This is a genomic window from Kurthia massiliensis, assembly GCF_000285555.1.
GTDB classification, from domain to species: domain Bacteria; phylum Bacillota; class Bacilli; order Bacillales_A; family Planococcaceae; genus Kurthia; species Kurthia massiliensis.
Genome location: NZ_HE611000.1, coordinates 76451 through 134121 on the forward strand (window position 1 = coordinate 76451; position 57671 = coordinate 134121).

A 57671-nucleotide genomic window follows, 5' to 3' on the forward strand; every position below is an offset into this window, starting at 1 on the left:
AGCTCGCTTGCATGAGCGTGTTGCGTTTCAACGTGAAGATTTTTTAAACAAGCTATCAACAGAATTAATTCACAACTATGACGTCATCTGCCTCGAAGACTTAAACACAAAAGGGATGTTGAAAAATCGTAAGTTAGCAAAAGCAATTAGTGATGTGTCATGGTCCTCTTTTGTGCAGAAACTGACGTACAAGGCAAAGTGGTATGGACGAGAAATCATCAAAGTTTCAAGGTTCTATCCATCGAGCCAACTTTGTCATGCATGTGGTCATCGGGATGGCAAAAAATCACTCGATATTCGCATCTGGACTTGCCCATCATGCGGTGCAGTACTAGACCGCGATGTAAACGCAAGTCAAAATATTTTAGCTGAAGGACTAAGCATGTTACACCAATAACCGTAGGGACTACGGGGCTCGCCTACTAAAAAAGTGAAGCCGCTGTTTCGAGCAAGTGGAAACAAGCAAGCACTGTTCGTAGGAATCTCCCACTTCAAGCAACGTTCGAAGGACGGCTAAGTGGGGGTAGTTCAAGAAATGTGTAATATAATCACGAATCGCAATTACAAACGTATCCTTCTTAGTCAATTATCGTTTAATATGCGTTTTGCTACTTCAAACCCGCCTTTGACAACAATCGGTGAGCCACCACCTGGGTGTACTGTCCCACCAACATAGTAAAGATTTTTGTAGTGTTGATCACGATTTCGTGGCCTGAAGAAGCTACCTTTTAATGTATTTGAGGCCTGACCATAAATCGCACCTGCGCGCACTGCAAACGTATCACGAATGAAAGTCGGTGGTAGTGCTTTACGCATAGCGACTTGATTTTTAATTCCCCAAGTAGCGAGCGCTTGATCAACTTGTTGTTGCACATATGTTGGTGCCGCTTCATCATTCGGCGCATTAATGAGTACGAACAAACTTGGTTTACGTGTATGATCAAGTGCACGTGGATAACAACTATAAACTGTCGCATTCACTGCATATTGTCCACTTCTTAGCGCTCGAAACTCTGCCTCATAATGGTCGCTAAACAACACATTATGATAATGCAGTGGCACGTCTTCCTTCAAACCAATTAATGTAACGTAAGCAGATGTGGACAATTCATGTGTCGGCATCGGTCGACCTAATTGCCGTTGCATATAATCGTAATCGATATCGCTGATGAAAATATTTGCCCCGTAGCGTCCTTTTACCGTTTCCACGAAGGAAATGTGCGTCCCATCTGTCGCGATTTTTTCAATCGGTTCATTTGTATGTACGTGGACGCCTTGTCGTTTTAGAAGTTGTGTGAATACATCTGCAATCGTTGGCGCACCACCTGTTAACATATACGTACCTTCTACGAGTTCAAAGTAGGCAATGAGCGCAAATGTAGCAGGTGTCGCGTACGGCGACGAACCGATATACGTCGCAAAACGACCAAATAGCTGCTGTACATCTCGGTGTGGAAAATAATGCGCTAAAAATTGCTGTAACGTTTGAAATGGGTGCGCTTGTAGCAACCGTACCCCAAGCGTCGGTGAAACATAATCTTTGACGCTAAAAAATGTTTTTTCTAAAAAAGCTTGTTCGCTTAAATGAAATAGTCGCGTAATTTCTTCGATAAATGCCGGGTAGTGTTGCGCACTTACTGTATCAATGCGTGCAAGTTGGGCCACCATTTGCGCGACATCTGTCGTAAATACCACGTCATAGTTGCCAACGCGATGCATCGTCGGCGCATCAATTTTTTGAAATGGCAATACACGCTTTGCATCGGTAAAAGGTGCAATGACGTCCCAAAAATATTGTGGCATCGTTAATGTATTCGGCCCGAAATCAAACGTAAAACCGTCGATATCAATTCGCTGCATCTTGCCACCAAGATGCGCATTTTTTTCGAAAATATGCACGTCGTATTCTGTACTCAATGTCAGCGCGGCTGCTAAACCGCCTAGTCCACCGCCGATGACAATCGCCTTTTTCATAATGCACGTCCTTTCCAATATGTCGTTTTATTGCCCTTTTTGTATATCATCGTATAGATGAGAAGTGCTACATAAATTAATGCGCTAATCGGCATCAACAAACTGTACAGGCTAAACTGACGCGCGTGAACATCACTGATACAACGCTGTAATGTGATACATAGAAACGGTACAGCCCATATCCACTGTTGTGTCGACACACTGTAAATAGCGCAAGCAAGTGGCAATACGAAATAACTGCTATAAAATAAACAAACGCCTATCGCAAATACATACGACTCACCAAATGCTTGGAAACAGTTTTTTTGAAATCCACGCCACGTTGCTTTCGAACTACCATACATTGCACAACGTACATCATCCGCAACGTGGCATAATATCGCACGATAACGCTGACGTTTAATCGCTCTAAACAATGCGACATCTTCTACAATGTCCGCTTTCACAGCAGCATGCCCACCAATCGCCTCATACACCGTTCGCTTTACTGCAATAAATGCCCCGCTCGCTGCTGTTGCCGCAACCATCTGACGTCGATTCGCCAATATAATCGGTAAATGAAAGTAAATAAAGAAATGTAATAATGGCGTTAATAGTTTTTCTAGCACACTTTCATTTTGAAATCGCGCAAAGCCAGAAATTGCATCTGCTTTCGTACGTGTAAACGTCGCATCTAACTGATAAAGCGTCTCTGGTGCTAATACGACATCTGCATCGATAAATAAAAGAATATCGCCTGTTGCTTGCTTACTCAATTGTTGACAAGCATGTGGCTTCCCGCGCCAACCTTCTGGCAATTGCGTTCCTTGTTTAATCGTTAATCGCGGCTCTTTTGCGATATAAGATTTAAGTTTTGCATACGTATCATCTGTTGATGCATCGTCATATAGCAAAAACGCCACTTTTGGATAGCGAATTTTCATTAAATGTTGCATTAACGTGTCGACACGTGCGGATTCATTTCGAAGCGGAATCAATATGCTAAACGATGCTGTATGTGTATGGCCTTTCATTTTCGGTAAACAGGCGGCGTTCCATATTATCCACACGACGCCCCAGATAAAAGGAATGAGCACCCATATCATAGTCGCTCATACCTTTCGATACGCTCATTGACGATATCTGCTTTTAACTGGTCAACACATGAGGTCATCCACGCTTCAATGTCTTGGAGTGACCATTTTTTTGGTCGTTGGTCAGCGCGCAATACGTCCATGCGACAAGCTAACTCTGCACGAATATGGCCACGTAGCGCATATTGAATCGACAAACAAACGACATTATGTTGCGGATATTTTTTGAGCATCCCTTCAATGCCTGGTTGTAGTCCAAGCGGGCGCTGTTCTAAATGACGTTCTTCACCTTGTGGAAAAATAACGAGCGTGTCATCCGACATTACTTGTAATATATTTTTATATTCCGACAACTTCATCGGCTGTGATACACGAACTGTCCCGATATGTTGAAACAATGGCATAGACTGTTGCCCCGCTGCTGAAATGACAGCAGTCGTATTTTTCGGAAAAATGCCTCGGCGAATACATTCAAATACGACAAGCCCATCGTAAAAACTACTATGATTGACGAGAATCACCGCAGGCAGTTTGAAAGGGGCGCGCTGTATATACATTTCGTTAAACATGCGCTTTAATAACAATTGCTGACCGACTGTAAAAAAGGCACGTGCAATATCACGTTTCATCATCGATCATCCTCTCTTTTCTTTTACAAACTTCTGAACTCTGTCGACACTTACCGACCAACATATTTCTTCACAACTTGTAAAACAATAAATAGCGCGCTACTTACGACAATCGATACGTACAGTTGGTCAAGTGCTGCGAGCCAAACGAATAATACGAAAATCGTCCAAAAGACAACTTTCATTTGTTGCTGTGCACGTTGCACTTGTTGATAAGATTGCCATTGTAAAATGACTTGCCATACGAAAGCCGTTACAAACCATCCTGCGAAATTTGTCCACGGAATGCCGTAATAGCTACTATCGCTATTCCATATCCAATACCCTTTCGTCACATATGCGACCGGGTCAAGCACAAGGTCGAGTGCGACGACATAAAAACTTGCCAAGACAATACGTAATAGCGGCTGGCGAACGTTCACTGTTAACGCATGACCAGCCATGATCATGACAATCCACGCAAAACCAATCCCAATCGGCACACCGAATAACAACGGTGGAAAAAGCGTTGTATAATCATAATTCCCAAAAAACACATCATAATGCGCGCTTAATCCTTCAATTGAAAAGGTCGAAATGCCAATACCGACGCATAGCCAAATCCCTAATCGACGTCCAAATGTTTGCATCGCATAGCGTAAAGCGACGATGCCTGCCAAAATGAGAAATACGCTATTTGCCCACTCTAACCAAGGTGGAATTAAATCAAACCCGACGAGCACCATACCGATAATAAACCAAATAATATATAGCTTATAAAGGTGTTGCCACATCTTCAACCTCGCGAATACGATAGTTCACTTTTTCTGGTAATGGTTTAATCGGATACAGCTCTTTTTTATCGCGCTCTAAAATTAAATTTGCAGAAATACGAGCTGATTCGATAATGATTGGTAAACCACTACCTGGGTGTGTACCACCACCAACTAACCAGCAATTTTCATACGGTGTGAAACGGTTATGCGGACGGAAATTCATCATTTGAGATAATTGATGGCCTAAATTGAATGTCGCACCACGATAAACATTCATTTTTTGTTCCCAGTCAAATGGTGAGAACATCATTTCTTCCTCGATATGGTCACGTAAATTCGTTAAGCCTAAACGTTTTTCTAACGTCGTTAATAACAATTCGCGATATTCATGTTTAATCTCATCCCACTCGATGTCACTAAAGTTGTTCGGTACTGGTGCCAATACGTATAACGTTGACTTGCCTTCTGGCGCCAATGTCGGATCTGAAACGACAGGATTTTGGATGTAAATAGACATATCTGTTGAAATTTCTTTCGTATCTGAAATTTGCTCCATGTTTTTGCGATAATCTTCGGCAAATAAAATCGTATGGTGATTCAAGTCGTATTGTGTATCAACTCCTAAATACAACATAAACGTTGAGCAAGAGAACGATTTTTTCTCTACTTTCTTCGGTGACCATTTACGATTTTTCTCATCTTTTATTAAATTTTCCATCGCATAGCCAAAGTCTGCATTAATAACGACATCATCGCTATATACCATCTCGCCACTTTCTAGACGAATCGCTTCAATACGATTTTTATGACGTACGACTTCTTTTACCGGACTGTTTAAATGGATTTTAACGCCCATCTCTTCTAGTACACGCGCCATCGCTTGTGTTAATTGATTGAGGCCACCTTTTAAGTGGAAAATGCCATATGCTTGCTCGATATACGACAAGATGGAAAATGCACCCGGGCAAGACCAAGGAGACATCCCTAAATATTTTGATTGGAACGTAAATGCGAGCTGTAATTCTTCATCATCGAAATATTCTGATAGCTTTTCCATAAGGGACTTTCCGAAATCAAGTTCTGGTAACGCTTTAATGGCTTCTGGTGATAATAAATCGGATACGCTATCCATTTTACGTTGCAGAAGCGGGCTTAACGCTTTTAATTTTTTATGCGTATCTTGTAAATAACGTTTATAGCCCGGGCCATTGCCTGGGAAGACGTCTTCAATATGCTCAAACATTTCATCATAGTCATCTGATACAGTTAAACGTTTATCTTCATAAACGAGCTCATACAATGGAAATAGCGGGATCGCTTCCACATAGTCTTCTAAATTACGCCCTGTTAGCTCAAAAACTTCTTTAATTAAATACATCATATTTAAAAAGGTAGGACCACGATCAAATGTATATTCCCCTAGTTGAATCGCACTCGTACGTCCACCGACAAATGATTCTTTTTCATACACATTTACTTCATATCCTGCATTTGCTAATAACATTGCTGCGGTTAATCCACCAGGACCAGCGCCGATCACATTCACTTTTTTCATTTTATAACTGCCTCCTTTAAATCTATACTCAACAGTATAATATCATAATTAAACTGCAAAGTATATTTTTTTAAAATGAAAATACGATAGACCTATAGCACCATATTCCCTACCTTTCTCATACTGAACCCCAATTATGATATATAAAAAAACTGAGTATATCGAAATATACTCAGTTTAGAGTGGTTAATGCTACTAATTATGTAGATATTTATGCATCAACAGGTGTAAATGTTTCTCAAATGCAACACCTGCTTTAGGAGATTCAGTCGTTTTTGCCGTTTCAGCGATAGATTGCGCTAAAAATTGCTGTGCTAACGCGACACCTTGTGTAATTGGTTGATTATTCATGACTGCACCCATCACGACTGCAGCGAATAAATCACCTGTGCCAGAATAACTTTGACGATGATAAAGATGCGGTGTGTACATATATGACGTTTCGTCTACAATCATATTCCCAATATATTGTGCGCCTTCTATGCGCGTCTCCACGCCGGTAATAATAACCGTTGCGTTCGTTTGAGCTTGTAACTTTTGGCCTGCTTCTTTTATTTTTTGAAGCGCGTACGTTTCGTCATATTGATACAATTTTATATAGTCTGTATCCGTCAGTAAACAGCACTCTGTAACATTTGGCGTTACAATTGTCGCCCGCTTAATGAGTGCTTTCATTTGATCGAGTAGGTCGTATGAAAACATTTTATATTGTTCACCATCATCTCCTAATACAGGATCAATTAATACCGTCGTATGCTGTTGCTGAAATTGATTTAAAAACTGTAATATGTGTGCTATTTGCGCTTTCCCCGTCACAAAACCTGTTTGAATCCCATCAAATTGCGCATTCATTTGCGCCCAATGCTCGGTAAATGCTAGCATTTCGTCCGTTAAATCTTGGCAAAAATAGTGGTCATAGGCCGTTTGCGCGCTCAATACAGCAGTTGGTAATGGACATGCCTGTACCCCCATAACGGACAAAACGGGCAATGCTGCGGTAAGTGAACATTTTCCGAATGATGATAAATCTTGAATGACTGCAACCTTTTTCATACAAACCCCTCTTATTCATCTGAATTTTCTTTCTTTTATCATAACGAAATGTTTAACAATTGCAAACACGAAAACTGACCCTTTTAAATTATCGTTTATTGGCACTTTTCAAAATATCAGTTTTCCATCAGAATAGTCTGTAAATTCATAAACGTAAGGAAGGGATCATATGCAACAAATGAAACACGTTTCACAAACGAACCAGAAAACATTCGAATTAGTATTAACGGCGATATTAATTGCACTCGTCTTTATTTGTGCATTTTTAATTAATATTAAATTGCCGATTAAGGCAAACGGCGGACTCGTCCATTTAGGCACTGCGATGATGTTTATTGCGGCTATTTTATTCGGGCCGAAAAAAGGAGCCTACGCTGGAGCTCTCGGTATGGGCTTGTTTGACTTATTTGGCGGCTGGGTTATTTGGGCACCTATTACAATCGTTGCACGCGGCCTACAAGGTTATATCGTTGGTAAAATTGCCTGGGCAAAGGGCAAAAAGGGACATAGCCTTACACTTAACATCGTTGGTGCCATTATTTCAATGCCGGTCATGATTGCAGTGTATTACGTCGGGGAAGCACTTTTATACAATAGTTGGGTTGCTCCACTCGCCTCTATTCCAGGAGATATTTTGCAAAACGTCGTCGGCTTACTCATAGCGATTCCTGTATGTAAAATGATTGTACACATTCCATATTTCCAGAAAAAATTTCATTAAATGAAAAACCCACCTTCCGAAAAAAGGTGGGTTTCTTTTATATAGTAGTGATTAATTTCTAAAAGTCACTAATTGATCATTTAATTGTTTTGTTTGTGCATATACTTGATGGTATACGTCATATAACTTCGCATATTTTGCCGCATTTTCAGCGTTTGGCATAATACGCGCTGCTTCTTTCACAAACGCTTCGCTACAAGCAACCATTGAATCAAACCAGCCTAAGCCGAATGCCGCGATCATCGCCGCACCAACACCTGGGCCTTGTTCTTGTTCAAGACGAACGATCGGTGCGTTAAAAATGTCCGCTTGCATTTGTAGCCAATCAGCATTTTTCGCGCCACCACCGATAGAGACGATGGCGTCAATTTGTTTGCCTGTAGCACGCATTAATGCAAGGGAATCGTTTAGAGACATCGTAATGCCTTCCATAACAGCACGCGCCATATGAGAAAATGTATGCGACGTATCTAAGCCGATAAAGCTTGCGCGAATGTTTGCATCTGCATACGGTGTACGTTCTCCAACAAGATACGGTGTGAACAATACGCCACCGCTTCCTACAGGAATATTCGTTACATCTTTTAATAGTTCATCAAAGCTTAAATCTTTCGCAAATGTTTGTTTGAACCATTCTAAGCTATGCCCTGCTGATAGCGTTACACCCATCGTATAATACGCATCTGGTGCTGCATGGTTGAAATAGTGGAGCTTGCCTTCAAAATCAAGATCCGCTGTTTCCTCATATGAAAGTAATACGCCAGATGTACCGATACTCACCATCGTTTTGCCTGCTTCGACAATGCCTGCGCCAAGTGCGCCACATGCGTTATCCGCACCGCCTGCAAATACTTTTGTTGACGTGCTTAAGCCAGAAGCTTTCGCAAACGTTTCTGAAATTGTACCGACGCAATCAGTTGGCGCCACGAGTCGTGGGCAAAAATCCGATTGTAAGTCGAATGCGTCAATCAGTTCTGTACTCCATTGTTGTTTTGCAACATCTAATAAAGACGTACCTGCCGCATCTGAATATTCCATCGCGATATCATCTGTCATCGCAAAACGTACGTAGTCTTTCGGTAATACGAACGTTGTCGCTTGCGCATACAGTTCGGGTTCATTTTCACGTACCCATAAAATTTTCGGTAATGTGAAACCTTCTAGCACTGTATTTTTTGTGATTTCTAACATTTTTTCAAGACCGATTTCGTTTAAAATGTTCGCGCACTGCTTCGTATTACGCGTATCATTCCACAAAATCGCAGGACGTACGACTTCATGCTGTGCATTTAACAACACGAGACCGTGCATTTGTCCTGAGAAGCTGACCCCTTCAATTTCAGTTGCATCACCGTCAAAACGGTCCATAATGGTACGAATCGCAGCTGTCGTTTGCGCTACCCATGCATGCGGATCTTGTTCATTGTATCCTGCACGTAATTGAATTAAAGGGTAGCTTGCAGATGCTTCATCTACAAGCTGCCCTTTATTGTTCATGAGTAGTACTTTGACTGCGCTCGTCCCAAGATCAATTCCTAAAACGTAGCTCATCGTTGTCCTCCTACTATTTTGCGAAAGTTGTTAATAAGTATTGGTTGATTGTTGCTTTAATGATTTCTAATTGACCAGATTGGTTTGTAATTTGGTCGTTTTCAAGTGCGTATGCTTCAAGTTCTTTGAAGTTTGTAGCGCCTGTCACGATTTTTTTACCGATGCCTTCGTTGTAGCTTGCGTAGCGTTTTTCGATAATGTTTTCGAATACTTTATCGTCGATTAAACGTTGTGCTACTTTTAAACCAACTGCGAAGCTATCCATACCAGCGATGTGTGCGTGGAATAAATCGTTTTGTTCGAATGAACCACGACGTACTTTAGAGTCAAAGTTTAAACCACCTTTGCCGATACCGCCGTTTTTCAGTACTTCATACATTGCAAGTGTTGTTGCATAAAGGTCTGTTGGGAATTCATCTGTATCCCAGCCTAGTAATGGGTGACCTTGGTTGGCATCAAGAGAACCTAACATGCCGTGCATACGTGCAGTGCGGATTTCGTGTTCGAATGTGTGACCAGCAAGTGTTGCGTGGTTTGCTTCAATGTTGAATTTGAAATCGTTTGTTAAGTCGTATGCGTGTAAGAATGCAAGACCAGTTGCTACGTCGAAATCGTATTGGTGAGAAGTTGGTTCTTTTGGTTTTGGTTCGATTAAGAATTGACCGTCATAACCGATTTCTTTTGCGTAATCTACTGCCATGTGGAAGAAACGACCAAGGTTGTCTTGTTCGAATTTCATATCTGTGTTTAATAATGTTTCGTAACCTTCACGACCGCCCCAGAATACATAGTTTTCAGCGCCAAGGTCTTTTGCAACTTCTAAACCTTTTTTCACTTTTGCAGCTGAGTATGCGAATACATCAGCGTTGCAAGAAGTAGCCGCACCGTGTACGTAACGTTGGTTAGAGAACATATTTGCAGTGTTCCAAAGTAATTTTGTTTTTGAAGTAGACATGTAATCTTTAATCATGCCTGTAATTTCATCAATGTTTTTGTAAGTTTCACGTAAAGTGTCGCCTTCTGGTGCAACGTCTACATCGTGGAAGCAGAAGAACGGTACGCCTAGTTTTTCGAAGAATTCAAATGCTGCTTCAACGCGTGCTTTAGCAAGATCCATGCCGCTGAAACGATCCCAAGTACGGTTCATTGTTGCTGCGCCGAATGGGTCAGTACCATCTGCTACGAATGTGTGCCAGTACGCTACGCCGAAACGTAAAATATCTTCCATACGTTTGCCGCCTACTACTTCATCAGGGTTATAAAATTTAAATGCAAGTGGGTTTGTTGAACCTGCGCCCTCGAATTTAATGTTGTTAACGTTTTCAAAATGTGCCATCTTTGTAAAACTCCTTTATGATTAAGTTGATGTTATCTTAACACCAAAAACTTAGTTTGTCGAATAAACTAAGTAAAATTTTTAAAAAATTTTGTGTATAATATGTGTATGAAGGGAGTATGCCCAATGAATCAACAAAAAATTAAAGTCACAAACCAACAGTATATATTAGATTTAATTCATCACGAAAAAGAAATTTCACGCGCTGAAATAGCATCGAAACTCGGGCTCAACAAAGCGACCGTCTCTAGCCAAGTGAGCGATTTACTCGAAAAAGATTTACTCGTTGAAACGCGTATCGGCGCTTCAAGTGGTGGTAGAAGACCTGTTATGTTAAAAATAAATACCGATGCAGGCTACGTTATCGGTGTGGAATTTTTAATTCATAAAGCAATTTGTTTAGTGAGTAATTTAGATGGTGATGTCGTCCATACATATACATTTGAACACGATTCTACAGATGCATTTGACTATTTAACACACATTTGCGAAGAAGTAAAAATTATTATAGATAGCTTGCCACAAACGACATACGGTGTCGTCGGCATTAGTTTTGCAGTCCCTGGGATTTTAGATAAGCTCGGTCGTTTATTGCTAGCACCAAACTTACGATGGAAAAACATCGACTTAAAAAGCTGGCTGTCACAACAATTCCCAATGCCTGTTTACGTACTCAACGAAGCAAATGCAGGTGCGTACAATGAACATATCGTCGGACAAGCAATGGAAGCGTCTAGTTTTGCGTATATCAGCATTGACTCTGGGATCGGTGTCGGTATTATGATGGGCGATCAAATTTATGAGGGCGATAGCGGTTTTGCTGGTGAAGATGGACATATGGTCATTTCTATCGATGGACGACCGTGTCCATGTGGCAATAAAGGGTGCTGGGAAACATATGCCTCTGGAGAAGCGCTGCTACAAGAAGCGACAACACGTGGCCTTGAAAGAAATTTCACAACATTAACGACACTTGCAAAAGAAGGTAACGAGCAAGCACGTGCTTGTTTCGAAGCAGTCGGGCGTTATATCGGTATCGGCTTATCAAACATCGCGAAAACGTTAAATCCAGAGTATTTAATTATCGGTGGGATTTTCAATGATGTGCGCGACGTCATTGAACCGGCCATTCAACAATCGTTATCAACACATCAACAATGGCTTGAACGAAAAGAAAGTTTACTGCGTTTTTCAACAGAACAACACCCTGCCCCAAAAGGCGCGATTCGTTATGCCATTCGTCAATTTTTAATTATCGATTGATCCAAAAGGAAATGTCTTCATGGCATTTTCTTTTTTATATGCTACGAAACATAACATCAATGTCATGTTTTGTTGGTGGTACAATGCCTATATAACACCCATAATAGTAATTCGGAGGTATGAAAAATATGATTCATGAAAATTTAAAACAATTACGTACACATCATCAACTGACACAAGAAGCATTAGCATTTAAAGTAGGTGTCTCTCGACAAGTGATCGCCAAATGGGAAAAGGGTGAATCAACGCCAGATTTAGCGCATTGCCAAGTGCTTGCAGACCTTTACAATGTGACGATTGATAGCCTAGTGAACTATGAAGCGATAAATAACGATTTAAACCTACCGATGCCACCAAAAGGCAAACATTTTTTCGGTGTGACAAAACTTGGTGAGCGCGGCCAAGTCGTCATTCCGAAAGAAGCACGCGACGTTTTTCAATTGCAGCCCGGTGACGCTTTAATCTTTTTAGGAGATGAAGATCGTGGTTTAGCTATCGTTCCTGACCGCATGCTTCAATCTTTCCTTAATTTAGTCAAAACGCCATTAGATAAGGAGGATGACAAATGACCGAAGCAATTGTCATTAACCAGCTGACAAAACAATACAAACAAAAAACAGCCGTCAACAACGTACAATTGTCGATTCACGAAGGTGAACTTTTCGGATTACTCGGTGTAAATGGCGCTGGCAAAACAACACTCATTCATATGCTTTGTGGACTCATTGCGCCAACAAGCGGCAACGCAACGATTTTAGGATATGATATGAAACGCCAACGTGAACGTATTCAACCACATATTGCAGTAGCCCCACAAGAACTTGCAATCGCACCTAATTTAACGGTCGAAGAAAATTTAATGTTGATGGCGAATATTTATGGCTTTTCTAAAACAGACGCAGCGCAACGTGTACAACGAGTGATGACGCAATTGTCTCTAACGCCATTCGTAAAGCAACGTGCTAAAACGTTATCAGGTGGTTGGCAACGACGTTTAAGCATCGCAATGGCACTCCTTACATCTCCTAAAATTTTATTTCTCGATGAACCAACACTCGGTCTCGACATTTTAGGCAGACGCGAACTATGGCATATGATCGAACAATTAAAACATCATACGACGATTATTTTAACGACGCATTATTTAGAAGAAGCAGAAGCGTTATGTGACCGCATTTGTGTCATGAAAGATGGCGATATGAAAGCACTTGGCACAACGGCTGAATTGTGCGATATGACTCAAACGACGTCTTTTGAAGAAGCATTTATTTCACTCGTAACGGAGGTGTCTTCATGAGAACGCTTGCCTTTGCAAATCGTGTCACGAAAGAAATTATTCGCGATCCATTATCACTATTTTTCGGACTCGCTTTTCCACTCATCTTATTACTTTTATTATCTGTCATTAACGCAAACGTACCCGTCGATTTATTTAACATTGCTGATTTGGCACCAGGCATTGCAGTATTTGGGTTATCATTTATGGCGTTATTTGCTGCACAAGTCCTTTCAAAAGACCGTGCAACATCATTTTTACCACGCTTACTGACAACACCGATGACATCACGCAATTTTATGCTCGGCTATATGTTGCCACTCGTCTGCATGGCTGTATTGCAAGCATTCATCTGTTTAGTCGTCGCTACTTTTCTCGGCCTATCATGGTCTGTACACATGTTATTGATGCTAGTTGCCATCGTGCCGATTTCACTCATTTTTATTAGTTTAGGACTACTAGCCGGTACATTACTCAGTGAAAAAGCAGCCGTCGCAAGCTGTGGCGCCATTTTAACGAACTTTTCTGCATGGCTTTCAGGCATTTGGTTTGATATTGACTTAATGGGTGAAACATTTAAACAAATTGCCTATGCATTACCTTTCGTACACGCCGTTAAAGTGTGCCAAGCATTAATCGCTCATCAACCGCTAGGCAATCATTGGATTTGGGTCGTTGGCTATGCTGTTGTGTTAACTGTTTTATCGATTACCGTATTTCAATACAAAAAAGGTATGCGATAAAACTTTACACCTATTCATCGCGACTTTCTATTTATTATTGCATGCATTTAATTCCATAATATGTATTATAATATACAAATAACCATTCTACTGATAAAAGGAGTCGTGATGTAAATGAAAAAGTTACTTCTAGCCGCGTCGTTCGTTTTTGGTGGTTCAACGTTTTTAAGTTTCGTGCCAGACCATTCGCTACAAGCTGAAGCGAAGCAAAAACCTTTAACGAAAACAATTGTGAAAAGTTTAAAGAAAGGTACTTTACCAAAAGCAAAAGGCAAGATTGGTTCGCTTAGAAAAAATGTCAAAATCAAACAAAATACTAATAACTATTTTTATGATCCTGTTCAAGTGAAAGAAACCGCTTCAAATGATGTTTACGTTTTCAATTCTACAAAGCTCACATCTAAAGCCAAAGTTACGCCAAATTCGAAACTAGTTTTAATTACGCGACACTATAACTATTACATGTCAGATGCTTCTATCAAAAAACATCTAGGCAACAAATTAAAACTAAAAAAAGCACCGCAAATATATGATGCTTCAGAAGTGAGCTTTTACAAAGTAGGAAAGTATTATGTTTGCTTTGACAAAATGTCGCAAGGATATTTAAGTTATACGTTCGTGAAAGTAGGAACGAAAAAAGCCCTCGCTGATGATTATCAAATGAAATTTTAATCATTTAATACGCATCATCTATAAAAAGCCACCTTACACAATTCATTGGCAAGGTGGCTTTTAATTGATTAAACGTTATTTCATACATTAGTTTCTTTATACATTTTTTTACGTTGTAATATTTTCTAGCAACTTTCTAATCGTCTACATCATATTTCAACTTCGAATGATGATAATTTGTATCAAAGTCAACATATATTAATTTATCTAAATCATAACTTTTTTGTTTATACATTTCCTTCATAAATTGCAAGAAAATATAGCGACATGCATACAATTCACTAAATGCATCTTTATCTTCTCGTAAATCAATATAATCAATTTCATCGCCTAAAGAATCATGTGTAATGGCTTCAAATTCTAAATTCGTATGCCACATAAAATCTAAAAATCCTTGTAAAACAGCCTTCTTATACGTATCTAATGAGAATGTGCCTAATTGTTCTTTCGTATAATGAGCGTCTTGCTTATCGTACGTTAATTTCACGATATTTTCATGATAAAAAATGGTTATTTTAAAATGATTCACCACATGTTCGTCCGCATAAAAAGCGCTATAATTTTGCTTTTCGATAGACTTATGAACCGGTAAGAGCGTTAAAACTAAATTAAACCAAAAAGAATATAATTCAAATACATTCGCATTGAAAAATAGCGGTTCTTCATCTACGCAAAAAATAACTTTACCTCCAGGATACCCCCCTGATCGCCCAAATTCATAGTTAAACACATTTACATCTTCTAAGCGCGTCATTTCTATATACCCTGGATAAAGTTGATTATTGTTTAAATATTCTGTTTCAGGTGGAATGTTAAGATAAGACTTAATTTCTAATTTCATATTTTCCCCCTTGTCTCTTTAAATTTTATGTAAATAACTATCCATAATGCTCAAATTCAACTTTTATGAAAAGTGAAACGGACGAAATTAAAAAAGTAGAGACCATATATAAGCCTCTACTTTATTATTACATAAAATCATGAATCCCATCTACATATGCAGCATGCACGTAACCGACTTTCCCGTTGTAAAGCACTTGGTACCAGTTTAAATAGCTATTCGTAATGTGAACTTCTGCATTGTTTTTATATTTCCCAATGATTTTGGCGCTCGTACTTTTACTCGCTCGTACATTTAAGTTTACGCCCTTCGCCGTATTTGCATAGCCAATCCCCAACACAATCGGTTTATTTTTCACATATGACTTATACACATACCGTTTTTTACCTTGATAAAGTACTTGATACCATTCTTTATTGTAGCTTTTCACGACTTTTACCGGATCATTCAACTTATACTTTCCGACGACCTTACTTTTCGTACTAGCGCTCGCTCGAATATTTAACGTTTGGTCTTTCTCTACGACCGCATACTTCGTTGTCGTGGCAGCTTGCGCAGTTGTCGCCGTCAACGCAGAAGATGCGACAATTGCGGCTACCGCCATTTTAGAAATAGATTTCATCATATATGCCTCCTTACTTTGCTTCTTTATCTGTACCCGCTTTCCAAATAGGATAAAAATAGCATATTTACTATTTATTTTTTACAAATGATTTTCCCTTTCATCTCACAAAATATCGGCAATAAGGTCATTCGTCTCCTACTGATCTATTGCTGATTGAATCGTATGTAAAAAAGCGATGTCTCGCTATTTTTGTGTCATATTCGTGAACAAGAGAAACATTTTACACAAATCTAGCTGAATTGTGGAGTAGATTTCACAACGTTTCATGCTATTTCTTGTACAATAGAAGATGGACTAATAGTGAAAAGAGAAGGAGACGTTTTATATGATGAAACGATTAATTCCTGTTGCAACAGCAGCATTTTTGACAACAGCACTGAGCACACCCGCTTTTGCACATTCTGAATTACAAAGTGCAACTCCCGGCGATGGTGAAACATTAACAGAAACAACAGACAAAGTCACATTAACATTCGGCGGTCAAGTTGAAAAAGGCAGTACGATTGAAGTAACAGACGCTGCCGGTAAAACGGTCGAACAAGAAGATTTATCAGTAGAAGGAAATCAATTAACAGTAACGTTTGATGAGCCTTTAGAAAATAGCACGTATAAAGTAGACTGGGATATTATTAGCGGGGATGGTCATACACTCGCTGGCGAATATTCATTTACCGTAGATGCACCAGTTGACGAAACAGCGGACGATGATGCAGAAGAAGCGGAAACGACAGCTGATGAAAAAGAAGATACAAATACGGAAGAAACAGCAAAAACAGACAAAGCAGACGATAATACAACAAAAGAACAAGAAGATACAACAGCAGATGATGTCACAGGCCCCTCTACAAGTATGCTTGCTGCAGTATTTGGTGGTTTAATTGTCGTCATTGGTGGCGGTTTATTCTTCTTATTACGTAAAAAATAATGTTAGCTGCTTCACAAGTTGTTTTATATATTTGCTTCTCCCTTTTAATGGGTTACTTCGTCTTGAATAGCGTGCCGCAGTCTGCTCGCCCGACTATTCAAGTACCAAAAAAACTGATTGTGGCTTTAGCCATCATCATACCGATTACATCACTCGTACCGGTCATTGATGTCATTTGGCATTTAGTGTCACGTCTCGGACTAATAGATGCGATGGTACTTGTCTTTAGCTCTACGACAGTCGGCCTTACTTGGCTATTAACACTCGTTTTTTCAATAATGTTAATCGTATTAGTAAGCCGCGGGACGTATCCGCGCTTTGGCATGTTACTGATGGTCATTTTTATCGCATTAAATGCTTGGGCAAGTCATGCCGCTTCGATGAACTTTACAACTGGTATGATTAGCGACTTGCTACACGTTTTGCCAATGAGCATTTGGGTTGGTACATTAATGATCATTGCATTATTCGCAAAAGATCATGCTAATTGGGAGAAATTCCTGAATTGGTTCTCTATCGTCGCTGCCGTTTGTTTATTAATGATTACTATTAGTGGTTTGTTACTTATGGGTGTCCTCGTACCGAGTTACGTAACGTCTTGGGTAACAAATTACGGTCAAGGTTTATTTACAAAACATTTATTCCTCGTACCAATTGTTTTACTCGCATTCGTAAACGGTATCGTCGGTCGATTGATTGTAAAACGTAATGACCGTTACAATCCGCTTCCTTTCGTACGTGCAGAAGCAGGATTTTTAATGTTCATTTTAATCATTACAGCAATATTTACACAAACGTTACCACCGATTCATAATTTAACAGATGATATGATTTCACCGATTTTCAGTTGGCTACACGGTAGCGCAATGATTACAGGTGATACGAGAATGGATTTCGCCTTCTCTGGCATCGCCGTTGCTTTCTTAGCAGCTGCTGCCATTAGCATGTGCGTTTTTGCGATGTCTCTACTCATTCGTCAAATCCCAACGTATGTCACATTTTTAATTGGCTTACTATTCGTCGTAAGCACTTATTTATTTGTGATGAAAAGTATCGTTTTAATGTAAAAAAAGCATTCTGTTTTCGCAGAATGCTTTTTTGATTGTCTAAATCAAAAAATTCGCATATTGAACTTTATTCCTATATAATGAATAAAACATTATACATACAAAAGGAGTCTTAGTATGAGCATTTATAATTATTTAGTCAAAAAACCGAATGGTGATATTTTATCAATGGAAACATATCGTGGAAAAGTGATGTTAATTGTCAATACAGCTGGTCATTGTCAATTTACTTACCAATATGAAGATATGCAAAAAATGTACAATAAATATGCGAGTAAAGGATTTACCGTACTATCATTCCCTTGTAATCAATTTGGTGAACAAAACCCTGAAGACGGTGCTACGACTGCTACGCAATGTAAGTTACAATATGGTGTTAGCTATCCTGTATTTGAAAAAGTAGAAGTGAATGGTGACCGCACACACCCACTATTTAACTATTTAAAACATGAAGTAGATTGCCCACCAATTGAACGTAAGACGATGCAACAAAAAATGATGTATGATCATATTCAAGAAAACTATCCAGATTATTTAATCGGTCGCAACATTCGTTGGAACTTCACGAAATTTTTAGTCGACCAACATGGCAACGTGCTACAACGTTTCGAACCAGAAACGTCTTTATTAGACGTAGAAGCGGCTATCGAAAAACTTTTATAATATCCTATATTTTGAAGGAACCTTTCCGTGTTACAGGCGATGAAATTCCTTTATTTTTTATTTCTATTATAATACTAAAGTACTTTAATAATATTGAAATCTTTAAATGAATCACTCATTTTTGGTCATTTTTATGAGTGTAAAAAATAGTAAAAAATACTATAATATATAGGTAATAGTGACTTTAAATGTCATGTCATTTAAAGATTAGTTATATGGGGGGTAATATTTTGAGCATAGGCAAGAAATTAAATGTCGCCTTTTTCTCAATTGTTATCGTAATGGGTTTATCCATTATTATTGGTCTTATCAACCAAATTTCAGTTGAAAAAAAAGTCGATGAAGCGTTCAATAATCGAATGAAGCAAGTAAAATTAATCGATCAGATCGTCATCAATATTTATAAGCAAGGGTTGTACACACGTGCCATCATTTTAGATAACGATCAGAAATATAAAGATATTTTAGATCCAACGGTTAAAGAAGTTGATGAACAAATTAAGGAATTACAATCGTACATTACAGCACCAGAAATGAAAGAAAAATGGACAGAAATGAATGAATATAACAACAACTTCAATACGTATTTTGAACAATACCAAACAGCGATTAACGCGAATAAAATGGAGGAAGCTAAAAAAATCGCAGTTGAAGACATTTCTCATGTTAATAACGACCTCGTAAATGTTGCGAATGACATGAGTGAATATCAAGATAAGCAACTCGATAACATTCAAAAAGATGCGACATCATTAATTAATTCAACAGAATTAATTACGATTATCGGATTAGTCATTAGCGTACTGTTATCAATTTTCTTCATTCGATATATTCGTCTAAACATTATCCAACCATTAGGCCACGTTAATGAAGTCGTGAAAATTGTTGCAAATGGGGATTTAACGCAAGATGATATTGAGCAAAAATCGAAAGATGAAATTGGTCAATTAGCAGAGAGCGTTAATATGATGAAAAACAACTTAAATACACTCGTGCGTAGCTTACAAGAGAACGCAGAATATTTATCAACATCTGCTGAAGAACTTACGGCGAGCACCGAAGAAGTGACGGCAACGAATGAAGAAATTTCTCGTCAAATCACGAAAACATCTGAAGCAGCAGCAGAATCTTCAGCTGCATCGAATGAAAGTTCATATGCAATGGAAGAAACTGCACAAGGCGTTCAGCGTATTGCATCTTCTGCACAACTATTAAATGAATCTGCTTCTGAAACGAGCAACAATTCTTTACAAGGTGTTGAAACAGTATTAAAAGCATCTTCTCAAATGGAAACGATTCATTCATCAACAGATTTAGTTAATAATTTAGTCGTGAAGTTATCAGAACAAACGGCTGAAATTGCGAAAATTACAAATGTCATTACCGACATTACCGATCAAACGAATTTATTAGCTTTAAACGCTTCTATTGAAGCAGCTCGCGCTGGTGAACACGGTAAAGGGTTTGCCGTCGTAGCAGATGAAGTCAGCAAGTTAGCGGAGCAATCAAAACAATCTGCCAATGCGATTAAACAATTAACCGCAGATATCCAAGCGGATACAGATAACGTTGCGCGCGCTGTCGATCATTCATTAGCATCTGTCCAAGACGGTGTAAACATTATCGGCGAAGCACGTCAATCATTCGAAACGATTTCAAACTCGATTTCAGAAATGACATCACAAATTGAAGACGTTTCTGCCACGTCTGAACAATTGTCTGCCGGTGCACAACAAGTATCTGCATCGATTCAAGATATTTCAAATGGTGCTGCACAATCAGCACAAAATATCGATGTCATCGTTCATGCGATTGAAGGCCAAATGACAACGATGCAACAAGTGACAAGTGTCGCAACAGACTTAAGTCAAAGCGCACAAAGTTTATATGATCAAATTAAAATGTTTAAAGTATAATGTATTGAAAAAAGACTCACAAAAATGCGAGTCTTTTTTTATGCCCTTTTTAAGAGCCCATGCGCTGATTTTGTTTGCGATATTGGCTCGGTGAGATGTGCATCACTTTTTTAAAGACACGGCTAAAGTAAAAATTGTCTTGATAGCCGACTGCTTCTGATATTTGCGCAACTGTTAAATCAGTGACGGCGAGTAACTCTTTTGCGCGGGAAACGCGGTAATGCATTAAATATTGTACCGGTGTCATACCCGTAATTTTTTCAAATAAGTACGCGATGCGCCGTCGATCAATTTGAAACATATCTGCGACTTCGCTAATAAAAATATCTTCTTCATAATGCGTATGAAAATAATCAATGATTTTCGTCACTTGTTGCAAGGTGAAATTATATTCACTGTTGCGTGCACCGTTTAAAATTTCTTGTAATAAATTCATAAATAGCGCTTTTAATTCAAATTGAGAAAAATGATCTGGATTCATATTTTTATGTAATAACGTATCGACGATTTTTAAAATCGGCTGCATTTGATCAATTTCTATCGAAAAATGCTTTTCTGTAAAATGTGCAAACTTTTCAGCGGGCTGTATCACTTCGTAATGCAGTACAGCATATGTCCAATCTTGGTCATACGTTTTAATTTTAATCGTCATATCTTTTCCAGCATGAACGATTGTATGTGGGTTCATATGATATGGTACACCGTTTAATGAAAAACGCGCACTCCCTTTCAATGGAATAATGAGTCCACATACTTCAAAGGCAGTTTTCCGGTTCGCATCTAATTTCCCTGCAGGTAATGTAGATTGAAAGGCATTGCGAAACTCAATCGTGGACGTCGCAAAATATTCAATGAGTTCATTCGTTTGAATGGACATATTATCCCTCCTTCTCAAAGATCGCGCTCATTAAGAACGATTTTTGATCAATTCACGATATGTATGTCCTTTATTTTACATGAGTTAGACGATTAGTCAATGATAATGATTATCATTCTCTTCGAATCGTACGGAACAATCGACTCATCGTCGTCGGTACGACCGATGCATGATTTTCTTCTGGGGCTATGTAAAGCGACTTCTCCGTTGTCTCTAAACGTTCATAAAACATCGTAATTTCCTCTACCATAAAATGTTCTTGTTCTCCGACAGCAATTGCTAAATGAGCGTTCGGCAACGATAGCTCATCAAGTGCTTTCAGTAATTCTAAATCGTTCCACCACACTGATGGACTGACTGCGATATAGTGCGTGAAACTTGTCGGATAGTGTAAATAACACCATATTGCAAAATATCCACCTAGTGAATGCCCGTACAACGTCTGCGCGGTATCATTTACTGAAAAATCACGCGCAATCGTCGGTTTGATGATTTCTTCTAAAAATGTGAAAAATAATACAGCGCCGCCATATTCCTTCGTATCCATATGCTTTCCTTTCGTACGCGCTGGAAAGACATATTGTGCAGCTGGTGCTGTGAAATCGTAAAAACGACGCGTACGTATATCACTTTCATCGTGACAAATGCCAACAACAATACTTGGCTTTACACCTGTTTTTATATAGTTTCGACTTTGCAACGCAACCGTATTTTTCGCGAATTCGTAATACCATCGTCCATCTAATACGTAAATGACGGGAAAGCCTTCAGGTGGAGCCGGCACGTCTGGTACGTAAACATTTAATGTGTACGTATATTGTAAAGCCGCTGAATGACACGTTAATAAATATTCCACTATAAGAAACCTCCTATTTGTTTCCTATACATTACTATGTATGAACATTCATTTCCACTTCGAAAATGATACGTTTTTTATACATTTTATAAAGATGTCCATTTTCATCTACGAATTTTGTCCATATATTTTGGACATATTTATCGTAAAAGTCCTTATTTTCACGATAAATATGTTTTTTGGAAATATTTTTACAGATTTACGTCCATATTTCTTCTCAAAAATATCTATTCATTTCTTATACATCGTTTGATAGCATTAAAGGCGTAGTTGAGAACGAATTTCATTTAACAACGGAGGGTTTATATCATGAAAAAATATTGGAAAATGGGTGCAGCCGCACTATTCGCACTATCTTTAGCAGCTTGTGGAACATCAGAGGAATCATCAAAAACAGATGACACAAAAACAGAAGCATCTTCTAGTGCCTCTGAAGAAGCAAAAGAACTAACAATTAATTACTTAGGAACTGACTATACATTTGATGCACCTGTTAAAAACATCGTGACAGCTAGTATGGAATCAATGGAAGACGCTGTAGCACTTGGTATTAAACCAGTAGGCGTACTTGAAGTTGGCGGCGAAATTCCTGAATACTTACAAGAAGGTTTAGAAGGCGCTGAATTAATCGGTAACAAAATGGCACCAAACAATGAAAAAATCTTATCATTAGATCCTGATGCGATTATCGGTACAGATAAATGGGCTGAAGATGTTATGTCGAAAATGAATAAAATGGCGACAACACTTCCATACTCTCACTTCTCTGATAAATGGAAAGACAACTTAAATGCGTTAGCAACATTAAGTGGTACAGAAGATAAAGCAAAAGAAATTATCGATCAATACGAAAGTGATGTCGCAGATTTAAAATCAGAAATTCAAGCATCTGACGTAAAAGATAAATCAGTTTTAATGATTCGTATTCGTGGTGGTCAAATGTTCGTTTATCCAGAGAGCGTTTACTTCAACCCAATTTTATATACAGAGCTTGGCTTAAAAGCGCCTGACGTTGTCACAAAAGCAGAAGCCCAAGCACAAATTTCATTAGAAACATTATCAGACGTTGATCCTGACTACATTTTCTTAGAATTTGACGAATCAGAAAACGCAGAAGCAAAAACAGCGTTAGATGATGTGCAAAAAGATGCTGTATTTAAAGCATTAACAGCTGCAAAAGCGGACCATGTCTTCGTAAATGAAATCGCGCCGCTTGCTGAAGGTGGTACAGCTTGGTCTAAAACACGCTTCTTAGATGTTGTTGAAAATACATTATTAAAATAACGAATGAATCGTACCGATGGGGATGCCTAACTGCAGGTATCCCTATTGCTACTTCTAAAAGATAGGTGTCTACTTATGAAAACATCCACTCATTTTACAAAATGGATTTTATGGCTGTCGCCCATCCTGATCGTGGCTGTCGGCATTATTTCAGTCATTGTCGGCACGAAAGATATTAGTTTACATACAATTTGGCAATCGATTGTCGCCTTTGATGCGGCAAATCCAGATCATCAAATTATTCGTGCGAACCGCATTCCTCGCGCGATTGCGGTCATTTGTGTCGGGGCATTTTTAGCGGTTGCTGGTGCTATTATGCAAGGCATTACACGTAACTATTTAGCATCTCCTTCATTAATGGGTGTCAATGATGGTTCGGCCTTTGCCGTAACGATTGCAATCGTCTTTTTCCCTGGACTCGGAAATGTTGAAATGGTCATCATTTCGGTTATTGGTTCAGCGCTCGGAGCTGCGCTCGTCTTTGGTTTTGGCGCCGCTATTAAAGGTGGCCTATCCCCGGTGCGACTCGCTATTATCGGTACGGTGATTGGTACCTTTTTAAGCAGTATTGCAACGGCGATTGCGATGTACTTCCAAGTGTCGCAAACAATTGCTGCATGGTACAACACGAAAATTCATACCGTGAATATGGATTTACTACTCGTCTCCATACCGTTTGGACTTATCGGGCTGCTTATTGCATTAGTGAGCAGTCGAGCGATTACAATTTCATCACTCGGCGAAGACGTTGCGACGGGACTTGGGCAAAAAACGAAAGCGGTACGCTATTTATCAATGTTTGCGGTCGTGTTACTAACAGGAACAGCCGTTGCACTCGTCGGAAAAATTGCTTTCGTCGGCTTAGTCATTCCGCATATCGTACGTTTTATTGTCGGTAGTGATTATCGTCACATTATTCCGTGTACGATTTTCATCGGAGCGCTGTTCTTAAGTGTATGTGACTTAATTAGTCGTTACTTAAACTTTCCGTTTGAAACGCCAATCGGTGTCGTCACAGCATTTATCGGCATTCCGTTCTTCCTTTATTTAATTCGTACAAGAGGAGGTGCGCGTCATGCCTAAAGGTTTTATTTGGAAAGTGTGCGCATTACTCATCGTCATTTTTCTTGCATTTTACTTACATGTCACAAACGGCATGTTTGATATGACGATATTAGATGTCGTCAAAACGTTGTTCGGTCTTAGTGAGGACGACAAGTTTCAACTCGTCATTTTCGAATTCCGCCTACCACGTGTCGTCATCGCTATTTTAGTCGGTATTGGACTCGCATTTGCAGGGGCTATTTTACAAGGGGTCACAAAAAATGACCTTGCTGACCCGGGTATTCTTGGGATCAATGCCGGTGCAGGTGCCGCTGTCGCGTTTTTTATGTTCGTTTTTCAATTTAATGCGTCGCGTGCAGATGGTTCGGAATGGCTCAATATTTTATTGATGCCACTATTCGGCTTTGTCGGTGGTTTAATTGCTGCCGTCATCATTTTCAGTTTTGCTTATCGCTATGGGCGCTTAGACGTCGAAAGGCTGCTTCTAACAGGGATTGCAATCAATAGTGGCTTTGGTGCCCTATCATTGTATTTAACGCTTAAAATGAGCGAGAAGGATTATGAAGTGGCTGCTCTTTGGCAAGCAGGAACAATTTACAACGCCAACTGGACGTTTATCGCTTCGATGTTGCCTTGGGTTGTCATTCTCGGCATTTATATTTGGCGGAAAAGTCATTTACTCGATTATTTCCAATTAGAAGAAAGTACGATTATTAGTTTAGGCATTCCGCTTGAACGTGAAAAAATTAAATTGATGCTTGCGAGTGTCGGCATCGTCAGCGCCTGTGTTTCTGTTTCAGGCAGTATTGGCTTCATCGGCTTAATGGCTCCGCACATCGCTCGACAACTCGTCGGCATTCATCACCGATTCGTCATTCCGGTGAGTGGACTCGTCGGTGCGGCACTTTTACTCGTCGCAGACTTTATTGCGAAAACGGCCTTTGCGCCATCAGAGTTAGCGGTCGGCATCGTCGTATCCATTATCGGTATTCCATATTTCTTATTTTTACTCGTCAAAGGAGGGCGTTAACATGCCAACTGCATTTCGCATAGACAACGTAACAGCTAGGTACGAGCAGCACACCATTTTTGAACAACTATCTGCCCAAATAGAAGCAGGTCGTATTACGACAATTATCGGCCCAAATGGCTGTGGCAAATCAACCCTGTTGAAAACGATTGGACGTATTTTGAAAAAAACGCACGGCGATATTTATTTGCAATCGCAAAACATGCAAACGATGTCGACAAAAGATATTGCAAAACGTTTAGCGATTTTAGCGCAGTCCCCTTCCGCGCCACAACAATTAAAAGTAGGTGAACTCATTTCTTACGGACGGTATCCACATCGAAAAAATGTGAACCGCGTAACGAAAGAAGATCAGGAAATAATTGAATGGGCGATGAACGTCACACACGTAACTGAATTTCAACATCGTACGCTTGCCCAATTATCAGGCGGACAACGCCAACGTGTATGGCTTGCGATGGCGCTTGCGCAAAAAACCGACATTTTACTATTAGATGAACCGACAACTTATTTAGATATGGCACATCAAATGGAAGTATTAAAAATCGTCGAAACGATTAACCGAGAACATCAATGTACAGTCGTCATGGTCTTACACGATATTAATCAAGCTGCTCGTTTTTCTGATACGATTATCGCGATGAAAGATGGCCACATTATCGCAAATGGTACGCCCCAACAAATTATGACAGCTGAAACGCTGCATGAAATTTTCAACATTCATGCGAAAATTATTGAAGATGATGGAAAACCAGTTTGCTTATCTTATGACGTTGGCTAATATAATAATGAAAAAATAAACAAATGGGAATTTCGACATCGCGCGGAAATCCCATTTATTTATTTTTATGACATTTATTGTAGGTTTATAAAAAATATTTGGGGGTACAGTAACTTTTTATTGCATGTAGGCTGCAACCTTTGTTATCTTAATAACGTTCTACTTTTTGTCTCAACATGAAATGGAAGTATATTAACTTAACGCGAAAAGCTATATAAAGAAGGTGCAATAATGGAAGACCTCTTAAATAGAAAAAAAGATGGGAAAATGAATTTCTTCATCGTCTATTTAATTGCTGTGTGTATGTTATGGATTAAAACATACATCGTTCAAGTTACTCAATTTGATCTTGAAGTGAAAGGTTCGCTTCAACAGTTCTTATTATTTATCAATCCACTTGGCTCAATGATGATTCTTTTGAGCATTGCCTTTTTATTTAGAAAAGGTAAACGTAAGCTGACAGCACTTCTTGTTATTTATACATTGCTATCAATCTTGCTTTATTCAAACGCTGTATATTATCGCTTCTTTAGCGACTTTATTACAATTCCAACGTTATTCCAAACGCAAAACTTTGGTGATTTAGGCGGCAGTGTCTTATCACTATTAAAACCTTATGATTTCTTATTCTTCGTAGATGTATTGTTCTTATTTTACTTACGTTTCTTCAAGAAATCTTGGGTTGAAAACAATCCAAAAGTCGGCACAAAACGCGGCTCTATCATCTTAATCGTTGCTGTAGTGCTTTCTTTCATTAACTTAGCATTAGCAGAAAAAGATCGTCCACAACTACTTAGCCGTGGTTTTGACCGCACATATATCGTGAAATACTTAGGTATGTACAACTATACGTTCTATGATGCCTACGAAACAACACAAGCATCATCACAACGTGCATTAGCAGATAGTGATGATTTAACAGATGTATTAAACTACACACGCTCTAACTACGCAAAACCGAATAAAGACTACTTCGGCGCTGCAAAAGGCATGAACGTCGTATACTTACACTTAGAATCGTTCCAAACATTCTTATTAGACTATAAAGTAGATGGTAAAGAAGTAACGCCTTTTTTAAACGACTTAACGAAAGACAGTAACACATTGTACTTCGATAACTTCTTCCACCAAACAGGTCAAGGTAAAACGTCTGATGCCGAGTTTATGTTAGAAAACTCATTATTCGGCTTACCACAAGGTTCTGCTTACATTACGAAAGCACAAAACACATATCAAGCTGTACCGAGCATCTTAAAAGATTATGGTTATACATCAGCTGTTATGCACGGTAACAACGGTAGCTTCTGGAACCGTAACACGATTTACAAACAATTCGGTTACGATAAGTTCTACGATGCGACGTTCTATGATACGAGCAACGATAAAGAAATGGCTGAGTACGGTTTACTCGACAAACCATTCTTTAAACAATCTCGTCCGTTATTAAAAGATTTACCTGAACCATTCTATACGAAGTTAATTACAGTCGGTAACCACTTCCCATATAAAATGGATCAAGACTTAGTATCAATTAACAAAACAAAAACTGGCGACGCAAGTGTCGATAACTACTTCCAAACTGCTCGCTATTTAGATGAATCAATCAAGCAAATGTTTAAACAACTGAAGAAAGACGGTTTATATGACAACACAATGATCGTCCTTTACGGTGACCACTACGGTATTTCAGACAACCATAACAAAGCGATGTCTAAAATTATCGGTGAACAAGTTGGCGCTTACGAAAACGCAAACTTACAACGTGTGCCATTATTCATCCACGTACCAGGTATGGAAGGTGGCGTCAAACATACGTATGGCGGACAAATTGATATGGTACCAACAATTCTTCACTTATTAGGTGTCGATACACAAAAATTCGTACAAATGGGTACAGACTTATTATCAAAAGATCATAAAGAAGTCGTTGCATTCCGTAACGGTGACTTCATGAGTCCAAAAGTTGCTTCAATCAATGGCAAATTCTACGATAATAAAACAGGTGAAGTATTACCATCAAGCGAAGAAGGTCAAAAACTTGAAGAAGAAGTAACAACAAAATTAAAAGTATCAGATGAAATCGTCAACGGTGACTTATTACGTTTCTATACACCAAAAGATTATACGAAAGTTGATCCGACAACATACGATTACACAAATCCTGATGCTGTACAAACAAAAAGCAAATAATGCGATTTAAAACAGCCGAAACCATTTTGTTTCGGCTGTTTTTTTATACCATTTTAAATTTCCTTCTTCACTTCAACAATCGCCTAAATAGCGTCTAATTTATGTCATTTCAGTTATTTGAATATCATTCATATAATGTTTATTATAAAACGAAATTAAGTACTATTTAAGCAACAGTGCACAACAATTGAACGAAGAAATTCGTACATTTAAAGTGTAACGACACATTTTTATACACGACAAAAGAGGCTGGAACATAAGTATAAAAACACCACCTCGAATGAACATAAAGCATACTCGTCGCTTCGGTATGATTATTTAAACGACGCTCACAGATGATGAAAAATATCGTGCAATGACACACTTCTTCCAATTTAATCAACCTCCGATGAATGATACGTACAATCGCGCTTGTCAGTACGATTCATTTTACGTGCATTTAGATTGTGGATGGGAGCTTATAAAAACGGTGTGCGCGTGCATACGTCAAAAGGCATCACTGACTTTGATTACTTAATTATTAGTACGGGCCTTATTTCAAATCCGGCACTCCACCCAGAATTAGCGCCATTCCACGGTCGTTTATTGACGTGGCAAAACGCTTATACCGCGCCAACGACGTTACAAAATGACTTATTAGACGCACACTCGTACTTAACGCTACAATTTGAATTCCAAGGCATACGAAGATGATGTCCACGGTCTATATGCATTCAACTACTGTGCGCTCATTAGTTGTGGGGTATCTGCTTCTGCGCTCTCAGACCTTTGTTTTGCAGTACCGAAACTCGTCCAAAGCATTGCAAATTCACTATTTGTAGCGCAAAAGAATCAATTATTGAAGATTATTTAAATTACGATGTAGAGGAATTTGTCGGTAAATTACCGAAACGAGCATTACTTAAATCTGTATAACAAAAAAGTGTAGCCTAAAACGATACGGGCTACACTTTTTTATGTCGTTGAAAATACGATGTCTTCAAATGCTTTTGCCGCAAACGTTTGCTCACGCTGCGTTTTCGTTACCATCGCAATTTCCCATTGGAACGGTTTTTCTTCGCGAAGTGGCAAAATATGAATCGATTGATGATGGACCATGTTCGCAATCGACTTCGGCAATAGTGCGACACCCATTTGTAATGCAATCAATTCAACCATCAAGTCCCATTGAGACGTTTCGAAACTCACATTCGGCGAAAAGCCATGTTTTTGACAATGATGAAGTACCGCATCATGCAACGTAAAACCTTCTGAAAATAAAATAAAATCCTCATGTCTCAAGTCTTTCATAGACAATGCACGTCGCTTTGCAAGCGGGTGTTCTGCTGAAATAAAAATGACAAACTCACTCGATATGTACGGCCTGACTGTTAGTTGTTCATCTGCTAATGGCATGACACAAAATCCAATATCCGCTTCTTCTGCTTTGATGATTTTCGGAATATTTTTCGCCCCTACTTCAATCAAATGCATTTTAATCGCCGGATATTGCGCACGAAAAAGTTTTGATAACTTTGGTAACACGACGGTGCCAACGAGTGGTGGGATAGCGAGCGTGATTTCACCGCGCCTCACATCTTTTAACTGATCTAACAACCTATCCGTCTCATGCATACATGCCAGCATTTTCTTCGCCTGCGCATAGACAACTTTCCCCGCATCTGTCGCTGTTACTTGTCGTGTTGAACGATTTAACAGTTTTACTTCATATTCTTTTTCAAGTTGTTTCACGAGTTGGCTCAAATACGGCTGTGTGACAAAATGTTTTTCTGCTGCTTTCGTAAAATTTCCTTCATCTACGACACCGATAAATAGTTTTAATGCTTGTACGTTCAACGGTTTCACTCCTTTTATAAGTAATTACTAATGATATTCATATTTTTTATCTATTTTACTTATAATGCTGTTAAATGTAAAATTTTACTACAAAAGGAGGCGTTATTTGTGAGTTTAACAATTTATAGTTCATTTCAAGAAGCAACAGCAGATATTCCAAACGGTGCAACATTAATCGTCGGAGGCTTTGGGTTGTCAGGCATTCCTGAAAAAAGTATTGAGGCACTTCGCAATCACGGTACAAGCGATTTAACCGTTGTCAGCAACAACTGTGGTGTCGATGACTTTGGTTTAGGTATTTTATTAGCGAACAAACAAATTAAAAAGATGATTGCATCTTACGTTGGGGAAAATAAAATTTTCGAACAACAGTTTTTATCAGGTGAACTAGAAGTCGAACTTGTGCCTCAAGGAACGTTAGCAGAGCGCATTCGTGCAGGTGGCGCCGGCATTCCAGGATTTTATACAGCGACAGGCGTCGGCACACCGATTGCAGAAGGAAAAGAAACGAAACAATTTGATGGAAAAACATACTTATTAGAAGAAGGCATCGTCGGGGATTTCGCACTTGTAAAAGCATGGAAAGCAGATAAACTCGGTAATTTAATGTTCCGAAAAACTGCGCGTAACTTCAATCCGATTGCAGCGACTGCTGGCAAAATTACAATTGTAGAAGTGGAAGAAATTGTCGAAGTCGGCGAAATCGATCCAGATGATATTCATTTACCAGGGATTTACGTACAACGATTACTCGTGAGTGACCAATATGAAAAACGCATTGAAAAACGTACTGTGCGTGAGGAGGTATAACGATGAAACATGAAGTATTAGTAAACCGCGCTGTTAAAGAAGTAAAAGATGGCATGTTCGTGAATTTAGGCATCGGGATTCCAACGCTTGTAGCAGATGCATTACCAAACGACGTGAATGTATTGTTACAATCTGAAAATGGCATGCTCGGTATCGGACCTTATCCGACAGAAGCACACGTCGATGCAGATTTAATTAATGCCGGAAAAGAAACGGTCACAGCTGTCAAAGGCGCATCTTTTTTCGATAGCGCTGAATCGTTCGCAATGATTCGTGGCGGGCATATTGATTTAGCCATTTTAGGTGGTATGGAAGTATCTGAAAACGGTGACCTTGCTAACTGGATGATTCCAGGGAAAATGGTAAAAGGCATGGGCGGTGCGATGGACCTCGTCAACGGCGCAAAACGTGTTGTCGTCGTGATGGATCATGTCAGCAAACATGGCGAATCAAAAGTTAAAAAAGCTTGTACGTTACCATTAACGGGCCAAGGCGTCGTACACCGTCTCATTACGAACTTAGCCGTATTTGACTTCACAGAAAACGGAATGGAATTGATTGAACTGCAACCAGGCGTTACAGAAGAAATGGTGGCATCACATACAGAAGCATCTTATACCGTTAATTTAGCGCACGCTTAATACTTATCTCCATAAAAAAACCACTTTCACCGAAATGAAAGTGGTCTTTTTGCATTCAATTATTCGTATTCTTTTTCAATTGTTTCCGTACTACGCACTGTATTAATTGGACGAACGAGTGACTCAATTTGTTCACGTTGTTGTTCTAAAAATGGTGGTAATGATAATTTTTCACCTAATGTTTCATACGGTTCGTCACCTTGGAAACCAGGGCCTTCAGTTGCAAATTCAAATAACACACCTTGCGCTACACGTACGTAGAGTGATTCAAAGAAGAAGCGGTCGATATAGCCTGATGTGCGGAAACCAATTGTTTCTAGACGTTGTTGCCATTGTAATAGTTCTTCTTTATCGCGTACGCAGAACGCTGCATGGTGAACGGTACCGTAACCTTGGTAGCCCGGTGTTGACGTATTATGCTCAACGATTACACGTGCACCGTTACCGCCTTTTCCTACTTCAAATAAGTAAAGAGTACCTTCTTGTGCGATTTGTTTATAGCCCATCGCTTCTACAAGTACTTGACTAAAGTATTCAATGTCTGAAATACGAATGACAACTGGACCTAATCCTGTAATGGCGAATTCATTCGGCACTGGCCCTTTTTCCCACGGTTTACCTGATGGACGACCTGTATTCGTTTCATCTGATACGAGTTGATATTGTTGTTCATCAAAATCTTCAAATGCTAACACCTTAACATCAAATTGTCGTTCAATACCTGTATGTTTTACACCTAAGCGATCGAAACGTTTCACCCAATAATCTAACGCCGCATCGCTCGGCACACGGAATGACGTACGATAAATTTCATTCGTACCGTGTTTCCCTTTTTGAATACCAGGGAAATCGAAGAATGTCATATCTGTCCCAGCATTTCCTTCATCATCTGCGAAAAATAGGTGATACGTTTGAATATCATCTTGATTGACTGTTTTTTTCACTAAACGCATTCCTAATGTATATGTGAAAAATTCGTAGTTTTTTTCTGCGCTACTCGTAATAGCTGTCACGTGGTGCATACCGATTAAATTTTTGATCATGTTGTTTCCTCCTTATAAATCTTGATTTGATTTATCTTGATTTAAAGATATATTAACATGCACTTATTTTATTGTCAACACTTTATAAAATATCCTTGTTCCCGCGTCATATTTACTTGTGAAGCAATTGTACTTTTTGTATAAAAATGGTAATTTATTCATGGAGGTGTTTGTTGTGCTTACGTTTTTATTGATGACTTTGTTCGTCGTAATGAGTCCGGGTATTGATACGGCACTCATTACGAAACGAACGATTCGTAACGGTAGTAAAGATGGCTTTCAAGTTGCACTAGGTATTACAGTCGGCTCTGGTATTCATACGCTCGCCGCAACGCTCGGTTTGTCTGCTTTGCTTATGCAATCTGCGCTCGCTTTCGGCATATTAAAATGGATCGGTGCACTCTATTTAATTTATCTCGGTGTAAAATCATTACTCGCGAAGCCGGCAGCACCTGCTACAACAACATCTTTATCAACGAAGCATGCATTTTTGGAAGGCTTCCTATCAAATGTCTTAAACCCAAAAGTCATCGTTTTCTTTTTAACGTTTTTGCCACAATTCATTACGAGTACGGCGCACGCGACGCGAGATTTCTTAGCAATGGGCGCCACATATGCCGTCTTATCGTTATGCTGGTTTTTCTTTTACGTCATTTGTCTTCATTATATTCGCGAATGGCTACTATCTCCACGTGTCCAACTATGGATGGAACGGTTAACCGGCGTCGTCTTAATTGGCTTTGGCATTAAATTATTATTTACGAAATCTACAGTTTAAAGGGGCACCCTATATGAAATATATTCAATTAGAAAAACAAAACGTCTTTATCATGACAGATATTCACGGTTGTTATGAAGAACTGGAACATATGCTTCGCATCGTCCCACGACAAACGAAAATGTTATTTTTAGGCGATTTCGTCGATCGTGGCGCAGATTCATTAAAAACCATTCGCATCGTCAAAAAGCTCGTAGAAAGCGGACGCGCTTATGCTATTCGAGGGAATCATGAAGATATGCTTTTACGCTCGCTAGATGGCGCGATGGAACCCGAACATTATTTGCGTAACGGCGGATTAAAAACATTTGCTGATTTTATTCAGCCTGTGCACGAAGATTTTGAAGCGCTATCGTTCGAACAATACGTACCCATTATCGAACAATACTATCAAGCAGAAATCGACTTTATTCGTGCGTTGCCATTATACATATCAATGGCCTCTTATTTATTTGTTCATGCAGGCATCGATCCGGAAACGAGGCACTTATCTGCATTGCGTACAAAAGACGTACTATGGATTCGCGAACCATTTCATGAACAACCACATCAACTGCCTTACAAAATATTTTTTGGCCATACTCCTGTCCAACGTATTCAAGGCGGTACCCTTCAATCAATTTGGTATGACGATACGAAAACAAAATTCGGCTTAGATGGCGGATGCGTCTTCGGCGGCTGGTTGAATGGTGTATTGTTAGATGTCGAACAGCCATCATTACATATTTATGAAATTAAAAAAGATGCGGTTACTGTGACGAACGAGTGTCATGCCCATTTACCTATTTAAAATCTATTTTTTTGTAACAATTTATTAATAATTATACGATTTTTTAAAAAACTCTATTTTATATAGGAATGTATTCCTGTATACTTGAACATGTAATTCATGTTTAAGGCGTAGCATATAGCTGCGTCTTTTTTCATGCACTACTTTTCCACACGTTCATCACCTAATAATCTTTATATTAAATAGAATATAAAACCTGATCCGTGCCAACGTAAGGCCAATTGATTTTACTTTTAAATCATATCTTTCCTAAACGACAATTTTTTCATCATGAAAAACAAAAAAATTAATTTTTCGCAAATACACTAGACAAATGAGCATTTATATCGTATACTTAAGTCAATAAGAAAATAAGTTACAAAAAATAATAAATTCACCTATTCCAAAGAGTATTTCGTGTTTATTAGTACTTTTTGTAATATGTGAATTTTTTTCTTTTTGAAAAAATAGATCTTATTAATATTTTTATAATGGAGGTCATTTAAATGACACAAGGTACAGTAAAATGGTTTAACGCAGAAAAAGGTTTCGGTTTCATCGAAGTTGAAGGCGGTTCTGACGTATTCGCTCACTTCTCAGCTATCCAAGGTGAAGGCTTCAAATCTTTAGACGAAGGTCAAAAAGTTGAATTCAACATCGAAGAAGGCCAACGTGGTCCTCAAGCTGCAAACATCGTAAAACTTTAATTTTTACGATAAAAGCACCTATCTCGGTAGGTGCTTTTTTTATGCTTCATTTTATTGCATATTTACCGCAAACGCTTCATATAAACATTCCCCCATGCAAGGCCCGCATACCGACCATACTGTAACTAAACGTATCATCTGTCACAATACCATTTCCTCGCTACTTACCGAATGTCGCACCTTCACCGAGCGCTTCTTTATACCAAGCTGTTTGAAGCGAATTGACATAACCATATTGTACTTTAATTTGTGCGCGGCTTAATTTTTCAACGACCGCACCGAGTTTATGCGGACCAGCGTCGACGACAATGCCATCTATCGGAAATCCATATCTTAACATACCACATGGCGACAAAATTGTTACTTGATCCCGCATAAAAATCCTTTTTTTTCTGAGCCTTTCTTTTAAAAGGTGACGACAATACGTTGACGCGCGGATGTAAAAGTAGATTGTGTCATAGGCACTCGCATCGAAATCATAACAAGATGTATCATGCTTATTTCTACATCTTGTTCACAGTAAAACGAAAAGTAGTGTCACTATCCATTGCGCTATCCTCATAAAACAATCATATGAATGAAACCATTTTATGAGCGATAACACATAAATATTTACGTAAAAATTTATTATTTTCTGACTATTTCGTCAATAAATACATCTCTTATATGTAGGGTAAAGTGTTTATTTTGTGCACATTGTACAAAAAAGCTCCGTGCCCAAATGGCACGAAGCTTTTTTTAAATAGATGTATAAACAGTCTGTTCGTATAAACGTTTAATTTTTTCGAGTGCACGTCTTCTTAAGCGTGACACCTGCATTTGAGAAACTTCTAATTTTTTCGCCACTTCATCTTGGCTTAATTGATTTACAAAAAGTTGATAAATTGCGCGTGCTTCATTTTCATTTAACTTGCTCAATACATAATTCATAAACAGTTGTTCTTCTACAACACTGTATGACATATCTTCTGCGCCAATCACATCTTCATAAGCAGCTTGTCCTTCTTCTTGATGATGGTTAGAAGGTGCATGCCATGATAAGGCTGTAAAATGGGTCATCGCCTGTAGTTGTTCTCTAATTTCATAAATGTCCATTTCTAAATATGTAGCCAATTCTTTCGATGTCGGTTTATATCCATGAAGAGATGTAAAATCTTCTATTGCTAATTGAATACGTTTGTAATTTTCTTTCGTTTTGACAGGCACTTCGATTGCCCACATTGATTTGAAATAATTTTTAATCTCACCAGTGACGCACGGAATCGCATATGTCATAAATTTATTATCATTTTTCAAATTAAAGCGTTTAATCGCTTTCATGAGGGCTGCCATTGCTACCTGGTACAAATCATCATAGTCGTCGCGAGTTCGGCTATATTTCCTTACGATTTTATCAACTAAATCTTTAAAAGCCATCAGAATATGCTCTTTCGCCCGATCGTCATTGTTCCTTTGTACATGTTGAATCCACGTTCTCACTTGTTCATCTGAAACGTATTTAGACATATTGACCCTCCAATTTATCAAATTTACAACATCAGAAGTCATAAAAAAATACAAAAAATAATCTTTATCATCAAATATTAAAAATAAGATAATATCCTAAGAACTATATACACATTACCCCAAAATTTTAACTTTAAGCATAAAATAAAAAAACCTACCCAATAAACAGGCAGGTTTCTTTAAAAAGATATCAAATGATTAAAGACCTAAAAGTTTCGAAAGAATACCTAGCACTAATGACAATAAGCTACCTACTAATTCCATCAAAACACCCCCTTATCATTTTTTATAATTCACTTATAATTCATTTTTGAAATATTCAAACAATTTTATTGATTTTTTTAGAAAGTAAAAAGAAAATTTTTTAAAGGTTAACGTAGCTACAAAAAATCAGACCCCGTCATGCTGACAAGATCTGATCGTTTTATTTCAGTTCCGAGCGTTCTAATAAGTTTAAATACTCGATTTTGAAGTTCATCGTTTCAAGTACCGGCCCTACCCATTTAATATTATTCATAATATAGTGACCAAATACTTCTTTTAAATCATCCATAAATTCTTCGACACAATCATTTTTATATTCTTTTTCATAATTGTCGTCTGCCCCTTCAGGCGCGTTCAAATAAAAGATGGCTAAAATAAATGCTAAAAAATCTGACTTCCCAACACCTTTATTGTTGTAATCACTTTTGCTAATACCTAGCAATTGGCCGTGATACTTTCGCATGTATGGGAAATAGACGTTGTCTGTTTGGAAATTGTAAATACGACCGCCATGTGCTGCCGCATTTCTAAAAAGTTGAATAATTTTTAATGCATAATATACTTGTACAATCTTTTTATCGTCATTATCAATTTTTTCGGGATCAATGCGTAAAAATGTACCGATAATACGTTTTTTAATCGTCACTTCTGATAAATTATACCAACTAATAAAATTACCGAATGATAAACTTTTCACGAGCACCCATGGCGGCACATACCCATATTGCTCCATATAATATTTCACAGGCGTCATATTCGGATTCGTTAACGCATAGTCAACATCCCTAAATAAATTGTGAAGTTCACCTTCTTTTTCTTTCGATACGTTTAATGATTCTCTACATAAATAAGATAATGGCTTACCATGTGTTCGTTTCTCTGGTCCATTACAATACGTATCGCCGATAATGTGCGCAATAATCGAGGCAAGATCTTCTTCAATAGCGAGTGAAATACTTAAAATAATTTGGCGCAGTTTGGCATCAAATTTATATAAATTATGTACATCTTCAAAATGTACATTGTCTGAAAATCGTTCTTTCTGTTTCGGATATTCTTCTTGTTGCGCTAAAAAAGGCGCTTTATAACCATTAATTAAACTATAGTAAGATGCTTTCACGAGCGTTTTTTTCGCTAGTTGCTCGTCATCAATGATTAAATTTTTTTGTTTTAAGCGCTCGATTTGTTCATCTAAGTTCGAAAAATCAATCGGTGCGCGCTTTTTTGGCGGTTGCTGCACGACGCCCTCTGCTTCCATCGACTTTCACCTCTTTATTTGTTTTATAATCTATATTAGCAATTTTCTAAACAAATAAACACAAAAAACCCCTTAACAATTGTTAAGGGGGCTATATTGGCCTTTATCGAGCCTGATCTTGTAATTCGATGCATCATTTATAGATCAATATTAACATTTATATTCATTTCTTTCAATACAGTATATTTAAATTGATGCTTTCGCATTAATTATTCTCTTTAAAAGATATTCAATATATGATGCTATAAATACAAATAGATGAAAAATATTTACATAAAAACACACCTTTACATTAAATACTAAACATGATATAATCAATATATTGCTGATTTTACACGGCATTTTAAGAGTCTTTTTGAAGATACTTATTCACACTGGCGCAGTCTTGGAACTGCAAGGATGCGGAAGCAGGTAGGGTTCGCATTGCTTAAGTTAGAAAACATCACACTGAAATTTACCGCGGTTATGGTTAAATAATAAAATTCCCCTGATGATAGGGTCGATACAAATAGTAAAATTAGCAATACCATAAGAGGGCTCCTAGCACTATGCTAGGGGCCCTCGTCCAATTTCTAAACTTTTGTTTGCCATCGCTCGTCTTCTAACATGCTACTAACAGCGCACGTTAAGAAAAAACATTTCGTTGATTTTCAGTAATCCCTTCAATTAAACCTAATTCACTTATTAAAAATTTATGCGCATGCGCTAACATTTCTTTTTCACTCGTATTAAGTGCTTTTTCTTTCTTAATCCGCATTAAATCACGCACAACTTCCGCGCATTCTTTCATTTTCCCTGTTTTTATTTTATCTGTATTTATTTTGTACCGCTGCTTCCAAGGCAATATTGGATAAGATTGTTTCTGTTGAAATGCGTCTAATATACTTTTTAATTCGGTAATATCGGTAACGCGGCGGATCTTTGAAGTCAATATTTTATCTGCAGGAATCATAATTTGTGTTTTACTCATTAACATTGTAATCACATAATATTGTTGCGTCTTCCCTAAAAATTCCTTTTGTTCTATGGCCTGAATTATTCCTGGTCCATACACTGGATAAATAATATTTTCGCCAATTTGAAACAAATCATCCACCTCCATATATAGTAACTAGTTTAACCTTATCATGCATATGGTTTTTTAAAAAATTTTTAATAATATCATAATTTTATTTTATTTGTCAACAATTTCAACTTTTTATTTATTCAAAAAATAGCTAAGATAGTTCATTCTCCTATAAAAGCACATATTCCACTTCTAACGAACAATTTCTGCATGTACAATCACCATTTCGGCATAACTCGAATAAGTACATCTTATTATTACTATAATCCGAAAAAAATTACGCTTTTTTATTTTCAAAATTATTGTTAAGGTGGAAAAAGGAGGTGTTAAATTAATGAAAAAATTATTATTAGCTTCACTTTTCTGTTTAACGGCCAGTTCCCTAACGCCAGTTATACCAACACAAACACTTGAAGCGTCAGCAAAAGAATATAATATAACTCAAAATTTTACTGCCAAATTAAAAAAGGGAACTTTTCCGGGTGCAAAAGGAAAAGTAGGATCCCTAAAGAAAAATTTAAAATTAAAGAAAGAAGGAAATATTTGGGTAGACTATTCAGTAGTATCTAAAAATAATGAAAGAGATGCTTACGAATTTTATAAATCTAAAGTCACTTTAATTGCTAGAGATTATAATTATTTAATTTCTCATTCTTCTCTGCGTAAAAATTTTGATAAGCCTGTGTTTGAAAATTATGGCGCTAAGATATATAAAGCTGGGAAATATTATGTAGGTGTCTATACATTTTCAAGTATAGCTGAAACATACACGTCTATGACTATTGGGACAAACTTTGCAACAATCGCTTACTATGATATACTAGTGAATTAACACTTCTTATTATATAATTCCAGCGCCCTATGCACTTAAAATAAGATGTAAATTTATTCAATCTTAATACCTATAAAGAAAGGATTAAAATCCAATGAAAAAGCATATACATATGGCATTAGCATCTAGCTTATTATTAACAACATTAGGTGCGACTACTGCAACGACTAACGCAAATGCAAAAGAAAATACAACAGTTGAAACAGCTGCAACTTCAAAAGTAGTATATAACGGATTCCATTTTGGTGATTATGGAAACTTGGTAAGAACAAAGGCGAAAGCTAAAAAATGGGTATTTTTAGAAGAAAACTATCGAGGTCTGTTTTATCAAAAGAAATTATATGGACATACAGCTGTTATCTTTATGGAACTTAAATACAATGCATTACAAGGAGTTGTTATTTCTTTTAATGACAGTTCAAAACTTAATACATGGAAAAAAGTCCAAACTTATCAAAAAGAAATGTATCGTAAATTAAATAAAGAATTTAAATATAAAAAAAGTACGACGAAAAAACAAGACGGAAAAATTGTTACGCGTTGGAATCTTAATAACAGAATCGTACAACTAATCGTCGGACATAATGATGCACGAATCGTATTTTCTAAAAAGTAAAGTATAAGAGAAAGGCGTGATATGAGTTGAAACGTTTCATTAAAAAGATGGCTATAGCAAGCGTCTTATTCACAAGTGTAGCAAGTTTAGAAGCATTTCCATCAACACAAGTAAATGCAAAAAGTTATAAAACGTATGTTTCTCTTACACATAATTATTTTGACGGCGTACTAGACAATAAAGGCTTTTTTGCGGGTAAATATACGAATAAGTTATCAAATGGATTAACGATTAAAAATGCTAATAATTATGCTGGCATTCCAAATGTAGTTATTTTAAAAGGCAGTAAAAAAGTTTATGCCAACGATGCGCTAGGTGTTGGATTAAATGACAATCTTAAATTTGCGGTAGATACTAACGGCTATTTAAATATTATTTATTCCTCTACTGATCGAGCAGGTAATGGTGGCTATCATTTAATTAGCGTTTCACCAAAAGGGAAAGTCTTTAAATCTAAGAGAAAAAATTTAAAGAACGGTGTAGACACATTAACTTTTGTTAAGCCTAATAAATTAAAAATCACGAAATGGAATGGGAAATCGATCTCGCATACTTTTACTAAAGGAAAAATAAAGTAACGCCATTCAATCATTCATTCCAAAAGCTAACAGCCCTTATCTATCATGCTGTTAGCTTTTTTAATACCGATATTGTCGATGCTCCCCTTCTTTCAAATCTCCCCTCTTTTCATGCTACAATTACGTTAGAGGTGATTGTATGTTTGAAGTGAAACCATTTCCCGAATTTTCTTGGTCACTGTCTCGCAGTAAATCGTTGTTAACGTGTGCACGCCGATACGGTTATGATTACTACGTTTCGCATAATGGCTGGCTCTCTTTTAATGTATCTCCAGAGGCGCAACATGCGTATCGTTTGAAAAAGCTAAAACATTTGCCGATGTTCGTCGGTGAAATTGTGCATGATGCTATTGAGAAAACAATCGGTCAAATTTATTTAGACCGTCCACTCCCTACTGCAGAAACGCTCGTCAACTATGCGCGCCATCAACTGAACACCGCTTATCAAACACCGTACGAGGCGTGGCATGCGAAGCCGAATAAACATGCGATGTATTTTGATCGCTATTACAACGGCAAACTTTCTGCCGAACAAGTCGCAACATATCAACAACGACTCCCACAATTGTTCGAACATTTTTTAACGAGTGAAACCGTTACGCAACTGCTAGCTCATCGCGATACAATCCGTATTCAGCAAGCGGAGCAATTTCGCTACGTCTATATCAATGATGTAAAAGTATTTATCGTCATGGACTTACTGTACGAAGATACGACGACAAATCAATGGGTCATTGTCGATTGGAAAACCGGTAAAGCATCTGGAGCAGATCGACAGCAGTTAGCATTGTATGCTTATTATTTACAACAAACATTAGATATCCCACTCGACCGCATTGTCGTTCGCAACGAATATTTATTAGAAGGAAAACATATCACAACGACGATTACGCAAACAGATATTGAAGATGTACTCGCCATTTTTGAGCGCAGCGTATTTGACATGCGTCAATATCAAGCCGATATGTTCACAAATGAACCGTATGAAATCGATACGTTTCCACGTACGACGCATGAGAAAACGTGCGAAACGTGTAATTACCGGGAGATGTGCTTACCACTAAACGATGAAAGATCTGGCGAATAACCAGATCTTTTTGTTACATATTCACTTCAAATACTTCAAGCAATGCTTTTTTCGTACCGATTAAATAAAAATCGTTAAGTATGGAATCGCGGCCATAATGCCGGCTGCCGGTACAAAAATATGGCCGACGGTATGTAATCCACTCATAAACTCTTTTCCGACACCGACTTCTGCGTTTCGAATTGCGCCGATTACTGCACAAGCCATAATGATATATACGATGACTGTTCCAATCATCTCCATAAGCGCTCGCCCCTCTCGTTAAACAAAATAATAATTTTAAGCAGAAAAATTTCGCTTTAAAGAGAATTATTTTCGTTATGCGCTAAAGTATAAGCTCGTAAGAAGTCATTGTGCAAGAGAGAAAATAGGCCCAGAAATATTTTCGTCACTTTCTACAAAAAGCATATGTATCACTATGCAATTCACCTAATGACAAATAAAAAAAACATCTCCGAGTCAGAAGGTTTTTTTAACTAATTAATTAGTTAACTAATTAATTTATGCGATTTCTTGTTGTTACGGGAATTGATATTCATATAGCTGACGGTCACGTCCTGAACGTGCTAACAACAATTCATGTGTCCCGACTTCAACGATCTCTCCTTTTTCTAATACGACAATTTGATCAGCCATACGAATCGTTGATAAACGGTGCGCAATGACTAGGCTCGTCTTATTATGAAGCAATGTGTTTAAACTGTCTTGAATCATTTTTTCAGATTCTGTATCTAATGCTGCTGTTGCTTCATCAAGCACGATTAAATTTGGATTTTTCAACAACGCACGCGCATTATACGGAAAAAGCTCCACAACATACCGCTGAACAACTTGTTAAACTATAAGGCTGTTAAATAGGAAGAAACTATAAAAAAGGCCTGTGCCAATGCACAAGCCTTTTTTTAATATGCTTTTTGATTTCCGATTAAACCGTATTTTATTTGAATACGTGTTAATTTTTCGCCAATCGGTTTCGTGAGTAATAATAAGAAAATAACATTTGAAACGGCGTACGTAATTGTGAATGGTAATGCGGTACCAGCAGCTTGTAAATAACGTAGCCAAGAAAATTCACCGTCATATGAAATAACAGTCCAAATGTCCATGACACAAGAAAATAATATTCCTGCGACGATACCGTATAAAATGAGCCCGATTTTCGTTTCCATCCACGTTGTCTTACCGAGCCATCCAGCGATATAGCCAATCATGCCCCACGTAAACATTTGAAATGGCGTCCACGGTCCTTGCCCAAATAACATATTTGAAACGACTGCAGATACAGCACCCGTTAAAAATCCCGCTTCTGGCCCCATTTTAAAACCTGTAATCGCTGTAATCGCCGTTACTGGTTTGAATGCGGGCACCCACATAAATGCGACGCGACCCGCAATCGAAATCGCTGACATGACCGCAATCACCATAATTTCACGAGCATGTGGTTTCCGTCTTTCAAACTGCATAAAAAATGGTACACAAGCAAGCGCAACGACGATTAACGAAATTAAATTGTATTTGCGGTCTTCGAGTAACGTTGCACCGATTATCAGTATGAGTGGAATCACTACGACTAAAATGATAAAAGATATCCATTTACGCTTCAATCATGCACGCCTCCTCGTAATATTGAATGAGTTGTGTTGCGGTAATCGCATTCGGAATGACATGTCGACTCATCCGATGCGCTGCGGTCGTATAAAAGTGATTGCCTGTATAAAAAGCGGTTCGTTCATCGCAAGAAACGATATTTCCGTCGAAAAATAGCGCTGCCCGGTCAGCATATTGAGCTGAAAATTCAATATCGTGTGTCACGATAAAAATCGTCATTCCTTGTTGTTGCAACGTATGTAAAATTTGTGCAAATACTTGTTTCGAAGCGCCGTCCATCCCTTTTGTCGGTTCATCTAACAATAACACTTTCGGCTGTTTCAATAACACTTTCGCTAAAGCGACTTTTTGTTGCTCTCCACCACTTAAATCAAATGGGTGTTGCGCGAATAAATGCGCGATGCCGAGTTGCTGTGCAATTTGTGTCACTTGTTCTGTCGACACACCGACATCGTCTAATTCTGCCTTCACTGTTTTTGCGACGAAAAGCGTTTGTGGATTTTGCGGTAACACACCGATCATATCGTACAGCGTTTGGCCTTTATATTTTTTAAGCGGCTTACCATCAATGCGCACGTTGCCTCTATATAACGGAAGTAGTCCACTCATCACTTGCAATGCTGTCGATTTACCAGAACCATTGCCGCCAAGCAGTGTAAACAATTCTCCTTTGTATAATGTGAATTGGAATTGTTTTAACACGTCAGGTGCTGTTCGCTCATAACGAAAATAACCATCTTCTACTTCTATCATCGGCACCGTTTGTTTGAAAGATGGTGTATTTAATACGGTTCCTCGTCGAAAATGTTTCGCACACCACGTACGTCCATCGCGAATCGTTAATGGCGCTAAATCGGTCATTCGTAGCGCATGATGTAGGCGCACTGGTGTTGGAAGCGTCTGTATCATTGGATGTTCTCTATCAATCGTTTGAAGATTTTGCGCCACCTCGCCCGGTGTACCATTGGCGACAATGCTTCCACATTCAAGCACGACGACGCGGTCTGCCATCGCATACACTTCTTCTAATCGATGTTCTACGAGTAAAATTGTTAAGCCAAGTTCTTGATTAAGTTTATAGAGCGTTTGCATAAATTCCGTTGCCGCAATAGGGTCGAGCTGCGACGTCGGTTCGTCTAAAATCAACACATCTGGTTGCATGACCATAATGCTCGCTAAATTTAGCAGTTGTTTTTGACCGCCTGAAAGATGCATCGTATCTCGATGGAACCACGTTTGAATGCCGAAAAAATTAGCCATTTCAGCGACGCGTCTACGGATTTCGTTTTGTGGTACCCCTAAGTTTTCTAAACCGAATGCGAGTTCATGCCATACGCGGTCCGTCACAATTTGATTGTCTGGTTGTTGCATCACGTAGCCAATTTTAGCCGCTTGTTCACGTGCTGATAATGCGTCTAACGGTTGGCCTTGAAATAAAATCGTTCCTGTTTTTTGACCGTGTGGGGTAATCGCTTGTTTTAATTGTTTTAATAATGTCGTTTTCCCACAACCTGATACACCACACAACACAACAAATTCACCTTGTTCAATCGTTAAGTCGATATGATTTAGCGCTTGTCGGTCGCTGAGTGGATAACTGAAGCTGAAATCTTTGAAGTCAATAAACGCCACTTCAATCCCTCCTGTACATATAAAATCGTTGGTAATAGCGCTAACACAAAAAAGCTACTGTAAAACATCACTGTATAAAGCGTGATCGGTAATGCCTGAAACGTCGGATAGTAGTCAAACGTAGCAATTTGTTGCCAGTGCCCTAATATTTGTACACTCAGTAGTACGACGATTACTGCTAAAAGCCATCCATCTCGTTTCGTGAACGTAAAAATGGAAAATGTCGTACGACCTGATAAACCGTAACCGCGCGCTTTCATCGAGTCAGCACTTTCAATCGCATTTTCAAGTGCCCACGTAATTAAAATAGATATGACTTGAACGGCTCGCTTGATGCGTTGCCACACAGAGCCTGCGCGTGGGTCTCGCCCAATCGCCTTTTGAGCAGTCATAATTAACTGCAATTGATATTTAAATCTTGGCACAAGACGCATCGTCACCGAAATGAGGAGCGCAACAGCAGGTGATAATGCGCCAAACAAATAAATAAATTGATCTGTCGTCATCAGTTGATTGAGTGCCATACACCAAAGCATGACCGCTAAAATGAGCGTACTCATCGCAATGCCATATGCAATCGCCTCTACCGTAATTGGTTGATAATTAACGTACAATAATACTTTTTCGCCATCATGCGTAATGAGTGGATTTATAAGCGCTGCAATGATACAAAATGGTAAAAACCATTTTAGTGCTTGAAAAAATCGGCTACGGTCGATTGTTAAGTTGACGCAAATCGCACCGATCAGCGATAAAACAAGTAACACAGGATGCATCGAAAACATCGTCAACCCGATAATCGTCGCAAAAAACAAACATAAAACGAATGGATGTAGTAAATGAACTGGATGCATGTTAATCATCCAATCCGATGTCACGGCCTAAATTTGTCGTGTAGTGCCACGTAATATGGTCGCCATCTTTCACATCATAACTTGAGGCACCAACTCCTGGTGCTTTGCCGTTTACAGCGTACATCCATCCGCTTAAACTACCTGCTTGTTTTTCATAAATATGATTAATGCCTTCTACATATACAGAGCCATAGCCCGTTTCCCCTTCACCTTCATATTCAAAATGTACATGATGTTTTTGCAATGCTTTACGCGTTGCTGTCCATGCGGAATCCCCTTTTTCAATCGTATATGTTGAAGATTCGATAATGACGCCATCTTTAGGCACGTACTTTGCATGCTGTAACGCTGCTGGTAGACGTTTGTAATGTTCTGGCTTTAACAACGTATCAACACGCACTGATACCGTTACGACTTCTTTTTTCTCTGCGTGATTCGCTGTTGTCGGTTTAGACGGCGTTGTTGTCGCGTGCGTTTTATTTTCTACTTTTGGCGCGTCTTTCGGTACAGACTTCGTTTCTTTTTTAGAAACTTCACGCTGTGTCTTTTCCGGTTTCGACGTCTGGCGCGACGACGTATCATGCGGTTTCGACGTTTCTTTTTTTGTTGATGTCGTCTGTTGTTGTGCAGTTGCTTGTGGTTTCGGTGCTACAGTCGTCGTTTGCTTTGATTGTTTTTGCTGAGCATCCGTACGGTCTTTAGCGAGTTCAGATGACGTATCCGATGTTGGCGTTTCAACAGTTTTTTGATCATCCACTGTTTCTTTTACTGTTTTTTCTTGCGCTTTTTCCTTCTTCTCTATATCCGCTGACGGATCTTTAGGTTTCTCTTTATGCTCTTTTTTTGTAACGTTGTCGTCATTTTCGTTTGTTGCAACAACTGTAGGTGTCGTTTCTTCTTCTGGATTTTGGCTTTGTAAACGTGCCATTTCTTTATCATATTCACTCACCGTCTGTACGTTACAACCACTTAGTAAAATTGCTGATAATATAACGAGCGATCGCCACTTTTTCATCACCATTCCTCCTTATATGCCAAAGAGGGCACCGGAAAATCCAGTCCCCTTTTTGAGAAAAATATGATTACTTCACTTTCACAGTCGTTGCTTTTGAAACGTTGCCAGCTTTATCTTTTGCTGTTACTTTTAAAACGGCTTTCGCTTTTTGAGCAGGGATTTTCACGCTGAATTTCCCTTTCGTGTCTGCTTTTGCGCTATATTTTTTACTGTTAATCGTAACGATGACTTTTGCGCCTTTTTCAGCTTTACCAGTTACCTTTTTTTGACCGGCTTTTACTGCTTTAACGACTGGTTTTGACGGAGCCGTTTTATCGACAACTTTTGTTTTTGTCGTAGTAGACACATTGCCAGCTGTATCTGTGACGGTCACTGTTAACGTTTGACCCGCTTTTTGTTTCGCAATTGACAATGTATACGTGCCATCGCCTTCTGCTAGTTTTGATGCTAGTACTTTTTTGCCGGCTTTCACCGTTACCGTTGCGTAGCGTTCTGCTTTCCCTTTGACGACTGTTGACTTGTCAGATACCGTTTTTACTGTTGCTGCTTTCGGTGCAGTCGTATCAAATGTGTTCGGTGCAGTCGCTTTCGTTAAATCGTAATAAGACGTTTGCGTATCATACGCTGTTAACGCTTGTGTCGCTTGTTGGCTCGAAATTTGATTCACTGAACCGTTTGCAGATGTTTTAAATGCATGTAATGTTGCGTCATAGCTCGTTAATAAATTGGCAACTGTCCAGGCACCGTTATCTAAAATAAATTGCGCATCCGTTTGTGGATTTTGACCGTTCGCAATTTGCGCTAAAATCAGTTGTGATACAGATTCAGGGCTATCGCCTTTTGCCCATTCACTAAAGAAACCAGCTTGAGCGCCCATTTGTGATTTGATATACGTGAAGCTATCTTCAATTACTTCTTTCACACGTTGTTCTGTTGCGTACGGTGCAAGGCTAATGACAGCCATCGCTGTTGAATCGACGTCCGGTCCTGTTGCCCATTCACTTGCAGACCCCCATGAGAAGCCGCCTGTTGTATACGCGTGGTCAATTAAAAATTGTACGATTGCTTCACGTGAGAAATCTGCTTCGTACGCTTCCGCAACAGCGTATTGTTTCGCATCTAGCGCTGTTAACATCCAGTAGTAATCCATTTCAAGTAACGCAAATGATGCATCTGTTTCCGCTTTTTGTTTTTGTGCAGCCGCAAATGCAAGCATATGCTCAACGACATTCACGCCATCAACATTTGTAGCATCTTTTCCGATTGCCGTTAAACCGATAATCGCTGTGGCGTAGTTACTAACAGACGTATAATTTGTAAAACCAGCTTTCGCTTCTTTTGCGACCGCTTTGTAATATGTATCGTAATAATTTTTAGCAACTGGAAACTTCGCTTTTGCTAACGTTAATACTGTACCACCTGATTTAGCATCAGGTGTTTTATTCATCGCATATGTAAATGCTGCACCGTCTTTTAATGCCGTTTTATACGATACCGTTGATGCGGTTTTAGCTTGTACGTCAAATGCTGTAAAAGCACTGAAAGCAAGTGTTGCTGTTAAAGATGTCGCTACTAATTTTTTCATAAACATAAAAAAACTCCCCCAAAAATAATTTTGAATTTTCAAACAAAACAATTTTCGAGGAAGAAAATAAGTATAAAAAAACTCTTTGCACAAGCAAAGAGAGATTCATCCAATTTATAGACAAACCTTCCCCTCGAAGATTGTTTCACGATGTAAAAGCAGGTCTCCTGGCTCGTGGTCATTTTACTCTAGCGGCTTCTCATTGCAATATTGCAACAATGCACAGTAGCTATTTCATCACACTTACAGTAGCGGGGCTGCGTTGGCTTTTCACCAATCTTCCCTATTATCCCGAATGGGCACTTTTACATATTCAATTGTTCATAGTATTCCATAAAATTTTCAGAATGTAAACATTTTTGTAAAATAACTTGATATCAACATGTACGTTCAAACATCAAAAAACACTTTTACAGCGTTTATTGCAAATCGTCAACGTGTAAAAGTGTAAAATATTATTAGTTAGTTCGTCACTGCATGTTGTTCACGCAGTTTTTTTGCTGCGGCGACCATATTTTTTAACGATGCGATCGTCTCAGATTCTTGCCGCGTCTTTAGCCCACAATCTGGATTGACCCAAAATTGTGCTTTTGGAATGACCGCTAAGCTTTCTGTCAATATCGCATATATTTCTGAAACATCTGGGACACGTGGACTATGAATGTCATAAACACCTAAACCAATGCCTAACTCATAACGATTTTCTTTTAGTGAATGAATGAATTCACCATGACTTCGAGACGTTTCCAATGAAATGACATCTGCATCTAATGCACGGATAGGATGAATAAAATCGTTAAATTCACAGTAACACATATGCGTATGAATTTGTGTATCCGTTGCTACATGTGATGTCGCTAATTTAAATGCTTCGACGGCCCAATTTAAATAATGCGACCAATTTGCTTCTCGTAGTGGCAAACCTTCACGTAATGCCGGCTCATCTACTTGAATAATTTTAATACCTGCTCGTTCTAGTGCAGTCACTTCTTGGCGGATGGCATAACCGATCTGACGCGCAACTAATTCTCTCGGTATATCATTTCGCACAAATGACCAATTTAAAATCGTTACGGGTCCTGTCAGCATACCTTTCACATAATGATCTGTTAATGCTTGTGCTTCGACAACTTCTTTCACCGTCATCGGATGCGTCCATGCAACGTCTCCGTAAATAATCGGTGGTTTTACACAACGCGAGCCATATGATACGACCCAAGCAAATTGTGTAAAAGCAAAACCTGTTAAATGTTCGCCGAAATACTCTACCATATCTGTGCGCTCGAATTCACCATGGACGAAAACATCAAGTTCTAATTGTTCTTGAATTCGAATCCAACGCGCTGTTTCATTTTTAATAAATTTCTCGTATTCAACATCTGAAATATCACCTTTTCGCCAAGCACTTCGCGTCTGTTTTACTTGAGCAGATTGTGGAAAACTACCGATTGTTGTCGTCGGAAAATCGGGAAGTTGTAACGCTTCTTTTTGTACTTGCTGACGCTGTGCAAATGGCACGTCACGTCTATAATCTTCAGGTGTAAGCGCCGCTAATTGTGTCGCAACTCGGTCATTTTTTCGGCTCGGATGAATTGCTAATGCTTCAATCGCTTTCATACTTTTAGCGACGAGTCCTGCTTCCGCCCACTGTCCTGTTTTTGCGAATGTTGTCAAATGCACGATTTCTGTTATTTTTTCATCCGCGAAAGCAAGGTGGTCGAAAAGGACATCTGGTAACGTTTGCTCAGCTTGTTTCGATACGGGCACATGTTGCAAACTGCAAGAAGTACTGATCCAAATGTTGTCTACGTTCGCCGCTTGTTTCACTACTTGAATTACCGATGCAGCTTCCGCTAAATTAACAGACCAAATATCTCTACCGTTAATGATGCCAATACTTAACATTTTGTCAGATGGAAACCCAAACTTCTGAATTGCTTTTATATTTTCTTTCGCGCCATGTACAAAATCTAACCCGAAGCCATCAACAGGAAGCTCAATTAAACGGTCATATGCATTTAACGATTCAAAATACGTTTGCAACATAAGCTTTGTACCATTTGTGTCATCGCGAAGTTGTTGGTACATCTCCTCAATTAAACGAATTTCGTCTGCGGGTAAATCTTTTGTGAAAGATGGTTCTTCAATTTGTACCCACTCTGCCCCTGCCTCACCGAGTTCACGAATCATTTGTGTATACAACGGTAAAATTTGCAAAATGAACAATGCTTTTTCTTTTTTGTTGTATCCTTTTGCTAAATCTACAAATGTATATGGACCGATAATTGTCGGCTTCGCTTGAATACCTGCTGCTTTTGCTTCTAAAAATTGTTCCAAAATCGGATTGTGCGCTAATGATAATTTTTGGCCTTCATATTCCGGAACGATGTAATGATAATTCGTGTTAAACCACTTCGTCATCTCACAAGCAACAACATCATCTGCTCCGCGCGCCATCGCATAATATAAGTCATTTTTCGTTGGCTGCTGTAACACATCGTACCGTTTCGGAATGAGACGGAACGCCACTGCTAAATCTAACATCCGATCATACTTCGTAAAGTCACCGACCGTTATGTAATCCAACCCGAGTTGCTGTTGATGCGCTAAACGTTCAAGGCGTAATGTTTTAAGTGCAGCTTCGAATGCTTCCTCCGTTAATGTGTTTTTCCAATAAGCTTCTACGTATCGCTTCCATTCTCGTTTTGGCCCGATATATGGATAACCTACTGCCGTACTGAATACTGTCATGTGATAAGCCTCCCTTTGTATTTACATCCTAAACGAAAAAAGCCGCTTCCATTTCGGAAACGACTGTGGACTTATCTATGCATAGTGAAATAAGCGTTATAATCACGCTACTAATCGCACAGAACACCACTCATTTCCTCGTGAGTATAGGTGTGTACTAGAAGTCGGCAGGTCTCCTGACTTATCATCAACGTTTCGCATCGCCTTCCCGATTGCTCAGTGGCTGTTGTGTGCGTCACTCCGAATTACAGTTGCGGGACAGTACTGGATTTACACCAGTTTCCCTTTTAAGCATATGTAACATATGCACCGCTCCGTTACACGAGATGTAATTTTCATTACTATATCATGATAAAAGTAAAATTAAAAGAAAATTTAGAAAAATAAAATAAATAATCTTATGTGATCATTACTTAAATAGTGTTGCAACATTTCAATATTAAGATTATGCTTAGTCGTAGAAAATGTAACATTCATACATTTTCTACACTGTCCAATGACATGTAACATGCCATTGGATATTGGAAAAGGTTCAAACATTCGTTTGATGAAAAGGGAAGTTAGTGCAATTCTAACGCTGTCCCGCAACTGTAATTCCGAGCTATTCACATATACCACTGTTTCAACGAAATGGGAAGGTGTGATATGCAATGACGATAAGCCAGGAGACCTGCCTTTTCAAGTACAACCAAAAACCTACGCGGATAGGAGGGATGAGTATGGCCTTATTGCCAACTCTTTGTGCGAAGCTTAAACGAATATATTTGATGAAATACAATAAAATATATTCCTCTAAGTTTCAGTACATTGATTTACACTGAAATGATTTACTTAAGGAGGAATATAAATGAATTCATCATACAAAGATATGTTAAAAGCGCACATTATGTTTTCAATTACAACGACAAATCAATTACCATTACAAGCGTATGTCCAACAACTCATGCAAGAACATGCAGAAGCACGTCAAGCTATCTTAACTGCTTATGAAGATGTGAAACGTGAATTGGTGACTGTGCAAGTAGCGGATTAAATGAATAAACGAAAAAGCCACGATGTCAGATCGTGGCTTTTCGTCGTTTATAACACTTTTTCAAATCGTGGTTGTTTCCACATTTGCCCCCATTTTATCGCTGCTGCAATCACAATGATGATGCCAAGTCCAAGCATAATACATGAAAGTACACTGTTTAAAATATTGTAGCCCCCTGCCGCTGCATTCCAATAAACATGCTTAACCATCCAAAAACCTGCCACGTTAACTGTGACATATAAATATACAAATGGCACGAAGCACGTCAACACATATATACGCTTAGGCGCGATTTTCAAGACATATGTGACCCCGTATACTAACCCAATTGATGCCATCAATTGATTGGACACACCGAATAACGCCCATACAGATGCGATATCACCAGAATTTAATAAATATCCCCATAATACACAAGATAAAGCACTTGCGAAAATGGCACCCGGCAACCAATCAGTACGCTTCATCGGTTAATAAATATCCCCTAAAAAATCTTGAATTAAATAACGAGCCGTACGTGTTACCGCATCAATCGCTGTTAAAATAAAGACTGCTTCAAACATAATAACAAATTGATAAAAATAACTTGTAAGATGGCTAAACCATTCTACATGTGAGGAAATTTTCGCTATACCAACAGCAAGTGTCACTGCACCTCCTGTACGCCCTTCTAAATCTATACCGACCGCCGATGAAAGCGCTGGTAAATCTACGACCGTCATTCCAAGTGTTTGAAACATTTCGGGAGATGCATTAATTGCAAAATAATCAGCTGGATGTAACACTGTTGCCGCAATCAACGCCATAATACCGACGACACATTCAACGAGCATTGCACCGAACCCGACAACGCGGATATCTTCCCATTTGTTTAACATTTTCGGCGTTGTCCCTGAACCGACGAACGCATGGAAACCTGAAATGGCACCACATGCAATCGTAATGGATACAAATGGCCATACTGGACCGTTCACAATTGGTCCACCACCATTGATAAAATCAGGAATAATTGCTGGGAATTGAATAACCGGGTTGATGATGAATACCCCGATGATCAATGCGATAAATACCCCAATTTTCATAAAGCTACTTAGGTAATCACGCGGTGCTAGTAAAAACCAAACCGGTAATGCGGCTGCGAAAAATGCATAAATCGGTAAAATAATCGCTAATGTCTCTTTATCTAACGTTAATACATTGCCTAACCATGTACCCTCAATATACGGGCCGTAAAATACTGCGCCGATTAATAACAGTACGCCCATCATCGTTGATAATTTAATATTTCCTAACCATTTGTTCATCATGCCCATTAACATCGCAATCGGAATTGTCGCCGCTACAGCAAACGTACCCCATGCGTTGTCTGCGAGCGCTCCTAAAATGACCATCGAAAGACCAGCCATCGTAATTGTAATAATAAATAACATGGCTAAACCTGTGCAAAAACCAGCGACAGGTCCAAGTTCTTCCTTCATCACTTCAGATAAAGATTTACCACCCTTCATCATCGAAGCAAACAAAACGACAGTATCGTGAACAGCACCACCAATGACAGCCCCAATTAAGAGCCAAATATCCCCCGGTAAATAACCAAATTGTGCCGTCGAAATTGAAAAAGGGAAGACGTTGATTATTAAGCTCATTTCTGTTGGCGAGCCGCAACAAAACGGAAAACGCATATTGTATTTCGAATTAAACGGTCAACCACGTGAAATTGAAGTCACTGATTTACAAATTGATGTAACAACAAATAAAACACCGAAAGCTGATTTATCTAATCCAAATCATATTGCCGCAACGATGCCCGGGACAGTGTTAAAAGTTCTCGTATCAGCTGGTAGTCGTGTGAAACGTGGTGAACATTTACTCATCACTGAAGCGATGAAAATGGAAACGACCGTCCAAGCACCAAAAGATGGCGTCATTCAATCTGTGCACGTCGAAAATAGCGATGGCCTTTCAGTCGGTGATTTACTATTAACATTCGAAGATTAAACACTTTATAAACGTTTTTCGCTTAGTACATTACACCCCGTTCTTCGTACAATTTCGCCGAACGTTTCGTTACATTAAAAAAGGAAGCCGTGTGATGTGGTTTCCTTTTTTAATGCAACAAATTAATTTATTAACTAATTAATTTGTTATTTTTATTATCATGTCATCAACTGTTCGCCGTCTGTATATTCCCTGAATAAATGTCATGTAAGGAATCGGATATGTTTGATAGAGTTGACTTTCTACAGTCATGGCTTAGACTAAGAAAGAACTCTTTCTATGCGTAGAATGAGCAAGATTTTCACTACAATAAGAGGTGTGAAGCAACATGTTAAATTTCGAATGTGATTATTTAGAAGGTGCACATCCACGTATTTTACAGGCACTGATCGATACGAATATGAAAAAAACGTCTGGGTATGGAAATGACCCTTACACAAAACGTGCAGCGCAAAAAATTTTAGACGCCTGTCAATGTCCAACAGGCGATGTGCATTTTTTAGTTGGCGGTACGCAAACGAACGCTACTGTCATTAATGCATTACTCCGTACATATGAAGGTGTCATTGCGGCAGATACAGGCCACATTAGCACACACGAAGCCGGTGCAATCGAAGCGGGCGGTCATAAAGTATTAACGATTCCACAAGTAGATGGCAAACTTTCAGCAGCAGCGATTGCCGACTATATGCAAAACTTTTTGAGCGATGCGAGCCATACACATATGGTACAACCTGGTATGGTGTACGTTTCACATCCAACAGAATACGGTACGCTTTATACGAAAGCTGAATTAGAAGCCATTCGCGCAGTTTGTACACAATATGATTTACCATTATTTTTAGATGGGGCGCGTCTCGGTTATGGACTTGCGGCAACTGATACGGATGTAACACTTCCTGTGATCGCAGAAAACTGTGATATTTTCTACATCGGTGGCACAAAAGTAGGCGCGATGTTTGGCGAAGCCGTTGTCACAACAAACCGACAACTGATCAAACATTTCTTCACGACGATTAAACAAAATGGTGCGTTACTCGCAAAAGGTCGTATGTTAGGTATTCAATTTGACGTATTATTTACAGACGATTTATATATGGATATTTCAAAACATGCAATCCGTCTTGCAGAAAAATTAAGAGATACGCTCGTACAAAAAGGATACAAACTATTTTTCGCATCACCGACAAATCAACAATTTGTCATTTTATCAAATGAACAACTGCAAGCATTGCAACAACATGTCCAATTCAGCATTTGGGAACCATACGACGAAACACATACAGTCGTGCGTTTCGCAACAAGCTGGGCAACGACTGAAGCAGACTTAGATGCGCTCCTTGCGTTACTGTAAATAGAATCGATTTTTGAAGCAGACTATACAACTCATCAGAACAATTTTTATTTACGATTGATTCGTAGCATACAAAATGTATCACTTTAAAATAAGAAAAGCCTCGAACATTATGACCGCGTTCGAGGCTCTTTTATATAATTTCAAATTTTCTTAGAAAATTGCTATGTTGACTAAAAATTTACATACATAATCCTATTGGAAATCCTTTTTTAATAACATATATACTTATGTCCATACCATTTCATAAAAATATTTGTTAATGTTAATGATAAGAGAACATTTAATATCTTTTTTCTAAAACAATAAGAAAGTAGTAAATCTATGAATCAAAAACAATTATTTATGTCCTTTTTTCACGCAGGAATTGCAGGATTTGGTGGTGGAAATACAACCATTTTATTGATGAAAGCAGAATTGGTTGATAAATATCAAATGCTTACAGATGATGAATTTTATGAAATCATGGCCATTGGTAATACCGTACCGGGTCCATTAATCGCAAAAATCGCTGGTTATTTAGGCTATCGAATTGGTGGTATATGGGGGATGCTCAATGCGCTCGCAGCTACGATTTTACCGTCTATTATTATGCTCATCATTTTATTTCATTTATTATTCAAAATAAAATATCCTGGCCTCATTCAAGGGATGATGAATGCTGTATTACCTGTCATTACAGTGATGATGTTCATGACATTTTTAGATTGCTTAAAAAAGGCAAATCGTTCATTCGGAATGTACAAAGGGCTTCTCGTCATACTAGCTGGCTTCGTTGCAATTGCTATTTTACATATTGATTCATCGATTGTTATTTGTGGGGTCATTATACTTGCACTTCTATTACCCGTGAAGAAGGTGCAAGCAAAGTGATTTATCTCCAAATATTTTTAGCATTCTTCATTCCTAACATAATCGGATTTGGTGGTGGTCCTTCGACGATCCCGCTTATTCAAAAAGAAGTAGTCGAACATTATCAATTTATGACGCTTTCTGAATATAGTAGTTTAATCGCCATTGGTAATATGTTACCAGGCCCCGCAGCAACAAAACTTGCAGGTTACATCGGTTATGAATTAGCTGGTATTCCAGGCGCTATCATTGCACTATTCGCTACAATAGCGCCTACTATGCTACTAATGTTAGCTTTACTAAGTATTTTAACGAAATATAAAGATTCTTTACGCGTTAAACGCATCACAATTTTTATTATTCCAATTATTGGTGCGCTAATGTTACAACTTACATTTAAATTTTTATTAGAATCTGCAAGTGCTCTTTCATGGGTACCAACTGTTTTAGCAGTAATCGCTTCATATATTGCGCTTG

General features: G+C 38.6%; 55 protein-coding genes, 3 pseudogenes and 3 riboswitches (1 of these 61 cut by a window edge). Of the genes and pseudogenes, 31 read left to right on the top strand and 27 right to left on the bottom strand.

Annotated features, from left to right (window positions below; translation table 11 throughout):
- The coding region (locus KMHG_RS11815) for an RNA-guided endonuclease TnpB family protein (RefSeq protein ID WP_010289773.1) at nt 1-397 on the top strand (397 nt) is incomplete at its 5' end.
- 185 nt (nt 398-582) lie between these two features.
- Here the strand turns inward: KMHG_RS11815 and KMHG_RS11820 are convergent.
- The 6 genes from KMHG_RS11820 to KMHG_RS11845 all read right to left on the bottom strand — a co-directional run bounded on the left by KMHG_RS11820 (nt 583) and on the right by KMHG_RS11845 (nt 7039).
- Nucleotides 583-1974: a phytoene desaturase family protein gene (locus tag KMHG_RS11820; RefSeq protein ID WP_010289774.1), complete on the bottom strand. Its 1392-nt coding sequence runs from the start codon at nt 1972-1974 to the stop codon at nt 583-585.
- Entirely contained in the window at nt 1971-3023 is a 1053-nt protein-coding gene (locus KMHG_RS11825; protein WP_161601014.1) for a glycosyltransferase family 2 protein, read from the bottom strand. The genes KMHG_RS11820 and KMHG_RS11825 overlap by 4 nt, the downstream gene beginning before the upstream one ends.
- Nucleotides 3024-3055: 32 nt before the next feature.
- Nucleotides 3056-3679, bottom strand: coding sequence for a lysophospholipid acyltransferase family protein (locus KMHG_RS11830; RefSeq protein WP_026022094.1), 624 nt, complete (start codon nt 3677-3679; stop codon nt 3056-3058).
- A gap of 47 nt (nt 3680-3726) precedes the next feature.
- Entirely contained in the window at nt 3727-4449 is a 723-nt protein-coding gene (locus KMHG_RS11835; protein ID WP_010289778.1) for a carotenoid biosynthesis protein, read from the bottom strand.
- Entirely contained in the window at nt 4430-5986 is a 1557-nt protein-coding gene (locus KMHG_RS11840; RefSeq protein WP_010289779.1) for a phytoene desaturase family protein, read from the bottom strand. The genes KMHG_RS11835 and KMHG_RS11840 overlap by 20 nt, the downstream gene beginning before the upstream one ends.
- Nucleotides 5987-6181: 195 nt before the next feature.
- The gene (locus KMHG_RS11845) at nt 6182-7039 is read right to left on the bottom strand and encodes a pyridoxamine kinase (protein ID WP_010289780.1); all 858 of its coding nucleotides are present in this window, start codon (nt 7037-7039) and stop codon (nt 6182-6184) included.
- A 169-nt stretch (nt 7040-7208) separates the two neighbouring features.
- Between KMHG_RS11845 and KMHG_RS11850 the strand changes: the two genes are divergently transcribed.
- A complete protein-coding gene (locus KMHG_RS11850; RefSeq protein ID WP_010289781.1) occupies nt 7209-7760 on the top strand; it encodes an ECF transporter S component in 552 nt (183 codons plus the stop codon).
- A gap of 51 nt (nt 7761-7811) precedes the next feature.
- On the opposite strand, the gene xylB is transcribed toward KMHG_RS11850, so the two are convergent.
- Nucleotides 7812-9311 carry a xylulokinase gene (gene xylB, locus KMHG_RS11855; RefSeq protein ID WP_010289782.1) on the bottom strand — a complete coding sequence of 500 codons (1500 nt, stop codon included), beginning with the start codon at nt 9309-9311 and terminating at the stop codon, nt 7812-7814.
- Nucleotides 9312-9324: 13 nt separating this feature from the next.
- A complete protein-coding gene (gene xylA, locus KMHG_RS11860; protein WP_010289785.1) occupies nt 9325-10647 on the bottom strand; it encodes a xylose isomerase in 1323 nt (440 codons plus the stop codon).
- Between the two features lie 126 nt (nt 10648-10773).
- Here xylA and KMHG_RS17925 point away from each other — a divergent pair, with 126 nt between their 5' ends.
- From KMHG_RS17925 to KMHG_RS11885, 5 genes are all read left to right on the top strand, one after another.
- A complete protein-coding gene (locus KMHG_RS17925; protein WP_010289787.1) occupies nt 10774-11910 on the top strand; it encodes an ROK family transcriptional regulator in 1137 nt (378 codons plus the stop codon).
- A gap of 128 nt (nt 11911-12038) precedes the next feature.
- Nucleotides 12039-12479: a helix-turn-helix domain-containing protein gene (locus tag KMHG_RS11870; protein WP_010289788.1), complete on the top strand. Its 441-nt coding sequence runs from the start codon at nt 12039-12041 to the stop codon at nt 12477-12479.
- The gene (locus KMHG_RS11875) at nt 12476-13207 is read left to right on the top strand and encodes an ABC transporter ATP-binding protein (RefSeq protein WP_010289789.1); all 732 of its coding nucleotides are present in this window, start codon (nt 12476-12478) and stop codon (nt 13205-13207) included. The genes KMHG_RS11870 and KMHG_RS11875 overlap by 4 nt, the downstream gene beginning before the upstream one ends.
- A complete protein-coding gene (locus KMHG_RS11880) occupies nt 13204-13929 on the top strand; it encodes an ABC transporter permease (protein ID WP_010289790.1) in 726 nt (241 codons plus the stop codon). The genes KMHG_RS11875 and KMHG_RS11880 overlap by 4 nt, the downstream gene beginning before the upstream one ends.
- 114 nt (nt 13930-14043) lie before the next feature.
- Nucleotides 14044-14601, top strand: coding sequence for a hypothetical protein (locus KMHG_RS11885; RefSeq protein WP_010289792.1), 558 nt, complete (start codon nt 14044-14046; stop codon nt 14599-14601).
- A gap of 136 nt (nt 14602-14737) precedes the next feature.
- On the opposite strand, the gene KMHG_RS11890 is transcribed toward KMHG_RS11885, so the two are convergent.
- Both KMHG_RS11890 and KMHG_RS11895 read right to left on the bottom strand, forming a co-directional pair.
- Nucleotides 14738-15442: a hypothetical protein gene (locus KMHG_RS11890; protein ID WP_010289793.1), complete on the bottom strand. Its 705-nt coding sequence runs from the start codon at nt 15440-15442 to the stop codon at nt 14738-14740.
- 127 nt (nt 15443-15569) lie between these two features.
- On the bottom strand, nt 15570-16067 hold the full coding sequence (locus KMHG_RS11895) for an SH3 domain-containing protein (RefSeq protein ID WP_238984691.1): 498 nt from the start codon (nt 16065-16067) through the stop codon (nt 15570-15572).
- 325 nt (nt 16068-16392) lie between these two features.
- On the opposite strand from KMHG_RS11895, the gene KMHG_RS11900 reads away from it, so the two are divergent.
- From KMHG_RS11900 to KMHG_RS11915, 4 genes are all read left to right on the top strand, one after another.
- Complete coding sequence (locus KMHG_RS11900) at nt 16393-16992, top strand: copper resistance CopC family protein (protein WP_010289801.1); 600 nt, start codon at nt 16393-16395, stop codon at nt 16990-16992.
- A gap of 71 nt (nt 16993-17063) precedes the next feature.
- Nucleotides 17064-18059, top strand: a complete 996-nt coding sequence (locus tag KMHG_RS11905; protein WP_238984693.1) for a CopD family protein — start codon at nt 17064-17066, stop codon at nt 18057-18059.
- Between the two features lie 117 nt (nt 18060-18176).
- A complete protein-coding gene (locus KMHG_RS11910) occupies nt 18177-18722 on the top strand; it encodes a glutathione peroxidase (RefSeq protein WP_010289804.1) in 546 nt (181 codons plus the stop codon).
- A 230-nt stretch (nt 18723-18952) separates the two neighbouring features.
- Nucleotides 18953-20638: a methyl-accepting chemotaxis protein gene (locus KMHG_RS11915; RefSeq protein WP_010289805.1), complete on the top strand. Its 1686-nt coding sequence runs from the start codon at nt 18953-18955 to the stop codon at nt 20636-20638.
- 49 nt (nt 20639-20687) lie between these two features.
- On the opposite strand, the gene KMHG_RS11920 is transcribed toward KMHG_RS11915, so the two are convergent.
- Entirely contained in the window at nt 20688-21515 is an 828-nt protein-coding gene (locus KMHG_RS11920; protein WP_010289807.1) for an AraC family transcriptional regulator, read from the bottom strand.
- Nucleotides 21516-21627: 112 nt separating this feature from the next.
- Nucleotides 21628-22371, bottom strand: coding sequence for an alpha/beta hydrolase (locus KMHG_RS11925; RefSeq protein WP_010289808.1), 744 nt, complete (start codon nt 22369-22371; stop codon nt 21628-21630).
- Nucleotides 22372-22680: 309 nt separating this feature from the next.
- On the opposite strand from KMHG_RS11925, the gene KMHG_RS11930 reads away from it, so the two are divergent.
- The 6 genes from KMHG_RS11930 (at nt 22681) to KMHG_RS18490 (ending at nt 29414) form a co-directional block, all read left to right on the top strand.
- Complete coding sequence (locus KMHG_RS11930) at nt 22681-23655, top strand: ABC transporter substrate-binding protein (protein ID WP_010289809.1); 975 nt, start codon at nt 22681-22683, stop codon at nt 23653-23655.
- A gap of 75 nt (nt 23656-23730) precedes the next feature.
- Nucleotides 23731-24738: a FecCD family ABC transporter permease gene (locus tag KMHG_RS11935; protein WP_010289810.1), complete on the top strand. Its 1008-nt coding sequence runs from the start codon at nt 23731-23733 to the stop codon at nt 24736-24738.
- The gene (locus KMHG_RS11940; RefSeq protein ID WP_010289812.1) at nt 24731-25750 is read left to right on the top strand and encodes a FecCD family ABC transporter permease; all 1020 of its coding nucleotides are present in this window, start codon (nt 24731-24733) and stop codon (nt 25748-25750) included. The genes KMHG_RS11935 and KMHG_RS11940 overlap by 8 nt, the downstream gene beginning before the upstream one ends.
- Before the next feature lies 1 nt (nt 25751).
- Nucleotides 25752-26531, top strand: a complete 780-nt coding sequence (locus tag KMHG_RS11945; protein ID WP_010289814.1) for an ABC transporter ATP-binding protein — start codon at nt 25752-25754, stop codon at nt 26529-26531.
- A gap of 231 nt (nt 26532-26762) precedes the next feature.
- Nucleotides 26763-28721 (top strand): lipoteichoic acid synthase, encoded by a 1959-nt coding sequence (gene ltaS / locus KMHG_RS11950; RefSeq protein ID WP_010289816.1) that lies wholly within the window; start codon nt 26763-26765, stop codon nt 28719-28721.
- Nucleotides 28722-29132: 411 nt separating this feature from the next.
- Nucleotides 29133-29414 (top strand): hypothetical protein, encoded by a 282-nt coding sequence (locus tag KMHG_RS18490; protein WP_147608202.1) that lies wholly within the window; start codon nt 29133-29135, stop codon nt 29412-29414.
- A gap of 261 nt (nt 29415-29675) precedes the next feature.
- Here the strand turns inward: KMHG_RS18490 and KMHG_RS11960 are convergent, their stop codons facing one another.
- Nucleotides 29676-30557: a LysR family transcriptional regulator gene (locus KMHG_RS11960; RefSeq protein ID WP_010289826.1), complete on the bottom strand. Its 882-nt coding sequence runs from the start codon at nt 30555-30557 to the stop codon at nt 29676-29678.
- Between the two features lie 108 nt (nt 30558-30665).
- Here KMHG_RS11960 and KMHG_RS11965 point away from each other — a divergent pair, with 108 nt between their 5' ends.
- Together KMHG_RS11965 and KMHG_RS11970 are read left to right on the top strand one after the other, a co-directional pair.
- On the top strand, nt 30666-31367 hold the full coding sequence (locus tag KMHG_RS11965; protein ID WP_010289828.1) for a CoA transferase subunit A: 702 nt from the start codon (nt 30666-30668) through the stop codon (nt 31365-31367).
- Nucleotides 31368-31369: 2 nt separating this feature from the next.
- The gene (locus tag KMHG_RS11970) at nt 31370-32008 is read left to right on the top strand and encodes a 3-oxoacid CoA-transferase subunit B (RefSeq protein ID WP_010289829.1); all 639 of its coding nucleotides are present in this window, start codon (nt 31370-31372) and stop codon (nt 32006-32008) included.
- A gap of 59 nt (nt 32009-32067) precedes the next feature.
- Here the strand turns inward: KMHG_RS11970 and KMHG_RS11975 are convergent, their stop codons facing one another.
- Complete coding sequence (locus KMHG_RS11975; protein WP_026022096.1) at nt 32068-33048, bottom strand: ring-cleaving dioxygenase; 981 nt, start codon at nt 33046-33048, stop codon at nt 32068-32070.
- 178 nt (nt 33049-33226) lie between these two features.
- Between KMHG_RS11975 and KMHG_RS11980 the strand changes: the two genes are divergently transcribed.
- The 3 genes from KMHG_RS11980 to KMHG_RS11990 all read left to right on the top strand — a co-directional run bounded on the left by KMHG_RS11980 (nt 33227) and on the right by KMHG_RS11990 (nt 35305).
- A complete protein-coding gene (locus KMHG_RS11980; protein WP_010289833.1) occupies nt 33227-33829 on the top strand; it encodes a LysE family translocator in 603 nt (200 codons plus the stop codon).
- Between the two features lie 13 nt (nt 33830-33842).
- Complete coding sequence (locus KMHG_RS11985; RefSeq protein ID WP_010289836.1) at nt 33843-34619, top strand: metallophosphoesterase family protein; 777 nt, start codon at nt 33843-33845, stop codon at nt 34617-34619.
- A gap of 485 nt (nt 34620-35104) precedes the next feature.
- Nucleotides 35105-35305, top strand: a complete 201-nt coding sequence (locus tag KMHG_RS11990) for a cold-shock protein (protein ID WP_010289837.1) — start codon at nt 35105-35107, stop codon at nt 35303-35305.
- Nucleotides 35306-35465: 160 nt separating this feature from the next.
- Here KMHG_RS11990 and KMHG_RS19360 read toward each other — a convergent pair whose 3' ends face one another.
- The 4 genes from KMHG_RS19360 to KMHG_RS12010 form a co-directional block, all read right to left on the bottom strand.
- Nucleotides 35466-35681, bottom strand: a complete 216-nt coding sequence (locus tag KMHG_RS19360) for a hypothetical protein (protein WP_010289838.1) — start codon at nt 35679-35681, stop codon at nt 35466-35468.
- 362 nt (nt 35682-36043) lie between these two features.
- Nucleotides 36044-36811: a sigma-70 family RNA polymerase sigma factor gene (locus tag KMHG_RS12000; protein ID WP_010289839.1), complete on the bottom strand. Its 768-nt coding sequence runs from the start codon at nt 36809-36811 to the stop codon at nt 36044-36046.
- Nucleotides 36812-37235: 424 nt separating this feature from the next.
- Nucleotides 37236-38333, bottom strand: a complete 1098-nt coding sequence (locus KMHG_RS12005) for an Abi family protein (RefSeq protein ID WP_010289840.1) — start codon at nt 38331-38333, stop codon at nt 37236-37238.
- 625 nt (nt 38334-38958) lie between these two features.
- Entirely contained in the window at nt 38959-39435 is a 477-nt protein-coding gene (locus tag KMHG_RS12010) for a CarD family transcriptional regulator (protein ID WP_010289841.1), read from the bottom strand.
- A gap of 298 nt (nt 39436-39733) precedes the next feature.
- On the opposite strand from KMHG_RS12010, the gene KMHG_RS12015 reads away from it, so the two are divergent.
- The 4 genes from KMHG_RS12015 (at nt 39734) to KMHG_RS12030 (ending at nt 42512) form a co-directional block, all read left to right on the top strand.
- Complete coding sequence (locus tag KMHG_RS12015) at nt 39734-40231, top strand: hypothetical protein (protein ID WP_010289842.1); 498 nt, start codon at nt 39734-39736, stop codon at nt 40229-40231.
- 94 nt (nt 40232-40325) lie between these two features.
- The gene (locus tag KMHG_RS12020; RefSeq protein ID WP_010289844.1) at nt 40326-40847 is read left to right on the top strand and encodes a hypothetical protein; all 522 of its coding nucleotides are present in this window, start codon (nt 40326-40328) and stop codon (nt 40845-40847) included.
- Between the two features lie 26 nt (nt 40848-40873).
- Nucleotides 40874-41425, top strand: coding sequence for a hypothetical protein (locus KMHG_RS12025; RefSeq protein WP_010289845.1), 552 nt, complete (start codon nt 40874-40876; stop codon nt 41423-41425).
- Nucleotides 41426-41564: 139 nt separating this feature from the next.
- Nucleotides 41565-42512 (top strand): PD-(D/E)XK nuclease family protein, encoded by a 948-nt coding sequence (locus KMHG_RS12030; protein WP_010289846.1) that lies wholly within the window; start codon nt 41565-41567, stop codon nt 42510-42512.
- A gap of 63 nt (nt 42513-42575) precedes the next feature.
- Here KMHG_RS12030 and eutH read toward each other — a convergent pair.
- The 8 genes and pseudogenes from eutH to metE all read right to left on the bottom strand — a co-directional run.
- Nucleotides 42576-42755: pseudogene (eutH, locus tag KMHG_RS12035) on the bottom strand (ethanolamine utilization protein EutH); the annotation flags it as partial.
- A gap of 276 nt (nt 42756-43031) precedes the next feature.
- The gene (locus tag KMHG_RS12040) at nt 43032-43325 is read right to left on the bottom strand and encodes a xenobiotic-transporting ATPase (protein WP_010289848.1); all 294 of its coding nucleotides are present in this window, start codon (nt 43323-43325) and stop codon (nt 43032-43034) included.
- Nucleotides 43326-43414: 89 nt separating this feature from the next.
- Entirely contained in the window at nt 43415-44116 is a 702-nt protein-coding gene (locus tag KMHG_RS17935; protein WP_010289849.1) for an ECF transporter S component, read from the bottom strand.
- Nucleotides 44106-45752, bottom strand: a complete 1647-nt coding sequence (locus KMHG_RS12050) for an ABC transporter ATP-binding protein (RefSeq protein ID WP_010289851.1) — start codon at nt 45750-45752, stop codon at nt 44106-44108. The genes KMHG_RS17935 and KMHG_RS12050 overlap by 11 nt, the downstream gene beginning before the upstream one ends.
- The gene (locus tag KMHG_RS12055) at nt 45689-46606 is read right to left on the bottom strand and encodes an energy-coupling factor transporter transmembrane component T (RefSeq protein ID WP_010289852.1); all 918 of its coding nucleotides are present in this window, start codon (nt 46604-46606) and stop codon (nt 45689-45691) included. Before KMHG_RS12055 ends, KMHG_RS12050 begins: the two co-directional genes overlap by 64 nt.
- Before the next feature lies 1 nt (nt 46607).
- The gene (locus tag KMHG_RS18495) at nt 46608-47621 is read right to left on the bottom strand and encodes a DUF4430 domain-containing protein (RefSeq protein ID WP_010289853.1); all 1014 of its coding nucleotides are present in this window, start codon (nt 47619-47621) and stop codon (nt 46608-46610) included.
- A 67-nt stretch (nt 47622-47688) separates the two neighbouring features.
- Entirely contained in the window at nt 47689-49212 is a 1524-nt protein-coding gene (locus KMHG_RS18500; RefSeq protein WP_010289854.1) for an Ig-like domain-containing protein, read from the bottom strand.
- A 134-nt stretch (nt 49213-49346) separates the two neighbouring features.
- Nucleotides 49347-49528, bottom strand: a riboswitch (cobalamin riboswitch).
- A 140-nt stretch (nt 49529-49668) separates the two neighbouring features.
- Nucleotides 49669-51957: a 5-methyltetrahydropteroyltriglutamate--homocysteine S-methyltransferase gene (gene metE / locus KMHG_RS12070; RefSeq protein ID WP_010289855.1), complete on the bottom strand. Its 2289-nt coding sequence runs from the start codon at nt 51955-51957 to the stop codon at nt 49669-49671.
- Nucleotides 51958-52106: 149 nt separating this feature from the next.
- Nucleotides 52107-52286, bottom strand: a riboswitch (cobalamin riboswitch).
- Nucleotides 52287-52468: 182 nt separating this feature from the next.
- Nucleotides 52469-52649, top strand: a riboswitch (cobalamin riboswitch).
- A 155-nt stretch (nt 52650-52804) separates the two neighbouring features.
- Here metE and KMHG_RS12080 point away from each other — a divergent pair.
- Complete coding sequence (locus tag KMHG_RS12080) at nt 52805-52990, top strand: hypothetical protein (RefSeq protein ID WP_010289860.1); 186 nt, start codon at nt 52805-52807, stop codon at nt 52988-52990.
- Nucleotides 52991-53037: 47 nt separating this feature from the next.
- On the opposite strand, the pseudogene KMHG_RS17950 reads toward KMHG_RS12080, so the two are convergent.
- Nucleotides 53038-54603, bottom strand: a pseudogene (locus KMHG_RS17950) (carbon starvation CstA family protein); the annotation flags it as partial.
- Between KMHG_RS17950 and KMHG_RS12090 the strand changes: the two are divergent.
- The 4 genes and pseudogenes from KMHG_RS12090 to KMHG_RS12105 all read left to right on the top strand — a co-directional run.
- Nucleotides 54596-54988: pseudogene (locus tag KMHG_RS12090) on the top strand (biotin/lipoyl-containing protein); the annotation flags it as partial. The pseudogenes KMHG_RS17950 and KMHG_RS12090 sit on opposite strands and share 8 nt — an antisense overlap.
- 328 nt (nt 54989-55316) lie before the next feature.
- Nucleotides 55317-56342, top strand: a complete 1026-nt coding sequence (locus KMHG_RS12095; RefSeq protein WP_010289868.1) for a threonine aldolase family protein — start codon at nt 55317-55319, stop codon at nt 56340-56342.
- Between the two features lie 324 nt (nt 56343-56666).
- Complete coding sequence (locus KMHG_RS12100) at nt 56667-57215, top strand: chromate transporter (RefSeq protein ID WP_010289869.1); 549 nt, start codon at nt 56667-56669, stop codon at nt 57213-57215.
- Nucleotides 57212-57671, top strand: partial view of a chromate transporter gene (locus tag KMHG_RS12105; protein ID WP_010289870.1) — the 5' portion only. It continues 77 nt past the right edge of the window; only the first 460 of its 537 coding nucleotides appear in the window; its start codon is at nt 57212-57214; its stop codon lies off the right edge, out of view. Before KMHG_RS12100 ends, KMHG_RS12105 begins: the two co-directional genes overlap by 4 nt.

Coding starts and splice junctions, on each gene's coding strand:
- KMHG_RS11990 (WP_010289837.1), top strand. CDS start 35,105: ATGACACAAGGTACAGTAAAATGGTTTAACGCAGAAAAAGGTTTCGGT.
- KMHG_RS12005 (WP_010289840.1), bottom strand. CDS start 38,333: ATGGAAGCAGAGGGCGTCGTGCAGCAACCGCCAAAAAAGCGCGCACCG.
- KMHG_RS11910 (WP_010289804.1), top strand. CDS start 18,177: ATGAGCATTTATAATTATTTAGTCAAAAAACCGAATGGTGATATTTTA.
- KMHG_RS11900 (WP_010289801.1), top strand. CDS start 16,393: ATGATGAAACGATTAATTCCTGTTGCAACAGCAGCATTTTTGACAACA.
- metE (WP_010289855.1), bottom strand. CDS start 51,957: ATGACAGTATTCAGTACGGCAGTAGGTTATCCATATATCGGGCCAAAA.
- KMHG_RS11985 (WP_010289836.1), top strand. CDS start 33,843: ATGAAATATATTCAATTAGAAAAACAAAACGTCTTTATCATGACAGAT.
- KMHG_RS12000 (WP_010289839.1), bottom strand. CDS start 36,811: ATGTCTAAATACGTTTCAGATGAACAAGTGAGAACGTGGATTCAACAT.
- KMHG_RS12030 (WP_010289846.1), top strand. CDS start 41,565: ATGTTTGAAGTGAAACCATTTCCCGAATTTTCTTGGTCACTGTCTCGC.
- KMHG_RS18495 (WP_010289853.1), bottom strand. CDS start 47,621: ATGAAAAAGTGGCGATCGCTCGTTATATTATCAGCAATTTTACTAAGT.
- KMHG_RS11935 (WP_010289810.1), top strand. CDS start 23,731: ATGAAAACATCCACTCATTTTACAAAATGGATTTTATGGCTGTCGCCC.
- KMHG_RS11845 (WP_010289780.1), bottom strand. CDS start 7,039: ATGAAAAAGGTTGCAGTCATTCAAGATTTATCATCATTCGGAAAATGT.
- KMHG_RS11970 (WP_010289829.1), top strand. CDS start 31,370: ATGAAACATGAAGTATTAGTAAACCGCGCTGTTAAAGAAGTAAAAGAT.
- KMHG_RS12010 (WP_010289841.1), bottom strand. CDS start 39,435: ATGGAGGTGGATGATTTGTTTCAAATTGGCGAAAATATTATTTATCCA.
- KMHG_RS11850 (WP_010289781.1), top strand. CDS start 7,209: ATGCAACAAATGAAACACGTTTCACAAACGAACCAGAAAACATTCGAA.
- xylB (WP_010289782.1), bottom strand. CDS start 9,311: ATGAGCTACGTTTTAGGAATTGATCTTGGGACGAGCGCAGTCAAAGTA.
- KMHG_RS17925 (WP_010289787.1), top strand. CDS start 10,774: ATGAATCAACAAAAAATTAAAGTCACAAACCAACAGTATATATTAGAT.
- KMHG_RS11895 (WP_238984691.1), bottom strand. CDS start 16,067: ATGATGAAATCTATTTCTAAAATGGCGGTAGCCGCAATTGTCGCATCT.
- KMHG_RS12055 (WP_010289852.1), bottom strand. CDS start 46,606: ATGCATCCAGTTCATTTACTACATCCATTCGTTTTATGTTTGTTTTTT.
- KMHG_RS11920 (WP_010289807.1), bottom strand. CDS start 21,515: ATGTCCATTCAAACGAATGAACTCATTGAATATTTTGCGACGTCCACG.
- KMHG_RS11875 (WP_010289789.1), top strand. CDS start 12,476: ATGACCGAAGCAATTGTCATTAACCAGCTGACAAAACAATACAAACAA.
- KMHG_RS12080 (WP_010289860.1), top strand. CDS start 52,805: ATGAATTCATCATACAAAGATATGTTAAAAGCGCACATTATGTTTTCA.
- KMHG_RS18500 (WP_010289854.1), bottom strand. CDS start 49,212: ATGTTTATGAAAAAATTAGTAGCGACATCTTTAACAGCAACACTTGCT.
- KMHG_RS12100 (WP_010289869.1), top strand. CDS start 56,667: ATGAATCAAAAACAATTATTTATGTCCTTTTTTCACGCAGGAATTGCA.
- KMHG_RS11830 (WP_026022094.1), bottom strand. CDS start 3,679: ATGATGAAACGTGATATTGCACGTGCCTTTTTTACAGTCGGTCAGCAA.
- ltaS (WP_010289816.1), top strand. CDS start 26,763: ATGGAAGACCTCTTAAATAGAAAAAAAGATGGGAAAATGAATTTCTTC.
- KMHG_RS11870 (WP_010289788.1), top strand. CDS start 12,039: ATGATTCATGAAAATTTAAAACAATTACGTACACATCATCAACTGACA.
- KMHG_RS11930 (WP_010289809.1), top strand. CDS start 22,681: ATGAAAAAATATTGGAAAATGGGTGCAGCCGCACTATTCGCACTATCT.
- KMHG_RS11835 (WP_010289778.1), bottom strand. CDS start 4,449: ATGTGGCAACACCTTTATAAGCTATATATTATTTGGTTTATTATCGGT.
- KMHG_RS11890 (WP_010289793.1), bottom strand. CDS start 15,442: ATGAAATTAGAAATTAAGTCTTATCTTAACATTCCACCTGAAACAGAA.
- KMHG_RS11885 (WP_010289792.1), top strand. CDS start 14,044: ATGAAAAAGTTACTTCTAGCCGCGTCGTTCGTTTTTGGTGGTTCAACG.
- KMHG_RS11945 (WP_010289814.1), top strand. CDS start 25,752: ATGCCAACTGCATTTCGCATAGACAACGTAACAGCTAGGTACGAGCAG.
- KMHG_RS12095 (WP_010289868.1), top strand. CDS start 55,317: ATGTTAAATTTCGAATGTGATTATTTAGAAGGTGCACATCCACGTATT.
- xylA (WP_010289785.1), bottom strand. CDS start 10,647: ATGGCACATTTTGAAAACGTTAACAACATTAAATTCGAGGGCGCAGGT.
- KMHG_RS11940 (WP_010289812.1), top strand. CDS start 24,731: ATGCCTAAAGGTTTTATTTGGAAAGTGTGCGCATTACTCATCGTCATT.
- KMHG_RS11880 (WP_010289790.1), top strand. CDS start 13,204: ATGAGAACGCTTGCCTTTGCAAATCGTGTCACGAAAGAAATTATTCGC.
- KMHG_RS11840 (WP_010289779.1), bottom strand. CDS start 5,986: ATGAAAAAAGTGAATGTGATCGGCGCTGGTCCTGGTGGATTAACCGCA.
- KMHG_RS11820 (WP_010289774.1), bottom strand. CDS start 1,974: ATGAAAAAGGCGATTGTCATCGGCGGTGGACTAGGCGGTTTAGCAGCC.
- KMHG_RS12020 (WP_010289844.1), top strand. CDS start 40,326: ATGAAAAAGCATATACATATGGCATTAGCATCTAGCTTATTATTAACA.
- KMHG_RS19360 (WP_010289838.1), bottom strand. CDS start 35,681: ATGCGGGATCAAGTAACAATTTTGTCGCCATGTGGTATGTTAAGATAT.
- KMHG_RS12015 (WP_010289842.1), top strand. CDS start 39,734: ATGAAAAAATTATTATTAGCTTCACTTTTCTGTTTAACGGCCAGTTCC.